The organism is Candidatus Latescibacterota bacterium (assembly GCA_020633725.1).
In the GTDB taxonomy this organism is placed as follows: domain Bacteria; phylum Krumholzibacteriota; class Krumholzibacteriia; order JACNKJ01; family JACNKJ01; genus VGXI01.
In genome coordinates, this window is the sequence record JACKDC010000005.1 from 1 (window position 1) to 57,671 (window position 57,671).

47 protein-coding genes (1 of these 47 running past the window's edge) are annotated in these 57,671 nt (G+C 71.2%); 34 read left to right on the forward strand and 13 right to left on the reverse strand.

What is annotated here, in order from left to right:
• Nucleotides 1-122: 122 nt before the first annotated feature.
• From H6693_11130 to H6693_11145, 4 genes are all read left to right on the forward strand, one after another.
• Nucleotides 123-1,934 carry a carboxypeptidase regulatory-like domain-containing protein gene (locus H6693_11130; protein ID MCB9516736.1) on the forward strand — a complete coding sequence of 604 codons (1,812 nt, stop codon included), beginning with the start codon at nt 123-125 and terminating at the stop codon, nt 1,932-1,934.
• Nucleotides 1,935-1,952: 18 nt separating this feature from the next.
• On the forward strand, nt 1,953-3,668 hold the full coding sequence (locus tag H6693_11135; GenBank protein MCB9516737.1) for a S8 family serine peptidase: 1,716 nt from the start codon (nt 1,953-1,955) through the stop codon (nt 3,666-3,668).
• Nucleotides 3,669-3,792: 124 nt separating this feature from the next.
• On the forward strand, nt 3,793-7,908 hold the full coding sequence (locus H6693_11140; GenBank protein ID MCB9516738.1) for a hypothetical protein: 4,116 nt from the start codon (nt 3,793-3,795) through the stop codon (nt 7,906-7,908).
• Nucleotides 7,909-7,920: 12 nt separating this feature from the next.
• On the forward strand, nt 7,921-9,330 hold the full coding sequence (locus H6693_11145) for a flippase (protein MCB9516739.1): 1,410 nt from the start codon (nt 7,921-7,923) through the stop codon (nt 9,328-9,330).
• Nucleotides 9,331-9,354: 24 nt separating this feature from the next.
• On the opposite strand, the gene H6693_11150 is transcribed toward H6693_11145, so the two are convergent.
• A complete protein-coding gene (locus H6693_11150) occupies nt 9,355-10,728 on the reverse strand; it encodes a hypothetical protein (protein MCB9516740.1) in 1,374 nt (457 codons plus the stop codon).
• 161 nt (nt 10,729-10,889) lie between these two features.
• On the opposite strand from H6693_11150, the gene H6693_11155 reads away from it, so the two are divergent.
• The 3 genes from H6693_11155 to H6693_11165 are packed head-to-tail and all read left to right on the forward strand — an operon-like array spanning nt 10,890 to nt 14,402.
• Nucleotides 10,890-12,647, forward strand: coding sequence for a Na+:solute symporter (locus H6693_11155; GenBank protein ID MCB9516741.1), 1,758 nt, complete (start codon nt 10,890-10,892; stop codon nt 12,645-12,647).
• Entirely contained in the window at nt 12,644-12,919 is a 276-nt protein-coding gene (locus H6693_11160) for a hypothetical protein (GenBank protein MCB9516742.1), read from the forward strand. Before H6693_11155 ends, H6693_11160 begins: the two co-directional genes overlap by 4 nt.
• Nucleotides 12,920-12,947: 28 nt before the next feature.
• Nucleotides 12,948-14,402, forward strand: coding sequence for a sodium/proline symporter (locus H6693_11165; protein MCB9516743.1), 1,455 nt, complete (start codon nt 12,948-12,950; stop codon nt 14,400-14,402).
• Here the strand turns inward: H6693_11165 and H6693_11170 are convergent.
• A complete protein-coding gene (locus H6693_11170) occupies nt 14,399-15,811 on the reverse strand; it encodes an MFS transporter (GenBank protein ID MCB9516744.1) in 1,413 nt (470 codons plus the stop codon). The two genes, H6693_11165 and H6693_11170, sit on opposite strands and share 4 nt — an antisense overlap.
• A gap of 139 nt (nt 15,812-15,950) precedes the next feature.
• On the opposite strand from H6693_11170, the gene H6693_11175 reads away from it, so the two are divergent.
• Nucleotides 15,951-17,879, forward strand: a complete 1,929-nt coding sequence (locus H6693_11175) for a T9SS type A sorting domain-containing protein (GenBank protein MCB9516745.1) — start codon at nt 15,951-15,953, stop codon at nt 17,877-17,879.
• Nucleotides 17,880-17,963: 84 nt separating this feature from the next.
• On the opposite strand, the gene rlmN is transcribed toward H6693_11175, so the two are convergent.
• Entirely contained in the window at nt 17,964-19,034 is a 1,071-nt protein-coding gene (rlmN, locus tag H6693_11180) for a 23S rRNA (adenine(2503)-C(2))-methyltransferase RlmN (GenBank protein MCB9516746.1), read from the reverse strand.
• 86 nt (nt 19,035-19,120) lie between these two features.
• Between rlmN and H6693_11185 the strand changes: the two genes are divergently transcribed.
• From H6693_11185 to H6693_11275, 19 genes are all read left to right on the forward strand, one after another.
• Nucleotides 19,121-20,431 (forward strand): hypothetical protein, encoded by a 1,311-nt coding sequence (locus tag H6693_11185; GenBank protein ID MCB9516747.1) that lies wholly within the window; start codon nt 19,121-19,123, stop codon nt 20,429-20,431.
• Nucleotides 20,428-21,813 (forward strand): sigma-54-dependent Fis family transcriptional regulator, encoded by a 1,386-nt coding sequence (locus H6693_11190; protein ID MCB9516748.1) that lies wholly within the window; start codon nt 20,428-20,430, stop codon nt 21,811-21,813. The genes H6693_11185 and H6693_11190 overlap by 4 nt, the downstream gene beginning before the upstream one ends.
• A 184-nt stretch (nt 21,814-21,997) precedes the next feature.
• The gene (locus tag H6693_11195; GenBank protein MCB9516749.1) at nt 21,998-22,750 is read left to right on the forward strand and encodes a hypothetical protein; all 753 of its coding nucleotides are present in this window, start codon (nt 21,998-22,000) and stop codon (nt 22,748-22,750) included.
• 106 nt (nt 22,751-22,856) lie between these two features.
• Complete coding sequence (locus H6693_11200) at nt 22,857-24,197, forward strand: hypothetical protein (protein ID MCB9516750.1); 1,341 nt, start codon at nt 22,857-22,859, stop codon at nt 24,195-24,197.
• 62 nt (nt 24,198-24,259) lie between these two features.
• Nucleotides 24,260-25,657, forward strand: a complete 1,398-nt coding sequence (locus H6693_11205) for a sigma-54-dependent Fis family transcriptional regulator (GenBank protein ID MCB9516751.1) — start codon at nt 24,260-24,262, stop codon at nt 25,655-25,657.
• 158 nt (nt 25,658-25,815) lie between these two features.
• Complete coding sequence (locus H6693_11210; GenBank protein ID MCB9516752.1) at nt 25,816-26,154, forward strand: hypothetical protein; 339 nt, start codon at nt 25,816-25,818, stop codon at nt 26,152-26,154.
• 54 nt (nt 26,155-26,208) lie between these two features.
• Entirely contained in the window at nt 26,209-29,199 is a 2,991-nt protein-coding gene (locus tag H6693_11215; GenBank protein ID MCB9516753.1) for a sigma 54-interacting transcriptional regulator, read from the forward strand.
• A gap of 669 nt (nt 29,200-29,868) precedes the next feature.
• Nucleotides 29,869-30,537 carry a cytochrome c3 family protein gene (locus H6693_11220; protein ID MCB9516754.1) on the forward strand — a complete coding sequence of 223 codons (669 nt, stop codon included), beginning with the start codon at nt 29,869-29,871 and terminating at the stop codon, nt 30,535-30,537.
• Nucleotides 30,525-33,566, forward strand: coding sequence for a TAT-variant-translocated molybdopterin oxidoreductase (locus H6693_11225; GenBank protein MCB9516755.1), 3,042 nt, complete (start codon nt 30,525-30,527; stop codon nt 33,564-33,566). The genes H6693_11220 and H6693_11225 overlap by 13 nt, the downstream gene beginning before the upstream one ends.
• Nucleotides 33,544-35,007 (forward strand): polysulfide reductase NrfD, encoded by a 1,464-nt coding sequence (gene nrfD, locus H6693_11230; GenBank protein ID MCB9516756.1) that lies wholly within the window; start codon nt 33,544-33,546, stop codon nt 35,005-35,007. Before H6693_11225 ends, nrfD begins: the two co-directional genes overlap by 23 nt.
• Before the next feature lie 10 nt (nt 35,008-35,017).
• Nucleotides 35,018-35,566: a DUF3341 domain-containing protein gene (locus H6693_11235; GenBank protein ID MCB9516757.1), complete on the forward strand. Its 549-nt coding sequence runs from the start codon at nt 35,018-35,020 to the stop codon at nt 35,564-35,566.
• Between the two features lie 82 nt (nt 35,567-35,648).
• Nucleotides 35,649-36,212 carry a cytochrome c gene (locus tag H6693_11240; protein ID MCB9516758.1) on the forward strand — a complete coding sequence of 188 codons (564 nt, stop codon included), beginning with the start codon at nt 35,649-35,651 and terminating at the stop codon, nt 36,210-36,212.
• Between the two features lie 5 nt (nt 36,213-36,217).
• The gene (locus H6693_11245) at nt 36,218-37,441 is read left to right on the forward strand and encodes a quinol:cytochrome C oxidoreductase (GenBank protein MCB9516759.1); all 1,224 of its coding nucleotides are present in this window, start codon (nt 36,218-36,220) and stop codon (nt 37,439-37,441) included.
• Complete coding sequence (locus H6693_11250) at nt 37,434-37,754, forward strand: hypothetical protein (GenBank protein ID MCB9516760.1); 321 nt, start codon at nt 37,434-37,436, stop codon at nt 37,752-37,754. The genes H6693_11245 and H6693_11250 overlap by 8 nt, the downstream gene beginning before the upstream one ends.
• Nucleotides 37,751-38,620 carry an SCO family protein gene (locus H6693_11255; protein MCB9516761.1) on the forward strand — a complete coding sequence of 290 codons (870 nt, stop codon included), beginning with the start codon at nt 37,751-37,753 and terminating at the stop codon, nt 38,618-38,620. Before H6693_11250 ends, H6693_11255 begins: the two co-directional genes overlap by 4 nt.
• Before the next feature lie 38 nt (nt 38,621-38,658).
• On the forward strand, nt 38,659-39,609 hold the full coding sequence (gene coxB / locus H6693_11260; GenBank protein MCB9516762.1) for a cytochrome c oxidase subunit II: 951 nt from the start codon (nt 38,659-38,661) through the stop codon (nt 39,607-39,609).
• Between the two features lie 15 nt (nt 39,610-39,624).
• Nucleotides 39,625-41,274 carry a cytochrome c oxidase subunit I gene (gene ctaD, locus H6693_11265; GenBank protein MCB9516763.1) on the forward strand — a complete coding sequence of 550 codons (1,650 nt, stop codon included), beginning with the start codon at nt 39,625-39,627 and terminating at the stop codon, nt 41,272-41,274.
• 96 nt (nt 41,275-41,370) lie between these two features.
• Nucleotides 41,371-42,141, forward strand: a complete 771-nt coding sequence (locus H6693_11270; GenBank protein ID MCB9516764.1) for a cytochrome c oxidase subunit 3 — start codon at nt 41,371-41,373, stop codon at nt 42,139-42,141.
• 25 nt (nt 42,142-42,166) lie between these two features.
• Nucleotides 42,167-42,583 carry a cytochrome C oxidase subunit IV family protein gene (locus H6693_11275; protein ID MCB9516765.1) on the forward strand — a complete coding sequence of 139 codons (417 nt, stop codon included), beginning with the start codon at nt 42,167-42,169 and terminating at the stop codon, nt 42,581-42,583.
• A gap of 24 nt (nt 42,584-42,607) precedes the next feature.
• Here the strand turns inward: H6693_11275 and H6693_11280 are convergent, their stop codons facing one another.
• Nucleotides 42,608-43,684: a DUF3179 domain-containing protein gene (locus H6693_11280; GenBank protein MCB9516766.1), complete on the reverse strand. Its 1,077-nt coding sequence runs from the start codon at nt 43,682-43,684 to the stop codon at nt 42,608-42,610.
• Nucleotides 43,681-44,676: a protoheme IX farnesyltransferase gene (cyoE, locus tag H6693_11285; GenBank protein ID MCB9516767.1), complete on the reverse strand. Its 996-nt coding sequence runs from the start codon at nt 44,674-44,676 to the stop codon at nt 43,681-43,683. The genes H6693_11280 and cyoE overlap by 4 nt, the downstream gene beginning before the upstream one ends.
• 187 nt (nt 44,677-44,863) lie before the next feature.
• On the opposite strand from cyoE, the gene H6693_11290 reads away from it, so the two are divergent.
• On the forward strand, nt 44,864-46,216 hold the full coding sequence (locus tag H6693_11290; GenBank protein ID MCB9516768.1) for a COX15/CtaA family protein: 1,353 nt from the start codon (nt 44,864-44,866) through the stop codon (nt 46,214-46,216).
• Here H6693_11290 and H6693_11295 read toward each other — a convergent pair.
• The gene (locus H6693_11295) at nt 46,213-46,926 is read right to left on the reverse strand and encodes a DUF4230 domain-containing protein (protein MCB9516769.1); all 714 of its coding nucleotides are present in this window, start codon (nt 46,924-46,926) and stop codon (nt 46,213-46,215) included. The two genes, H6693_11290 and H6693_11295, sit on opposite strands and share 4 nt — an antisense overlap.
• Before the next feature lie 122 nt (nt 46,927-47,048).
• On the opposite strand from H6693_11295, the gene H6693_11300 reads away from it, so the two are divergent.
• The gene (locus H6693_11300; GenBank protein ID MCB9516770.1) at nt 47,049-47,567 is read left to right on the forward strand and encodes a DUF1003 domain-containing protein; all 519 of its coding nucleotides are present in this window, start codon (nt 47,049-47,051) and stop codon (nt 47,565-47,567) included.
• Nucleotides 47,564-47,929: an Ig-like domain-containing protein gene (locus H6693_11305; GenBank protein ID MCB9516771.1), complete on the forward strand. Its 366-nt coding sequence runs from the start codon at nt 47,564-47,566 to the stop codon at nt 47,927-47,929. Before H6693_11300 ends, H6693_11305 begins: the two co-directional genes overlap by 4 nt.
• Here the strand turns inward: H6693_11305 and H6693_11310 are convergent, their stop codons facing one another.
• Nucleotides 47,930-48,841 carry a hypothetical protein gene (locus H6693_11310; protein MCB9516772.1) on the reverse strand — a complete coding sequence of 304 codons (912 nt, stop codon included), beginning with the start codon at nt 48,839-48,841 and terminating at the stop codon, nt 47,930-47,932.
• 196 nt (nt 48,842-49,037) lie between these two features.
• Here H6693_11310 and H6693_11315 point away from each other — a divergent pair, with 196 nt between their 5' ends.
• Both H6693_11315 and H6693_11320 read left to right on the forward strand, forming a co-directional pair.
• Entirely contained in the window at nt 49,038-49,784 is a 747-nt protein-coding gene (locus tag H6693_11315) for an SDR family NAD(P)-dependent oxidoreductase (protein ID MCB9516773.1), read from the forward strand.
• A complete protein-coding gene (locus tag H6693_11320; GenBank protein ID MCB9516774.1) occupies nt 49,784-50,269 on the forward strand; it encodes a hypothetical protein in 486 nt (161 codons plus the stop codon). Before H6693_11315 ends, H6693_11320 begins: the two co-directional genes overlap by 1 nt.
• On the opposite strand, the gene H6693_11325 is transcribed toward H6693_11320, so the two are convergent.
• Entirely contained in the window at nt 50,256-50,774 is a 519-nt protein-coding gene (locus H6693_11325) for a hypothetical protein (GenBank protein ID MCB9516775.1), read from the reverse strand. The two genes, H6693_11320 and H6693_11325, sit on opposite strands and share 14 nt — an antisense overlap.
• Before the next feature lie 60 nt (nt 50,775-50,834).
• On the opposite strand from H6693_11325, the gene H6693_11330 reads away from it, so the two are divergent.
• Together H6693_11330 and H6693_11335 are read left to right on the forward strand one after the other, a co-directional pair.
• Nucleotides 50,835-51,659, forward strand: a complete 825-nt coding sequence (locus H6693_11330; GenBank protein MCB9516776.1) for a methyltransferase domain-containing protein — start codon at nt 50,835-50,837, stop codon at nt 51,657-51,659.
• 35 nt (nt 51,660-51,694) lie between these two features.
• The gene (locus H6693_11335) at nt 51,695-52,420 is read left to right on the forward strand and encodes a DUF4386 domain-containing protein (protein MCB9516777.1); all 726 of its coding nucleotides are present in this window, start codon (nt 51,695-51,697) and stop codon (nt 52,418-52,420) included.
• On the opposite strand, the gene H6693_11340 is transcribed toward H6693_11335, so the two are convergent.
• The 5 genes in view from H6693_11340 to H6693_11360 are tightly spaced (at most 39 nt apart) and all read right to left on the reverse strand, a layout consistent with a single transcriptional unit that may run on beyond the window.
• Entirely contained in the window at nt 52,417-54,069 is a 1,653-nt protein-coding gene (locus tag H6693_11340) for a hypothetical protein (GenBank protein ID MCB9516778.1), read from the reverse strand. The two genes, H6693_11335 and H6693_11340, sit on opposite strands and share 4 nt — an antisense overlap.
• Nucleotides 54,070-54,108: 39 nt before the next feature.
• A complete protein-coding gene (locus tag H6693_11345) occupies nt 54,109-54,759 on the reverse strand; it encodes a hypothetical protein (GenBank protein MCB9516779.1) in 651 nt (216 codons plus the stop codon).
• A gap of 2 nt (nt 54,760-54,761) precedes the next feature.
• Entirely contained in the window at nt 54,762-56,186 is a 1,425-nt protein-coding gene (gene lpdA / locus H6693_11350; GenBank protein ID MCB9516780.1) for a dihydrolipoyl dehydrogenase, read from the reverse strand.
• 24 nt (nt 56,187-56,210) lie between these two features.
• A complete protein-coding gene (locus tag H6693_11355; GenBank protein ID MCB9516781.1) occupies nt 56,211-57,515 on the reverse strand; it encodes a 2-oxo acid dehydrogenase subunit E2 in 1,305 nt (434 codons plus the stop codon).
• A gap of 11 nt (nt 57,516-57,526) precedes the next feature.
• A protein-coding gene (locus H6693_11360; GenBank protein ID MCB9516782.1) for an alpha-ketoacid dehydrogenase subunit beta crosses the window boundary here: on the reverse strand, nt 57,527-57,671 show its 3' end. 836 nt of this gene lie beyond the right edge of the window; only the last 145 of its 981 coding nucleotides appear in the window; the start codon falls outside the window, past its right edge; it ends in the stop codon at nt 57,527-57,529.

Sequence of the window (57,671 nt, forward strand, 5' to 3'; positions counted from 1 at the left end):
TGGTCCGCCACTGATGCGGTCCCTGGGCGCTTGGCTGTCCGTCTCATCTGTGCTACAATTGCACTTACGGCCCCGAGCCGTGCCGTCCCCATGGCCTTGACCGGTTCTCAGCAACAGGATGGATGACGATGGGTGTGACCTGCCTGCGCCGCCTGGCGTGCCTTGCTCTGTGCCTGCTGGCCGTGGCGCCCGCCGCCCTGGCCGCCACCGCGATCCCCACCGACGCGAAGGGCCTGCCCCTCTGGGTGCCCGCCGTCTGGACCGACTTCCCTGTGGAGATCAGCCTGCCGAACGCCGAGGCCGCCCGCGCCCTGCTGGACGCGGTGCCCCTGGCCGCCTTCCAGCGCGAAGACCTGCGGCCCGTCGGCGACACGCCCTACTCCACCGCGCTGCTGCTGCGCACCCGCGTCACCGAGGACGAGTTCGCCGCGCTCGAAGCCGCGGGTGTCCAGCCGCTGCGCGTGCGCGACACGGAGCGCGAGGTACAGGATGCCATCGAGGCCACCTGGGCCGCCCAGCAGGCGCGCGGCGGCGAGGATGCGCGCGTCGGCACGCGCGGCGTCTACCACACCTTCGCGCAGATCGAGCAGATCCTGCAGGACACGGCGGCGGCCTATCCCGACATCGTCCACCTGGAGAGCATCGGGCAGTCGGTGCTGGGGCGCGAGCTGTGGACGCTGCGCATCAGCGACAACGTGAACGGCGCCGAGGAGGCCGAGCCCGAGGTGCGGCTCTGCGCGAACATCCACGGCAACGAAAAGATCGCCGTCGAGATGAGCCTCTTCCTCCTCGACTACCTGACCAGCAGCTACGGTGTGGCGGGCCACGAGGACGTGACGGACCTGGTGAACAGCACCGAGATCCTCCTGCTGCCCCTCGTGAACCCCGACGGCCACGTGGCCAACACGCGCAGCAACAACCACGGCGTCGACCTGAACCGCAACTTCCCCGTGCCCGACGGCACGATCGGCGGCGACGGCCTCTGGACCGAGGAGCCCGAGACGCAGGCGATCAAGGCCTGGGGCTTCGGCACTCACTGCGTGATCAGCCAGGACAGCCACAGCGGCGCGGTGGTGGTGAACTACCCCTGGGACTACACCTACACGCTGGCCCCCGACAACGACGCGCTGATCGCGCTCTCCGAGGAGTACAGCTACTACAACCTGCCCATGTGGAACGGCGACTGGTTCCACGGCATCACCAACGGGGCGCAGTGGTACGTCACCAAGGGCAGCATGCAGGACTGGGCCTACAACGAGACGGGTGCGCTGCACGTGATCGTCGAGCTCTCGGACAGCTACCAGCCGCCCTCCAGCCAGCTCGAGACCTACTGGGACAACAACCGCGAGAGCTACATGCACTGGATCCGCGCCGCGCGCTACGGCGTGAACGGCCGGGTGACGGACGTCATCACCGGCGATCCCGTGGCGGCCACCGTGAGCGTGGCGGGCATCAGCAAGTCCGTGGTCACCGACCCTGACGTGGGCGACTACTACAAGCTCCTGGACACGGGCACCTACACCGTGCACGTGGAGGCGGACGGCTACCACGCCCAGGACATCCCCGGCGTCACGACCACCTGGGGCGCGCCCACCGTGCTCGACATCCAGCTCGTGCCGGAGAGCACCGGCGTTGCCGAGCCGCCGATGGCGGCGACGCTCGAGGGCAGCTTCCCCAACCCCTTCAATCCCACGACCACGCTGCGCTTCAATCTTGCCCACGGGGGTACCGTCGGGCTCGAGATCCTCGACACGCGCGGGCGGCACGTCCGCCGGCTGCTGGGCGGCGAGGCCCTGAGCGAGGGCTCGCACGAGCTGCTCTGGGATGGCCGCGACGACCACGGCGCCGCGCTGCCCAGCGGGGTCTACTACGCGCGTCTGCGGGTGGAAGGGGTGGCCGAGGACCAGGCGATCAAGCTGCTCATGCTGAAATAGCGAAAGGACGTACCGACCATGCAGCCGCGGCGACTCCTCACCCTCTCCCTGCTGCTGCTCTCCTCGGCCTGCACGGCCGCGCGCGCCGCCGAAGTGGCGCCCGCGCTATCGCCCTGGCTGGCCGACGGTCCGCGCCCCGTCTGGGTCTTCTTCGCCGACAAGGGCGCCATGGAGGACAGCCCCGCCGCGCACGAGGACGCCGCGAACCGGCTCAGCGCACGCGCCCTCGCCCGCCGCGCGCGGCTCGGGCGCAGCGCGGACGTCGTCGGCTGGGCCGATCTGCCCAACGACCCCGCCTACCTTGACTGGCTGACGGCGCATGGCTTCTCCGTGCGCGCCGAGAGCCGCTGGCTGGCCGCGGTGACCGTGGTCACGGACGGCGCCGGCGTCCGGCTGCTGGCGACGGCGCCCTTCGTCGCGCGCCTCGCGCCGGTGGGCGGCGCCGGGCGCCCCGAGCCCGACCGCCTCCCCGCGCCCAGCGCCCCGGGCGCGAACCGCGCGCTGCCGCTGGACTACGGCGGCAGCCTGCCCGAACTCGAGCAGGTGAACCTGCCGCCGCTGCACGACCTCGGCTTCCACGGCGAGGGCGTGGTGGTGGGCATGCTGGACTCGGGCTTCAACACCACGCACGAGGCGCTCTCGGGCCTCAGCGTGCTCGGCGCCTACGACTTCGTGAACGACGATCCCGTCGTCGCCAACGAGCCCGGCGACCCCGACGGCCAGGAGAACCACGGCACCGAGACCTTCTCGACCCTGGCCGGCCACGCGCCGGGCTCGCTCATCGGCCCGGCCTTCGGCGCGAGCTTCTACCTCGCCAAGACCGAGGACGTCAGCCAGGAGGTGCCCGCCGAGGAGGACTTCTGGGTCGAGGGCATCGAGTGGCTCGAGGCGAACGGCTGCGATCTGGTCAGCTCGAGCCTCGCCTACGACGACTGGTACACCTTCGAGGACTATGACGGTAACACCTGCGTGACCACCATCGCCGCGGACATGGCCGTGGCGCTCGGCGTGGCCGTCTTCAACAGCGCCGGCAACTACCGGCAGACCACGGGCACGATCGCCGCGCCCGCCGACGGCGACAGCGTGATCACCGTGGGCGCCGTGGAGATCACCGGCGAGATCGCCGGCTTCAGCTCGCCGGGGCCCACGGCCGACGGGCGCATCAAGCCCGACGTCTGCGCGCTCGGCGTGTCCAACAACGTGGTCGTCCCCGGCACGCTCGACCAGTACCAGGGCGCCTCGGGGACGAGCTTCTCCTGCCCGCTGACCGCGGGCGTGGGGGCCGTGCTGCTCGGCGCCCACCCCGGCACGAGTCCCGTCCTGCTGCGCGAGGCGCTGCGCCGCACCGCCAGCCAGTCGACGACTCCGGACAACGACTACGGCTGGGGCATCGTGAACGCGCTGGCGGCCTACGAGTGGCTGGGCGCCACGGCAGCTCCCGCCGCCGCGCCGGCCGGACCGTTGCACCTCGCGGGCAACTGGCCGAATCCCTTCAACCCGAGCACGCGCATCGCGTTCTCCCTCGACCACCCGCTGGACGCGCGCCTGGACGTCCTCGACCTGCAGGGGCGCCACCTGCGCCGACTCCACGCGGGACGCCTCGACGCCGGTGCGCACGCGCTCAGCTGGGACGGCCGCGACGACGGCGGGCACCCCGTGGCCAGCGGCGTGTATGTGCTGCGGCTGGCGGGTGAGGGACATCAGCAGCGGCTCAAGGTGATGCTGCTGAAGTAGGCGGCCAAGTCGTCTGGACTTCGCCCGAGGCGGGTGCTAGATTCCCGCCAGCCCTGGCCCACCTCTGCCAAACCCTGCCCATGCAACCGCTTGGCACCGCCACTCGACCACCGAGGAGGGTCTCGTGAAGCGACTCCAGCCCCTGCTTCCCACCCTGCTGGCACTCGGTTTCCTGAGCTCCGCCCTCGTCGGCAGCGCCGGCGCGGTGGCGAAGGGCGTCCTCGCCCCGGGGACGGATCTGCTGCGCGCCGACCAGGACGGTCTCGATCTCGTTCTGCGCTTCGACGACGGGGACTTCCGTGAGATGGACGGCGGCGTCTACGCGGACATCGCCGGCTGCACGCTGGAGAGCGCCGACGCGACCGACCCCCGCGCCTCCGGCGCGCCGATGCTTCCGCGCTGGCGTGGGCTCGTCGCGCTGCCGCCTGGGCAGGAGGCCGTGCTCGACTGGCAGCTCGTCGCGAGCCGCGCGGTGGACGGCGAACCGCTGCCCTTTCCCACGCCGAAGGCCACCTCCGATGGCCTCGACACACTCTACGACGAGACGCTCGTCCGCGACGCCGAGGCCTTCGCGAAGGACTATCCCGCCCGCGTGCGCCTGGGCGAGACGCGCTGGCTGCGCGACCAGCGCGTGGTGGAGCTCATCGCCGAACCCCTGGGCTGGTCGCCCGCGACGGGGCTCGGCCTCGCCACGGAGCTGCGGGTCCGTGTCCGCTTTCGCGGCGCGGCGGGCGCGCGGAGCGACGCGGCGGGCCGCGCGGCCCTGTCGCGCCCCGACCGGCTCTGGCCCCGGCTCTACGACGGCGTGCTGCTCAATCCCCGGCCCGCCCGCGCCTGGCGCGAGCGCGTGCCCCAGCGCGCGGGCGCCGGCAGCGATCGCGGCCTGCGGGCCACGGCGCGTCTCAAGCTGCTCACCGGCGAGGACGGCCTCTACGGCGTGCCGGGGGACAGCCTGATCGGCCGCGGCATCGCCGCGGGCACGCCGCTCAACCAGATCGCGGTCTACCGTCGCCACTTCAGCTGGGACGTCAGCGAACAGCCGGTCTACGAGGAGCGCCCCGAGCCGCGCTACTTCGTGGACGCGGACGCCGACGGCCTCCTCGACCCGGGCGACACGCTCGTCTTCGTGGGCTGGCGCCTGCGGCATCAGCCCGAGAGCGTGGACCCCATCGAGTGGTACGGCCGCGAGGCGGCGCTGTTCGTCGCCGTGGATCCCGCGCTGGTGAGCGAGATGCCCGTGGAGACCGCCTGGTCGGACGTGGGCAGCTGGCCGCTGCGGGACAGCTTCCACCGCCGCCGCTGGGTGCAGGGCGAGGAGGACTTCAACGCCGCGCCGCCCATCTGGTTCTACGCCGGCGTCAGCCTCGAGGTCTGGGACGACAACCTCTACTACTGGCGTCAGCCGGCGGCTCCCGAGAACTACATGCTCGACCTGCCCTTCCCGGCGCCCGCGGCCAGCGCGGACAGCGCGGCCACGCTGCGGCTGCAGTTCCAGGGCGCGAATCGCGACGCCGGCGACGCCATCCGGGACTTCTCGGTGGACATCCAGAACGGGGGCGGGGGCTGCGCGCTCCCCGGCGTCCAGGTGACCTTCAACAACACCGTGGACTACGAGGCGACGATCCCCGCGGGCTGCCTCGACCCGGCTGGAAACACGCTTCACGTCGACCGCAGCGACAGCGGGCAGTGGAAGACCTTCCTCAAGTGGTACGACCTGGACTACGTCTCGGGCTACGCGGCGCTCGACGACAGCCTGCGCTTCGACGCCGACGGCGCCCTGGGCCCCGCCGAGATCCAGGTGAGCGGACTGAGCGCGGATCGCAGCGGCTGGCAGCTGGTGCGGCTGGGCGGCGGTGCGGGCGGCGTCGGCAGCGCGCCGACCCGCGTCTCGCTCGGCGCCTCCAACCAGACCGGCAGCGCCGGCAACTACACCCTGCGCCTGCGCCGCGATCTCACCGGCGACGAGGCCTGGCTGCTGGCCGACCGGGCCTCGCTGCGCGCGCCGCGCATCGCGACGCCGGCGGACGTCGCCAGCCTGGACGAGACCGCCCCGGTGGACGTGCTGGTCATCGCCCACGACGACTTCTACGCCGGCATGCAGCGCTGGGTGGACCGCCGCGAGGATCAGGGCTATCGCGTGCGCATGCTGCGCGCGTCGGAGGTCTGGGACGCCTTCTTCGAGGGCGTGCGCGGTCCCATCGGCATCCGCAACGCCGCGCGCTTCGCCTACCAGCAGTGGGGCGCCGAGGCGCTGCTGCTCGTGGGCGACGCCGACAAGGACGCCCGGGAGATCAACCCCAACGCGATGCCCGACTTCCTGCCCGTCCACTCCAAGCAGGAGCAGGTGGACCGCGACGAGCTCGTGGCCCTCGAGGAGTGGGTGGTCAAGTGGCAGTGGAACGCGTGGCCGTCCATGCTGATGGGGCGCCTGCCGGTGGGGAACGCGACGGAGCTGGAGCGCATCCTCGACAAGATCGAGTGCTACGAGAGCACCGACCCCGACGGCCCCTGCGCCGCCGACGCTCCCTGGCGCAAGCGCTTTCTCCTGGCCGCCGACGACTGCTGGGTCTACGACGACGCCACGACGGACTACCTCTACTGCCGCGCCAACGAGGAGCAATTCGAGATCGGCGTGGCCGCCGCCCTGCCCACCGTTCGCGACTCCTGGGTGGGGGACACGGAGGCCGTCCCCTTCTATCTGAGCACGCTCACCGACGAGTACTACCTCACCCACCAGCCACCCTTCGCAGGGGACATCAGCAGCACCATCAGCCCGGTGGTGTCGCCGGTGTACATCGACAGCCTGAGCCAGGGCTACCTCTGGACCTCGATCCAGTGCCACGCCAACCGCGGCCTGCTCTGCCACGAGCAGCTCTTCATGACCAGCCAGGGCCGTCACGATCAGGACTCGATGACGAACGTCAACAGGCCCTTCTTCTGGACGGTCTTCGGCTGCCACGCCAACGAGTTCGCCAACCACCAGGAGGCGCGCAGCGTGGTGGGCGACTGCCTGGGCGAGAAGCTGCTCTTCCTCGACCAGAACCGCGGCGCCGTGGCGAGCTATGCCAGCGACGGCTACGAGTACCTCTTCCCCAACATCCGCTGGCAGAAGGACTGGCACGAGGTCATGCTGAACGGGGTGGATCCCGACGGCGCCATCGCGGTCTTCCCCGAATGGCTGGCCGGCCTGCTGCAGATGGTGGTGGAGCTGCGCTTCGGCGACCAGACCGCCTCCTACCGCACCCACCTGCTCGGCGATCCGCTCCTGCGCCTGGACATGGCGCCGCCGCGGCTGCGCGTCTTCCTCAACGAGCAGGAGATGGCGCCCGGCGACTACGTGCCGGCCCAGCAGACCGGCGACACCCTGCGGGTGGAGGGGCTCGTCTGGGACGAGACCTACCTCCAGACGCTCACGCTGCGCGACTCGCTGCGCACGGACTTCGCGTTCACGGCCGAGCCCGCCTTCACGGACGAGCTGGTGGCGCCGCTGGACAGCCTCGCGCCCTTCGACACGCTCGCGGTCGCCGCGCGCGGGCAGGGGCGCGCCTGGCACGTGAGCGCGCGCATCCCCTACGACTTCAACACCAACGCCGTCGTGCTGGGCGCGCGGGACGTCGCCGGCCGACTGGCCGAGTTCAAGCTGCCCGTGCCCAAGGAGGTGCGTGTCTACCTGGCGGACGAGCAGCTCAGCGCCGGCCAGTGGATTCGCCCGCGCGGCAGCCTGCGCCTGGACATCCTCGTGCCCTCGGCGGAGATCCCGCCCTCGTCCTTCGCGCTGCGCGTGGACGGCGAACTCAGCGCCGTCGTCGCGAGCGCCACGGAGCTGCCGAACATCTACCGCATGGAGCTGGACTACGACTGGGCGCCGGGCGAGCACACGCTGCTGGTGGAGTACGCGGGCCAGGACTACGGCGGCCTCACGCTGCAGGTGGACGCCAGCACGCGGCTCCTGAGCGCCGTCATCTTTCCCAACCCCTTCCGCGAGGCGATCACCTTCCAGTTCGAGTTGACGAACGGCGCGCGAGCGGGCAGCCTCAGCATCTACACGCTCAGCGGACGGCGGATCCACCGCGAGACGCTGAGCGCGCTGAGCGAAGGCCAGCGTCAGGTGGTCAGCTGGAACGGCCGGGACGACGTGGGGGACAAGGTGGCCAACGGCGTCTACATCGCGCGGCTGGTGCTCACCGATCTCGCGGGCAAGGAACTCGTCTGGGAGGACAAGGTCGTCCGCATGCGCTAGGCACGAGGCCGCGTGAACCCGATCCTGAGGAACTTCTTCTCCCTGGCCCTGGGACGCTACGTCTCCGTGGCCATCGGCATCGTCGTGACGGTGCTGGTGGCCCGCGCCCTGGGCGTGGAGAACTACGGCAACTTCGTGGCGGCGCTGTCGGCGGCGGAGCTCTTCGGCGCCGTGCTCGACCTGGGGCTCAACCGCATCCTGCTCAAGGAGGGCTCGGCGGCCAAGAGCCGGGCAGGCGCGCACCTCTTCAACATCCTCCTCATCAAGCTGGGTCTAACGCTGGTCATGCTGCTCGCGGCCCAGGCCTACGCCGCGCACCACCCCGGGCTCTACGCGCTCGTCATGATCCTGGTGCTGACGAAGCTGGCCGACAGCTTCGCCGTCACCTTCGACGCCGTCTTCCAGATCCATCAGCGCATGGAGTTCTCCGCGGCGATCCTCGTGGCCGGCCGCCTGGCGCTGCTGGCGCTCGTGCTGCTGGGCTGGCGGAGCGCCGGCGGGCTGCTGTTCTTCGCCTGGACCTACCTCGGCGTGAGCGTGGGGACGGCGCTGCTCACGGTATTGATCAGCGGACGCTTCGCCCAGCCGCGGCCGGGGCCCGTCACCTGGCGCGAGACCGTGGGGCGCGAGGGGCTCTTCTTCGCGCTGTCCAGCCTGCTGGCCATGGTCGCCACGCGCATGGACGTCGTCGTGCTCAAGGAGTCGGTGGACCAGCAGACGCTCGGCCTCTACGCCTCGCCGGCCCGCATCCTGGTGACGCTCCAGATCCTGCCCCTGGTGCTGCAGACGGCCGTGCTGCCCGAGCTCTTCCGCCTCGGCCGCAACGACCGCGCCGGCCTGCGCCCCTTCTTCGCGGGCTACTTCCACCGCTCGCTGCTGCTCGCGCTCTTCCCGCTGCTCTGGACGCTCTTCTTCGCCGACGTGATCCTCGGCCGGCTCTGGGGCCCGGACTTCGCGGCGGGCGCGCCCTGGCTGCGCGTGCTGGTCTGGCTGCTGCCGCTGCGCTTCGTGAGCTTCGCGGCGGGCAACGTGCTCACGGCGCTGGACCGGCAGTGGGAGCGCACGATCTGGACGGCCCTCGGCGTGGGCACGAGCTTCGGCCTCATGCTCGCCCTGGTGCCCGGGCGCGGGGTGGCGGGCGCGCTGATCGGACTGCTCGCGGGCGAGGCGCTCACCGCCGCGCTGGCGCTGGCGGCGTCGCTGCGGCTGCGCTACCGGCCGCGCCTGGTTCCGCTGCTGCAGGTGGCCGCGGCCGGCGGGCTCGCCTCCGTGGCGCTGGCGATGCTCCGACGCGCCGTCTCCCTGGGCTTTCTCGGGGGGCTGGCCGTGACCGGCCTGCTGGTGACCCTCGCCCTGCTCGCCACGCGCGCGGCGTCGCTCGGAGAACTGGAGCACCTGCTCGCCAGACGGCCGCGGGCCTAGCCCGCGGCGCGCCGGAGAGCAGGTCTATCGGGTCACGAGCGTGTAGGCGAGGATGGCCTCGCCCTTGGCGGGCACGTCCACCGCGAAGGCCAGCTCGCGCGACGAGCGCCGCTCGTAATTCTGGCTCGCGTCGCGGACGCTCCACTCGAGATAGGGCGGCGTCGCTTCGAGGACTTCCACCGTGACGGCGCTGTCCTTGTGGTTGCGCAGCGTGATCTTGAAGCTGCGCGAGAAGATCTCGTTGCCGCGGCGGTCGATGGCGGTCTGCACGCGCTCGCCGCGGATATCGAAGGCGTCGCCCAGCTTGAGCCGCACCTGCTCGCCCTCGGGCGTGTGCGGAACCTCGTCCTCGCCCACGAACTGCAGCTGTCCGGCCGCGTCGGCCTGGTAGACGCGCACCGTGCCCTTGGGCAGGGCCATGCCCGCGCCGCTCTTCGCGTCGTTGGCGAACTCCATGGTGACCGCCACGGCCCGCGGCTGGCCGTCCTCCTGCCAGACGTTCGAGTTGAAGACGTACTTGCGCTGGGCCTTGATGCCGGCCGCGCGCAGCAGCTCCACCTGCTTCTGCTCGTTGTCGGACAGCGTCACCTTGCGCCCGAGCGAGTAGAGGTGGTACTCGAAGAAGCTCTCCTCCTGGAAGCCGCCGTCGCGCGCCTCCATGGCCATGGCCACGCCCTTGCCGTAGCGCGGGGCGGCCGGCTGCACGCGGTTGACGTCCCCGGCCACGAGCTTCAGCTGCGCGTCGGGGTAGCGCTTGCCGCTGCGGTTGTCCAGGGTCACCCAGCCGGTCAGGTCGAGCGCGTCCTTCTCGCCCACCACGGCCACGTAGTCGGCCCGCCAGCTCACGCCGCCGGTGAGGTAGGAGAGCTCGACGTCGTGCTGTCCGCCCTTGTCCGCGTCCAGCAGCCAGACCAGGCTGGGCTCGAGCAGCAGGCCCTCGGGCAGCTCGGGCAGGATGAAGCCCTCGATGTGGATCTCGCCGCCCACGTCGAGGATGCGGCCGAGCGGCTCGTCGTTGCTCGGGTTGCCGGCGGCGAGCAGGCGCACGGTCTTCCACTGGCCGTCCACCATGGCCCGCACCTCCTGGCCGCGATAGCGCTCCAGCAGGCTGGTGCGGTCGAGCAGGTCGTAGCGGTAGTTCTGCTCGAGCACCACGGTGCCGTCCGGGTCGCGCAGGCTGCGGAAGTGGACGGTCTCGGGCAGGATGCGCCCCGGCACGCCCGTGTAGGTGTACTCCTGGGCGCCGCGCTGGAGCTCGATGCTCCGCAGCTCCTTGACCAGGGCGAGATCGTCGTTGTAGACGGTGAGCTCCATTCCAGTCTCCGCGCTCGCGAGGCCGGCGATCGCGCCGGCCGACAGCGTGATGAGGACGGTGATGAGGGCGCGTCTGAGCGTCATCGGGCACCTCCGGTGGGGTTGGGGGCATCCTAGGGGCGGCGGGCGCTGCTGGCAAGCGCGTTGCGGACCCGCCGCCCGGGCCCATTCTCCGTCCTTGACGCCTCCGCGCGCCCTCGTGTTTACATGGCGGGCACATCCCCTTCCCCCTCCGCGAGGTGCACGTGAGCGTCCACTGGCTCGACCTGGTGGTGATCGCCGTCTATCTGGGCCTCATGCTGTGGCTGGGGCTCGCCTTCAGCCGGCGCGCGAGCCGCGACACGGGCGAGTTCTTCCTCAGCGGGCGCAGTCTGCCCTGGTTCGTGGCGGGGACGTCCATGGCCGCCACCACCTTCGCCTCGGACACGCCGCTCGTGGTCACCGAGTTCGTGCGCACGCAGGGCGTCGCCGGCAACTGGGTCTGGTTCAACTTCGCGATCAGCCATCTGGTGACGACCTTCTTCCTCGCCCGCCTCTGGCGCCGCAGCGGCGTGACCACCGACGTGGAGTTCTGCGAGCTGCGCTACGGCGGTCGCGGCGCGGCGAGCCTGCGTCTCTTCAAGGGGCTGTTCTACGCCTTCATCACCAACGTCGTGGTGCTGGGCTGGGTGATCCTGGCCATGACGGCCATCGCCGGCGCCTTCGGCGTGCCGAAGCTCGTCACCCTCGCGCTCTGCATCGCGCTGGCCTCGCTCTACGCCAGCATGGCCGGACTCTGGGGCGTGGTGGTGACGGACCTGCTGCAGTTCGTGGTGGCCATGGGCGGCGCGGTGCTGCTGGCCGTGAAGGTGCTGCAGGCCGAGGGCGGTCTCGCCGCGCTGCGCGCGCGCCTGCCCCACCTGATCGACGCCGCCGGCGAACCCGCCGCGCGCATGGCCCCGCTGACCGGCTTCGACTGGGCGAGCCCCGGCTTCCGCGCGGCCTTCCTCGGCTTCCTGGTGGCCGTGCTGGTGCAGTGGTGGAGCTGGAAGTACTCGGACGGCGGCGGCGTGCTCATCCAGCGCATGAACGCCAGCCGCAGCGAGCGCGACAGCCTGCTGGGCACGCTCTGGTTCGCCGTGCTCACCTACGCCGTGCGCCCCTGGCCCTGGTTCCTGGTGGCGCTGGTGAGCCTCTGGGTCTATCCCAATCTCGGCCCGGTGCCCGCGGACCACAAGGCCATCTACCCGGCGATGATGGCGAGTTACCTCGGCCCCGGCCTGCTCGGCCTCATGCTGGCCGCCATGCTCGCGGCCTTCATGAGCACCATCGACACGCACATGAACCTGGCGTCGAGCTACTTCGTGCACGACGTCTACCGCCGCTTCCTCAAGAAGGACGCCTCCGAACGCCACTACGTGCGCGTGGCGCGGCTCACCGGCCTGGTGATCGTGGTGCTGGGGAGCCTGGTGGCCTGGCAGAGCAGCTCGATCAGCTTCCTCTTCGTCTTCCTGCTCCAGCTCGTGGCCGGCGCCGGGGCGGTGTTCCTGCTGCGCTGGTTCTGGTGGCGCATCACGGCCTGGAGCGAGATCGCCGCGATGCTCACGAGCCTCGTGGTCGCGACCCTGCTGAACCTGGCCAACGAGGGGGACTGGTTCGGCCACCACTTCGCGGCCTGGGAGATCTTCGTCCTCAACGTGCTGCTGTCGGCGCTGGTCTGGGTGACGGTGGCGCTGCTCGGGCCGCGGGAAACGACCGGCCGCCTCGTCGCCTTCGTGGCGCGCACGCGGCCGCCCGGGCGCTGGCCGGCGCGCTTCTGGCCCGGCGGCGAACGCCGGCCCCAGGGCGTGACGGGCGCGCGCGCCTGGGCCAACGTGCTGGCCGGCGTCGCGCTCATCTACGGCCTGCTCTTCGGCGCGGGGCAGTTCTTCTTCGGCCGCGCCGCGCGGGGCGAGTTGCTCCTGCTGGCGGCGCTGGCCGGCGGCCTCTGGCTGCTCTTCAGCCTGCGCCGGGAGACGGCGTGAAGACGCCAGGTCCTCGCGCGCTCGGCGCCTTCGTCGGCGGCGTGCTGCTGGCGGCGCTGTTCTCGCCGCTCACCCTGGACCGCGTGGTGGACGCCGGGCTGCCCGCCGGCTCGAGCGTGCCGCGCGCGCAGGTCTTCCTCGTGCTCGTGGCGATGACCGTGGTGCTCAACCTCGTGCTGGCCGCCGGCTTCGCCTTCCGCGGATGGAAGGCCCTGGCGCTGGGGCTGCTCGCCGGCCTCGTCGCCACGACGCTGCTCACCCTGCTGCGCTGAACCGACGGCCTGCCCGAGGAGGTTCGCCGTGTCGCCGCTGATCGTCGCCTTTGCCGTCTACCTGCTGGCCGTGGTCGTGATCGGCGTCGTGGCCAGCCGCCGTCTGGACAGCCAGTCCGAGTTCCTGCTGGGCGGGCGCCATCTGCCCGGCTGGGCGATCGCGATCAGCGAGCGCGCTAGCGGCGAAAGCGCTTGGCTGCTGCTCGGCCTCACGGGCGCGGCGCTGAGCACCGGACTCGGCGAGATCTGGACGGTCCTCGGCTGCGTGGCGGGCATTCTCTTCCTCTGGTTCTTTCTCGGCCGCCGCGTGCGCGCCCTCTGCGACGGCAGCGACGCGCTCACCCTCCCCGAGCTTCTCGCCCAGCGCCTCGGCGCGGGCGGCAACGGGCTGCGCTGGCTGGCGACGCTCATCATCGTCTTCTTCTTCAGCTTCTACGTGGCCGCCCAGATGGTGGGGGCGGGCAAGATCCTGCAGAAGACGGGGATCATCACCGAGGCCTGGCCGCAGCTCTTCGGCGCCGGTCCCGAGACCTGGGGCATCGTGCTCGGCGCGCTCATCGTGGTGGGCTACACGCTGCTGGGCGGCTTCCGCGCGGTGGTGTGGACGGATCTCCTGCAGGGCGTGATCATGATCGTCGCACTCGTCGTGCTGCCGGTGGTGGGTTTCGTGGCGCTCGGCCGCGAACACGGCGACGTGACCGCCGCGCTCGCCGCACTGGGGCCGACGAAGTCCTCCTGGACCGCGGGCCGCGGCGGCTGGGGCGCGCTGAGCCTCGTGCTGGGCGGTCTGGCCTGGGGGCTCGGCTACATGGGGCAACCGCATCTGCTCGTCCGCTTCATGGCGCTCAGATCCGCGGGCGAGGTGCGGCAGCTGCGCTGGCTGGCCGGCGCCTGGACCCTGCTGGCCTACGGCGGGGCCTTCCTGGTGGGCCTGCTCGCGCTGGGGCTCTACGGCGGCGCGCACTTCGCCGGCGACGCGGAGAAGGTGATGCCGTCCATGGCCGCCCTGCTGCTGCCGGGCTGGCTGGCCGGCATCGTGATCAGCGGCGCGGTGGCCGCGATGATGTCCACCGCCGACAGCCAGCTGCTCGTGGTCACCAGCGCGTTCAGCGAGGACGTCAGCCGGCGCATCCTGGGGCGCCGGCTCTCACCCCGCGGCGAGGTGGCGCTGTCGCGCCTGGTGGTGCTGCTCGTGGGCGGCGCGGCCTTCGCGCTGGCGCTGGCCAGCCAGGAGACCGTCTACGGCATGGTGAGCTACGCCTGGAGCGGACTCGGCGCGAGCTTCGGCCCCGTGGTGCTGCTGCTCCTGCTGTGGCCGCGCTTCGGGCCGCGCGGCGCCGCCGCCGCCATGCTCGCGGGCACGCTGGCGACGATCCTGTGGAAGAACGTCGGCCCGCTGGACGCCGCGATCAGCCACCGCTTCGCCGCGTGGGTCATCGCGCTCTTGGCCGGCCTCGCGCTGAACGGTCGCGGCCGACGCTAGCGCGCTTCGCGGCGCTGGGCGGCCCGCCAGCGCCCCCGCCGCACCGTGGCGAGGACGGGCTTGAGCACGGCGCCCATGCCGGGCCGGACGGCGTCCAGCCGGAAGCTGACCGGCCGCGGCACGCGCTGGGCCCCGCGCACGCGCAGCAGCAGGACCACGCAGAGCGCCCGGGCCGCGCTGCTGGCCGCGAAGATGGCCACGTAGCCGGCCATCCCCTGCCCCGCCAGGTGGAAGATCGCCGCGCCGATCAGCGACCCGGTCACGGTGGCCAGCGCGTTGCCCAGATTGTAGGCGGTGAGCATGGCCACGCGGCGCGCGGCGGGGATCGTCTCGAAGAGCAGCAGGAAGACCGCGTACTCCTGGGTCGCCCAGAAGGTCCCCGAGATCACCTGGAGCAGCGCCAGGTAGCCGAAGGCCTGGGAGACGAGCCACAGCGCCGGCAGGCCGAGGATGCCGAACCAGGCCAGGCGCAGCATGGCGTCGAGACCGAAGCGACGGGCCGCGCGCGCCAGCTGAGAGAGCACCAGCACCTTGGCCAGCAGCGCCGTCCCCACCAGCGCCATGTACTCCCAGTAGCTGAAGCGCAGGCGCGCCAGCATGAAGGGCGAGAAGTAGGGGCTGGCCACGGTGACGCTCGTCGTGAAGGCCAGCAGGTAGACGAGCAGGCGGCCGCCCTCGCCGCCGCGAAACTCGCGCAGGAGCGCGCGCGGCGACATGCCGGGCGGCGGCTGGCCGGCCTGGGGGCTTTCGCTCTGGGCCGCCAGCACGCGCGCGGAGACGGCCCGTCCCAGCGCGGCGGCCAGGAAGATGGCCGCGAAGCCGCGCAGGGGCTGCCCCGCCCCGGTGGCCCACTCCAGCACCGCGGCGCTGCCCACCAGGCTCACGAGCACGCCGAGCTGGACCAGGCCGGTGCGTCGCGCGAAGAAGCGCAGCCGCACCTGCCGCGGGACGAGACGCTCCACCCACACGTTCCAGGCGGGGCCGGCCGCCATGCCCGCCGCCCAGTAGCCCGTGGCGGCGGCGAAGACCGCCCAGGCCGGCAGGCGCCCGGCGAGGGCGCCGGCGGCCAGCGGCGCGAAGGCGAGGGCCTGGAGGGAGGCGCAGAGCACCGTCCAGCGGCGTCGCGAGCGGAGCCAGCGGACACCCGCCGGCGTGACGAGCTGCAGCAGCCCGCCCGCCAGCAGCGGCACGGTCACCACCAGCCCGGCCACGACCTCGCCCAGGCCCAGCGCCAGGGCGAAGGCCGCGATGTAGGCCTCGCCCATGCCCACCATCACGCTGAAGGCCAGGCCGTCGGTGAGGATGAGGCGCAGGTCGCGGCGGCGGGCGAGGGCGGCGGGATCCGTGGACATGCGGCGATCCGGGTTCGGGTGCGCCAGAAGATCGTCCAGGCCCGGTCCGGACGCCACGGAAAAAGCGCGTCTCTGTACGCCCCCTCACAGAGCCGGGCGCCGCGGGGGCCGATACTCAAGCTCGGCCGGCGCTCCCCACCCGGGCCGAACCGAACCCCTGCCCGCCGCCCCGGCGGGTGAGCAAAGGATGGACGCCATGCTCGCACTCAACCGACCGATCTCCCCGGCCAGGATTCTGCTGCTGGCGGCGGCGCTGCTCGTCGCCGCGGTGGGAGCGGCCGGCGCCGCCAACGTCAGCTTCGATCTGGAGCCCCTGGGCAGCACCTGGGGCGGCAGCGTGGGCAACGTGCCCGGCGATCTCGCCTTCACCGAGGACGGGATCCCCATGACCGTGGACGAGTTCCACCTCGGCGCCTTCACGGGCTTCAACTACTGCCGCATCGAGCCCGCCATTCCCGCCTTCGGCAGCGGGCAGATCCTGCGGCTGAACAACATCGCCACGGTCTTCGACTTCAGCGCCGTCCCCTGCGCGCCCGGCACCGTGCGCTTCGACTTCGCGGATCAGGGCGGCGACGAGAACCTGCGCGTCAACGGCGGCCCGCTCTACGAGATCGGCGACTTCACGGCCGTGGACGGCGTGACCGTCGCGCCGGGCGTGCTCTGCAGCGTCGTGGCGTCGGTGGTGGGCGGCAGCCTGGTGGGGACCGTGACCCTCACCGGTCCCGTGACCAAGCTGCTGGTCGGCGGCCAGGAGCTCTACATCGACAACGTGCGCATGGACTGCGAGGAGCCCTGCGACTTCCGCGTGACCCACGACTTCGAGCCGCTGGGCAGCTGCTGGGGCAGCGCCTTCGGACAGGCGCCCGGCGACCTGGCCTTCACCGAGGACGGCATCCCCGTGACGCTCGACCTCTACGACTACGGCGCGGGCACCTTCTTCACCGCCGCCTGCATCGTGAACACCTTCTGCGGCATGGGCGACGCGCACGCCTTCCAGCTCGACAACATCGACGCCGTCTACCAGATCCACGCGCTGGGCATCACCACCAGCGAGGTGAGCTTCGAGTTCATCGACACCGGCGGCACGGAGAACCTGCAGGTGAACGGCGGGCCGCTTTACATCGGCGAGATCTCCGCGGCGCCGGCGGCCATCGCGCCGGGCGTTACCTGCAGCGTCGTCACCTTCCCCTGCAACGGCAACATCCGCGGGATCGTCACCCTGACCGGCGACGTGCAGCGCGTGCGCACCGGCGGCCAGGAGTACTGGGTGGACAATCTCTGCGTGCGCGCGGGCGAGCCGCCGCTGCCCTGCGACCTGCTCGTCGACAACGAGAGCCAGCCGCTCGGCGCCGCCTGGGGTGCGGTCATGGGCGACGCGCCCGGCGACCTGATGTTCGTGGAGGACGGCGTTCCGGTCCGCGTCTACGAGATGCACTACGGCGGCGGCGGCGTCGGCTTCAACGAGGCGAAGATCGATCCCGCGCCGGCGGCCTGCCTCACGGACCACACGCTGCAGCTGAACAACATCGCCGCGGGCTACGACATCGCCGCGACGGGCGTCCACACCGTGAGCGTGCGCTTCGACTACGTGGACCTCGGCGGCACGGAGAACCTGCAGGTGAACGGCGGGCCGCTCTACATCGGCGACCTGGCGGCCGCGCCGGCGGCCATCGCGCCGGGGGTGACCTGCAGCGTGAGCACCTTCTCCATCGGCGGCGGCGTCTGCGGGCGCGTCACGCTGACCGGCGACGTGCAGCGCCTCTTCCTCGCGGGCCAGGAGTTCTGGACGGACAACCTCTGCATCACCGTGGACCTGACCGCCGCCGACGAGGCGCCGAGCGCCGGCTTCGCCGCCGACCTCGACCCCGCCTGGCCGAATCCCTTCAATCCCAAGACCACGCTCAGCTTCAGTCTCGCCCACGAGGGTGACGCAAGGCTGAGCATCCACGACGTGCTCGGCCGCGAGGTCGCCGTGCTCGTGGACGGCCCTCGCCCGGCCGGCAGCCAGCAGGTGAGCTGGGACGGGCGCGACGCCGCGGGACGGCCCGTGAGTTCGGGCGTCTACTTCGCGCGGCTGGTCAGCGCGGGCGAGCGGCACAGCCGGAAGCTGGTGCTCAGCAAGTAGCGGGCGGAGCGGGAGCGCCCTCCGCACGCAAGACGGGGCCGCGGGTCATCCGCGGCCCCGTCGCTTGTTCGTCGGGTGAAGGGCCTAGCCCCGCTGGGCGCGGAGCTGGCCGCAGCCGCCGCCCACGTCCACGCCCTGGCTCCAGCGCACCGTGACCGCCGGCACCGCCGGCACCAGCCGTCCCACGAAGCGCTCCACCTGCTCCGGCGTCGGCCGGCGCAGTTCCACCTGGCCCACTTCGTCCTTGATGCTGATGCGGATGCGCGCATCGCCCGGATTGTAGGGGATGATGTTCAGCTTGAAGGGGCGGCGACGCGTGAGGGCGCGCAGGTTGGCGGCGTCCTCGTCGCGATCGGTGACGCCGGCGATGAGCACGTACTCCAGGGTGACGCGCCGGCCCGTGCGCTCGGCGTACTCCTCGCAGACGTCCAGCAGCGCCGCGATGCGGTGCTTGTGCAGCGCGGGCATGAGGGCGCGGCGCGTGGCGTCGTCGGCGGCGTTGAGCGAGAGCGCGAGCCCCACCTTCACCGGCGCCGCCGCGAGGTCGAGGATGCGCCGCGGCAGGCCCGCCGTGCTCACCGTGATGCGCCGGCCGCCGTAGCCGAGGCCGTCGCCGTCGCCGAGCACCCGCAGCGCGCCCACCAGGGCGTCGAAGTTGAGCAGCGGCTCGCCCATGCCCATGAAGACGAGGTTCGGCCGCACGCTGTCCGGCGGCAGGGACTTCTGCAGGTAGAGCACCTGGTCGACGATCTCGTCCTGCGTCAGGTTGCGCCGAAAGCCCATGCGCCCCGTCTCGCAGAAGACGCAGTCGAGCGGACAGCCCACCTGGCTCGAGATGCAGAAGGTCGGATGCCGGTCGCCCTGCATGGCCACCGCCTCCACCAGTTCGCCGTCGGCCAGGCGGAGCAGGTGCTTGACGGAGCCGTCGGCGGGGCTGCGCGTGGCCAGCACCGACTCCACGGCGCAGAGGCTGGCCTCGGCGGCGAGCTCGGCGCGGAGTGACTTCGGCAGGTCGGTCATCTGGTCCCAGTCCAGGGCGCCGCGCGCGTAGATCCACTGCCGCACGGCGCGCACGCGCCACGCCGGCTGGATCCGCTCGGCGAGCCAGGCGTCCAGGGCCTCGGGGGACAGCCGCTTGAGGGGGAGGCGTTCCATGCGCAGCAAGGTACTACGGCGCCGCGCTTCGCGAAAGCGCCGCGCTCCTGCGTTGACGCGCGTCATGGCTCAGGGGATACTCGGGCATGGCTGGGCATGGCGTCGATCGGGTGACACGGCTGGTGGCCGTCTTCGCGCTGCTCCTGGTGGCGCTGCTGCTGGGCGGGGGCTGGACCTTCCACGCGCTGCTGGATCGCAGCCTGCGCAGCGCGAGCCGGCAGGAGTTGCAGGTGCAGGGCGCCATGCTGCGCGCGGCGCTCGAGGACTGGCCGGGCGGCCCGCGCGCCGCCTGGACGTCGCTCGACCGCGAGGCGCTGCGGCTGGCCGCCGGCCTCGACCGCCTGCTGCTCTACGCGCCCGACGGCCAGCCGATCCTTCCCGAGGACGACGAGGAGCTCTGGGGCCTGCCCACGCCGCCGCTCTCGCCGCGACAGGCCGCGGAGCTGCGCCTGGGCGTGGAGATCCTGCCGCCGCCGCAGCAGTCGGAGGGCGAGCTCTTCCAGAGCCTGCTCCTTCCGCTGCAGGGCGCGGACGGTGCCACGGCGGCCATCCTCTCCCTCGAGTCCGGCGAGGCGGTGAGCGCCCAGCTCCAGGCCCTGCGCCGGGGGCTCTGGACGGCCACCGGCCTCGGCGCGGCGTTCGTCGTCTTCGTGCTGGTGGCGATGGCGCTGATCCTGCGCCAGGCGCGCGGCCGCCAGCGCGAGCTGGATCGCGCCGAGCACCTGGCCCACGTCGGGACGCTCGCCGCCGGCCTGGCTCACGAAATCCGCAACCCGCTGGCGATCATCGCGGGGCATGCCGAGCTGTTCTCGCTGAGCGCGGCCGCGGACGCCGAGGAGGCGGCGCGCCGCGCCGCCGAGATCGCCGGCGAGACCGAGCGCCTGCAGCGGCTCCTGGAGGACTTCCTCAGCTTCGCGCGCCCGCTGGCCCTGCGCCGGCAGCGTGTGGATGCGGCGGCGCTCTGGGCGCGCCTGGTCGAGGAGCAGCGCGTGCTGCACCCGGCGCTGGACGTCGCGCTCGACGCGCCGCCCGGTCTGCCCGCGCTCGATGCCGACCCCGACCGGCTGCGTCAGCTCGGTCTCAACCTGCTCGCCAACGCGGCCGAGGCCGCCGGGCCGGGCGGGCGCGTGCGCGTGGAGCTTCGCGCCGCCGGCGAGCGCCTGGTGACGCGCGTGGCGGACAGCGGGCCGGGCGTCCCCGCCGCGGTGGAAGCCCGTCTCTTCGAACCCTTCGTGTCGGGGCGGGACGGCGGCACCGGCCTCGGCCTGGCCATCTGCGCCGCCGTGGCCCGGGCGCACGGCGGCACGCTGCGCCTCGGCGCCAGCGGAGCGCAGGGGGCGACCTTCGTCCTCGAGCTGCCGCTGCGCGCGTCGCGCGCCGTCAAGGAGAGCGCATGAGTCAACGCATCCTCGTGGTGGACGACGAGCCCAAGCTGGCGGCCCTCCTGGCCGAGACCCTCGCCGCGCCGGGACGCGAGGTGGTGAAGGCGACGAGCGCGCAGGCGGGCTGGACGGCCTTCGCGCAGGGCGGGGCCGATCTCGTCATCACGGATCTGCGCATGGAGAGCGAAGAGGCGGGGCTCGGGTTGATCGAGCGCGTGCGCAAGACGTCGCCCGACACGCCCTGCATCCTGGTCACCGCCTTCGCGAGCATCGAGGCCGGCGTGCGCGCGCTGGAGCTGGGGGCGCTCGAGTATCTGGTCAAGCCCGTGCGCCTGCGCGCGCTGCGCGAGAGCGTGGACCGGCTGCTGGCGCCGGCCGGGCAGGAGGCGCTGGCCGTGGCCACCGAAGGCGAGATCGCCGGCGCCTTCGACGACATCCTCGTGGGCAAGCACCCGGGGATGCGGCGCATCCTGGAGCTGCTGCCGCGCGTGGTGGCGAGCGACTCGAACGTGCTGATCATCGGCGAGAGCGGCACCGGCAAGGAGGTGCTGGCGCGGGCGATCCATGGCCACGGGCCGCGCAAGCAGAAGCCCTTCGTGCGCGTCAACTGCGCCGCGCTGGTGGAGAGCCTGCTCGAGGCGGAGCTCTTCGGCATCGAGGCGGGCGTCGCGACGGACGTGAAGGCCCGTCCCGGCAAGTTCGAGCTGGCCGACGGCGGCACGCTGCTGCTGGACGAGGTGGGCGACATGGCCCCCGGCACCCAGGCGAAGGTGCTCCGCGTGCTGCAGGAGCGGGAGTTCGAACGCGTGGGCGGCGCGCGGACGCAGCGCGTCGACGTGCGCGTGCTCGCCGCGACCCACCGCGACCTGGAGGAGATGGTGACGGCCGGCGGCTTTCGACAGGACCTCTTCTACCGCCTCAACGTGATCCGGCTCGACCTGCCGCCGCTTCGCGAACGCCTGGGCGACCTGGAGCTCTACCTCCGCTTCTTCCTGCAGAAGCTCTCGGCGCGCACCGGCCGTCGCATCGCGGGAGTCACGCCCGCCGCGCTCGAGCGCCTGCGCGGCCACCGCTGGCCCGGCAACGTGCGCGAGCTGGAGAACGTGGTCGAGCGGGCGATGGTTCTCACGCGCGGCGAGCGCATCGACGCCGCCGACCTGCCGCCTCTGGACACCCACGCCCCCGCGCCCGGCGCGGTGCAACGCGTCTTCACCCTGCCCGACGAGGGCGTCAACCTGGAGGCGCTGGAGAAGGATCTGCTGGCCCAGGCGCTGGAGCGCAGCGGCGGCAACAAGAGCGCCGCCGCCCGGCTCCTCGGCCTCACCCGGCGCACCCTGGGCTACCGTCTCGACAAGCACGGCCTGGCCGCACCCGAGTCCGAGGGGGAGTCCCCGTGAGCGCCGCGAAGCACCAGGGCGGACGCGGCCGTACCAAATGGTGCGCCGGGCCCGCGACGCGCGGCCGGCGGCCCTGCACGCAACTGCCTTCTCGACAGTCAGTTGGGGCCGCGGAGCGGCCGCTGGACCGCGCGGGCACTGCGCTTGCAGCCCCGGGGTCGTCACCCTGCCCCCGAGGTGGATCATGAGACGGCACACATCGCGCGCACTGCTCCTCGGTCTCGTCCTCACCCTCGCCGCCGCGGCGCCGCCCGCCCGCGCGGCGTCGGATGACGCGCCTCCGCCCACCCAGGACCGGTTGGCCCCCGACGGCGCCGAACACCTGGAGGCGGACCTCCTGCGCCTCCGGGAGCGCCTCGCCGAGCCGGGCGGGCCGCTCTTCCGTTACGAGCGCAGCCTCCGCCTGCTGGGGGAGTCCCTGGACCGGGGCGAGTACCGCCAGTTCTATCCGTGGCTGCAGGATGAGATCGTCCGGCCCTGGCGCCAGATCCGCGCGCAGGAGATCCTGCAGCTCGCGGACCTGCCGCCCACGCACCTCAACATGGAACAGCGCCACCTGCTGCTCGAGCAGGGTCTCGCCCTGCGCCGCATCGAGACGCAGCTGCGCCACGCGCGGCGCCTGCTCACCCGGCTCGGGCGCCAGGACGAGGAGCGCCGCCGCCGCCACGAGGAGCTCGGCCAGCTCGTCCTGCGCTACCAGCGCCGCGTCCAGGAGCTGCAAGGTGTCGCTCCCGAGCGCGCGGCGGTCTACCGCGAGTGGTACGACGGGGTCCTCGCGCCCCAGGTCGATACCCTGGAGGCGCGGGACCTCAAGCTCGCCGAGCCCGCCGAGCGCATGCTGCGCTGGACGGAGGATCCCGCTCTCCGCGAGATGCTCGGTCGCCTGCGCCGCGTGAACCGCGCCATGGAGATGCTCCGCCATCGCTTCGACTTCTGAGCACCGCAAGGGAGGCCGCGCCCCGCGCCGGGCGCACGGCCGGGGGGCTCTGCTCGCCGGCCTCCTCCTCGCGCTCCTGTCCGGCCCGGGCAGGGGCGCGACCGCCGTGGAGCTGGGGGGCGAGTCCGGCCTCGCGGCGGAGAGCTACCACAGCGACAGCGCCGATGCCGAGACGATCGCGCACAGCCTCCTCGCGCGCCTGGCCCTGCGGCGCGACGACGGGTGGTGGTCCCGCCTCACGCTGCGCCACGACGCCGGCCTCACCCTCGACGACAACGGCGGCAGCGCCGGCCTCGGCCGCTTCGGCGAGCGCTGGGACCTGGAGCTCGGCGCCACGCTGACCCGCAGCGACGAGGGTGCGCTGAGCACGCCGCTGCTGCTCTTCGACCCGGACTCGCTGGCCAGCCGCGTCGCCGACAGCCAGGCCTACTGGCGGCGCGGGGGCGTCCTGCGGCTGGACTGGCATGCGCTGGACTGGAGCGCGGCGCTGGACGCGGACCTGAGCGACCTGGACTACGACGAGGCCAGCGACATCCTGGCCGACCAGCGCGAGCTGCGGGTCGAGTCGCGCCTGGATCGCGTGCTCGGCGAGGAGGCCGATCTGCGCGTCGGCCTCCGTCTCGGCGGGCGGGCGCTGGACTATCGCGGCCGCGACGGCAGCGACCGCGAGGAGCTCCTCGGCGCGCTGCGGCTCGCCCGCGACCTGGAGCGGGCGGAGCTGTCGCTCTCGCTCGAGGGGGAGCGGCACCGTCCCCGGGATCCCGAGGCGGTGGCCTACTACGAGCGGCCCGACGGCTCCACCTGGACGCTGGGCGCCGAGGCGCTCGTCCTCGGGGACAGGGGCGACTGGAGCCTGCGCGTGGACGGCGGGCGCGAGAACTGGACCGAGCGCGAGAACTCCTACTTCAACCCGGGGACGCTGCTGCGCGCGGAGTTCCTCGGGGGACGTCCGCTGGACGCCGGCGCCGTGCCCGCGCGCGTGGACCTGTCGCTGAGCGCCGAGCGCTTCGCGCCCGACGCCCTCCCCAGCGGCGACGACCTGCGCCGTCCCCGTCAGCTTCGCCTCGAGTCCAGCCTGCGCTACGGCCGCGATCGCGCCGGCCGCTTCCCCCTGACGCTGGGGCTGCTGGCCGAGCATCTGCGGCAGGAGTCGAGCGGCGTCGACCACTTCCTCGTGCTGGAAGCCTCCGTGGAGCCCGGCTGGCGTCCGCGCGAGCGCTGGCTGCTCGCGCTGGCGCTGCGCGCGGACAACTACCGCAGCAGCTACGACAGCGACGCGGAGAGCGAGAGCGAGTGGGGACTGAGCGCGGCGCTCAGCGCGCGCTACTCGCGCACGGACTGGGAGCTGGAACTGCGCCTGGCCCGGCGGGACTACTACAGTTTCCTGCTGGAGAGCGAGGCCAGCCGTGACGCCGAGGCCGGTCTGCGGATCCGCTGGCATCCCTGAGGCCCAGTCGCTATCCTGCGAGCGGCCGGTCCCGACGTCCGGCGAAGGGGAGAGAATCGAGCATGAGCGACAGCGCCCGCATCCTCGTGGTGGACGACGAGGCCGGCATCCGGGATTCCCTGGGCAAGATCCTTCGCTACGAGGGCTTCGACGTGGAGACCGCGCCCGACGGCAACACCGCCCTGGCGCTGGCCGAGCGCCAGGACTTCGATCTCGTCTTCCTCGACATCAAGATGCCCGGGCTGGACGGCCTGGAGGTGCTCTCGCGGCTCGCCGAGGGCGGTCTGACGATGCCCGTGGTGATCATCTCCGGACACGGCACGGTGGACACGGCCGTGCAGGCCACCAAGCTCGGCGCATTCGACTTCCTCGAGAAGCCGCTGGACGCGGACCGCGTGCTCGTCACGCTGCGCAACGCGCTGGGCTGGCTGGAGCAGCAGCGGCAGATCGAGTCGCTGCGGCAGCGTCTGGGCGAGGGGGAGCGGATCGTGGGCGAGAGCCCGGCGGTGAAGGGTCTGCTCGCCGCGATCGCGCGGGTGGCGCCCACGGACGCGCGGGTGCTCATCACCGGGGAGAACGGCTCCGGCAAGGAGCTGGTGGCGCGGCGGATCCATCGCCTGAGCGCGCGCGCGGCCGGTCCCTTCGTCGACGTGAACTGCGCGGCCATCCCCAACGAACTCATCGAAAGCGAACTCTTCGGCCACGAGAAGGGCAGCTTCACCGGCGCGCACCAGCAGCGCGTGGGACGCTTCGAACAGGCCGACGGCGGCACGCTCTTCCTCGACGAGATCGGCGACATGGCGCTCAGCGCGCAGGCGAAGGTCCTGCGCGTGCTGCAGGAGGGCAAGCTGGAGCGCGTGGGGGGCACGGTGACGCTGCAGGTCAACGTCCGCGTGATCGCCGCCACCAACAAGGACCTGCTGGCCGAGGCCGCGCAGAACCGCTTCCGCGAGGACCTCTACTACCGGCTGAACGTCGTGCCGCTGCACGTGCCGCCGCTCAGGGAGCGACCGGAGGACATCCCCCTGCTGGCCAGGCACTTCATGGAGCTCTACCTGCGCGAGCAGGGCATGCCCGCGCGGGGCTTCAGCCCGGAGGCACTGGAACGCCTGCGCTCGCACCCCTGGCCGGGGAACATCCGCGAGCTGCGGAACCTGGTGGAGCGGCTCTTGATCATGGCGCCGGGGGACCGGATCGAGGCCGAAGACGTCCCGAGCGCCGCCGGCGGCGGGGCGCCGGACGGCGAGAGCGCGCTCTTCGCGGCGCCGACCTTCCAGGCCTTCAAGGACCTCAGCGAGGAGCTCTTCCTACGGCGGAAGCTCCGCGAGCACGGCGGCAACGTGAGCCGGACGGCCCGCGCCCTGGAGATGCAGCGCAGCAATCTGTACAAGAAGATTGAAAAATATGGGCTTACGGGAAGTCGGCCCGGGCCGGAGGAGGAGGGTGACGAGGAGGACTGATCCGTCCCCGGCCGCCCCGCCGCCCGTCCGGGTTCAGGGCCGCAAGGTTTTGTTGCCTCATGATTTGACTCGCCTCTTCGTCACCTCTATCATTCCAGAAGCTTCCAGGACGCTGCGAAGCAGAGGTTTTCTCACCCTTGCCAGGAGTGCGTAGGACGATGAGAAGGGGCGCTACCTCAACCCTGCCGATCGTGGTCCTGCTTTTCGTGATCTGCCTTGGGTTCGTCGTCACCGCGACGGCGCCCGCCCACGCCGAAGAGCAGCCCATCCTCAGCGACCAGATCACCACCATCCGGGTTCCCGGGCCGGCCCCCTTGGGCGGCGGCAACGACAACGGCGGTTCGAATCCGCCTGCGACTTTGGATTCCGGCGACGACGACGATTACTGGGACGGCGTCCAGGGCGACAACGATCCGCCCATGCGCAGTCGCGGTAAGACCTTGATGCTGATCATGCTGGAAACCTGGTGGCACTCGGGAGACTGGCTCTGGCCGTAGTATGACCCGGACTGTACACCTCCAATTGCGTCCACCCCACTCAAGGACGAATTGATGAGAGAGCCCGATCGAAACAGCCCGCAGGACTTCCAGCATCAGGCAGGTAGCGCTCCCCTGCCGAGTCTGGCCAGTTCGACGGATACCGAGGCGATGGGAGATTTCCACTTCTCCTCGGAAAGCTACAGCCTCGCGCTGGAGTACTTCGAGAAAGCCTACAGGCAGGCGCAGACCGAGAGCCAGGGAGCCGACCTGTGGCGACTCGCGTTCAAGCTCGGGGAGAGCTACCACCGCAAGGGCCTGGAGAACGAGGCCCGTGAGTGGTTCCTGCTGTCTCAGTCCCGCCTCAAGGGCCGCGAAGAGACGCTGGAGTACGGGCTGGTGCTCGACCGCATCGGCATGGTCCACCTCTATACGAGCAGCCCGGAAGAGGCGCTGCGATTCTGCTTCCAGGCCTACGAGCTCCTCAAGAACTCCTCCCTCCACGCGGAAGTGGCGGAGAATCTCAATCGCATCGCGATCATCTACTCCAGGCTCGGCTATCCCCGCGAGGCGGAGGAGTTCTTCACGGATGCGCTGGTCACCTACCGGCGCATCGACGACCACCGGGGCATCATCGGCGCCACGATGAACCTGGGACTGCTCAAGAAGAATGCCTGCGACTTCGAAGCCGCGCTGGGCCTGTTCAACAAGAGCATGGCCCTCGCCGCCGAGCATTCGTTGCGCGGCGTCCATATCAGCCTTCTGCTCAACATCGGCATCGTCTACTTCAAGCAGGGGCGGCATCGGGACGCCTCCGAGATGTTCATCCGCGCGCGCCGTCTGGCCCGCGAGGCGGGCGACGAGGCGAAGACGACCCGCGGCACCCTGTCGCTGGGCCGCGTCCAGATCCAGCTCGGGAACTTCCGACGGGCGGAGCAGCTCCTGCTGGAAGGGCGCGTGCTTGCGGAGAAGAACCGGCAGCAGCGGAGCCTGGCGCTGTCCGGGGAGTTCCTCGGCGAATTGTACGAGGCCCGTGACGATCTCGAGGCCGCCCTCGCCAACTACGAGCTCAGCCTGGACCTGGCGCGCCAGCTCGCGCCGAAGGGCGATGTCGTCGTCGAGGTGATGCAGCGCATCGCCAGGGTCAAGCTCAGGCAAGGACTTCCGCTCGAAGCCATCCGCGTCGCCGAGAAGGCCCTGAAGCTCACGGAGACCAACGGCGAGCTCTTCGAGATCCCGCACCTCTACCGCACCCAGGCGCGGGCCTGGCTTCGTCTCGAAAACGGCGACAAGTCCGAGATCGCCTTCCGCAACGCGCTCCAGGCGTTCCAGCTCACCCAGGAGCAGATCGAGCAAGATCAGACCAAGCTCGAGTACGCCGAGCTGCTCTTCTCCCGCGCGACCCTCGAGGACGCGCTGCGCTCGCGCAAGCTGCTCGAGGACCTGCTCCAGAATCAGAGCGAAGAGGCCTGCGACCGCTTCCGCTTCCACGCCAGCCTGCTGCTGGCCCGCGTCGAGAGCTGGCTGGGCGATCTCGACCGCGCCCTGCTCGCCGTCTTCGACGCCGAGGGCTACCTGCCCGAGAATGCAACGGATGACGAACGCGACGCCCTCGACCGCGTGCGCATGGACGTGGAACAGCGCAAGATCGCACAGGGCGCCGGGAGCTTCGGCTTCCTGCCCGGCGCGCAGAAGATGCCCCTCGGCGGCCGCGAGGACCTGCCCGAGGATCTCCGCCTCGCCTGGCGCAGCCTGTTCTCGCTCTGCGACGCCGATGCCGGCTGCCTCTGCATGGACGGCGCGGACGGCGGCCCCTTCGAGTTCCTCGAGGGCATGACCCGCGGCGACGCGGACGGTCTGCGCGACGCCGCGGACGGCACCGTCGCCGACCAGTTGGAAACGCTGGGCCCCGCGTCCTCGGTGCTGTTCCAGCCGCTCGTGCACTCCGGCAAGGAGATGGGCTTCCTCTGCCTGTGGCGCAAGCGCCCGGGCGAGCAGGGCTTCTCCCACGAGATGGTCCGCTACATCGCCGGTTTCGCGCGGATGGTCACGCTCATCGCCTTCCAGGAGCGCGAGCGCCTGGCCCGCCGGGCCGTGCTGCCGCACGATCTGCCCGAGGCGGCGCAGCACATCATCACCCAGGATCCGGGCATGCTCGAGCTCCTGCATCTCGCCGGCAAGGTGGCCGAGACGGACGCCTGGGTCCTGCTCAGCGGCGAGACCGGCACGGGCAAGGGCGTGCTGGCCTACGCGATCCATCGCATGAGCGATCGTCGCGAGCGGCGCTTCGTGCACGTCAACTGCGCGGCGCTCCCCGAGGAGCTGCTGGAGAGCGAGCTCTTCGGCCACATCCGGGGGTCGTTCACCGGCGCCATCCACGACAAGCCGGGGCTCATCGAAGAGGCCAACGGCGGGACGCTCTTCCTCGACGAGGTGGGCAAGACCAGTCTCAAGATGCAGGCGAAGCTCCTGCAGTTCCTGGACACGCGCGAGATCCGTCGCGTGGGCTCCAACGACAGCGTGCCCGTGAACGTGCGTCTCGTCACCGCCACGAAGACGGACCTCAAGGAACTGGCTCGCCAGGGTCTCTTTCTCGAGGACCTCTACTACCGCCTCAACGACTTCCCCCTGCGCATGCCCCCCTTGCGGGAGCGGAGCGGGGACATCGCACTGCTGGCCCAGTACTTCGTCGACCGCTATGGCGCGGACTTCGGCAAGCACCCGCGCGGGATCTCCCAGCGGGCGCTGTTCAAGCTGGAGAGCTATGCCTGGCCGGGCAACGTGCGCGAGCTGGAGAAGGTCGTCAAGCGGGCGCTCCTGCTCAGCCCGGGCGACCAGCCCCTCACCTCGGAGTCCGTGGTGATCGAGGACTCGCTGCAGGGTAGCGGCGGCAACGCGGCCATCCTCGACCTGAACCTGAAGCGCCAGGTGGGGGAGCTCGAGCGGCAGCTCGTGGTCGAGGCCCTCCAGCAGTGCGACTGGAATCGCACCCAGGCCTCGAAGAGCCTGGGCATCAGCTATCCCACGCTGCTTCAGAAGATCCGCAAGTACGACCTGGACGCCTAGCGCTGTCGCCGACCGGCGGCAGCGCGCAAGGCGCTTTCACTCCCGCTCAAGCCCTCCATGGATCTTGCCAGTTCGCAAGCCGCGCGTTTGCATCGCGTTGTGGCGGGCGAGCGGATCGTCTCTAAAGAGGCTTTAGTCGGCGCGATCCGCGGGAAGGATCGCGCGCGAGCAGGCTTTCTAAACGCTTGTGCCGCAATCAGATACTTGGTGGATATTTGTGGGCGCGATGGCACGCTCCCTGCAGTAGCAGTGAATGAAGTGAGGAAGGCGCCAGGCTTGGCAGGTATGAAGGCTCTTTCCAAGCTTCCTCGAGGGTTTCGATCTGAATTGATTGGGGAAGTCAGCCGGATTCGAAGCAACTCCCTCGAGCAGGCCGGGACCTGTCGGTGAGTCTGTTGACTCGGTCCTTTCGTGAAGTGTGGGGCAACGCGGAAGGGCGACCGGCGGGGCCAGGCCGGAGGAGATGAACTCCTCTCCTTGATGCTGAGATGTGCGCGGCAAGAGGGCGACAGCCCTCTTGCCTTTTTTTGTGCGTCGGGGCGTCACGCGCACGCCGTCCGGCGATCCGCCGGCGCCGACAGCGGCCGAATGGGCGGACAAGCGGGTCCTGTTTTCTGCTATCTCGTCTTTCCTTGACCGCTTCTTGTGAATGCTCTAACTTGCGTCGCCATGCAGAGCAACGACACGCGACGCAAGGCGCTGTTTCCCCGCTGGACCAACGCCATTCGCCCTCTTGCGACCGTCGCCATCCTCGGCGGATTGGTCTATGTGGTGGTGCTGATCGCCTACGCCACCTCTCCCAAGACCACCAACGTGGGCTACGCGCCCACCCAGCCGGTGCCCTACAGCCACGCGCTGCACGTCGGGAGGCTCGGCATGGACTGTCGCTACTGCCACACGGGCGTGGAGACGGGGGCCAAGGCCACGCTGCCGCCGACCCAGACCTGCATGAACTGCCACTCGCACGTCCGCGCGACGAGCGAGAAGCTGAAGCCCGTCTTCGACAGCTACGCCAGCGGCATGCCGGTGCCGTGGGTGCGCGTCCATGACCTGCCGGACTTCGCCTATTTCGACCACAGCGCCCACGTGCGCCGCGGCGTGGGCTGCGTCTCCTGCCACGGGCGCGTGGACCGCATGGAGGTCGTGACCCAGGTCGCGCCCCTACACATGGGTTGGTGCCTGGACTGCCACCGCGCCCCGGAGCCCAATCTGCGTCCCAAGGACCAGGTCACGTCCATGACCTGGGCGCCCGAGGGCGACGCCCTCGCGCTGGGCGCCCAGCTGCGTCAGGCCTACAACATTCAACCGCCGACGGACTGTTCCACATGTCATCGTTAGACGATCGTCAGCCCGGCAGCGGCTACTGGCGTAGCCTGCAGGAGTACGCCGGGACCGAGGAGTTCAAGGCGCTCTGCCGCGGGGAGTTCCCCGAGGGCGCCGACCGGGCCCCGGACGCGCTGTCGCGTCGCGGCTTCCTCAAGATCATGGGCGCCTCGGTGGCGCTCGCGGGCCTGGCGGGCTGCCGCTGGCCGCGCGAGACCATCGTGCCGCGGGCCTATCGTCCGTCGGGCATCGAGCCCGGGCGGCCGCGCGCCTTCGCCACGGCCTTCGCGCTGGGGGGAGACGCCGCGGGTCTGCTCGTGACCAGCTACGAGGGACGTCCCATCAAGATCGAGGGCAACCCGGACGACCCCATCAGCCGGGGTTCCGCCGATGCGCTGGCGCAGGCGGCCATCCTCGAGCTCTACGATCCGGATCGCAGCCGGCACCCGATGCAGCGGGAGGGCGGCGCGCGCAAGCGCCGCGACTGGCAGGCGGCCACCGCCGCCGCGACGGCCATGGCCCGGCCGCTGGCCGCCCGTGGCGGACGCGGGCTGCACGTCCTCAGCGAGGCGAGCGCGTCGCCGAGCCTCGACGCCCAGCGCCGCCGCTTCCTGGCGGCCTTCCCCGAGGCGCGCTGGCACGTGTGGGAACCGCTCAACCACGACCACGCCTACGCGGGCGCCGCGCTGGCCATGGGGCGTCCCCTGCGGGCCGTGCCGTCGCTGGACAAGGCGCGCGTGATCCTGACCCTGGACGCCGACCCGCTCAGCGGATCGCCCTCCGCGCTGGCCAACGCGCGGGACTGGGCCGCCGGTCGCGATCCGAAGCGCGCGATGAACCGCCTCTATGCTGTGGAGAGCCACTTCAGCATCACCGGCAGCATGGCCGACCATCGCTACCCGCTGCAGGCAAGCCGCATCGAGGCCTTCGCGCTCAGCCTGGCCGCGGAGCTGTCGCGCCGCGGCGGGGACGGCGGCGAGGCGCAGCGCGAACTGCGGCGCGCGCTGGGCGTGCACCTGAGCCACGAGTTCGAAGAGAGCTTCCTGAGCGCCCTGGCGGACGACCTCGAGCACGCCGGCCGCGGCGCGCTGGTGCTGGCCGGCCCCGGGCAGCCGCCGCTGGTGCACGCGCTGGTCGCGCTGATGAACGCGCAGCTCGGCGCCGTGGGCAACACGGTGCGCTACGTGGAGCCGCCCGCGGGCGAGGAGACCGACCAGCTGGGCTCGCTGCGCGCCCTGACCCGGGCCATGGCCGCGGGCGAGGTGCAGGCGCTGGTGATGCTGGGCGGGAATCCCGTCTACGACGCCCCGGTGGACCTGGACTTCGGCGGCGCGCTGGACAAGGTGCCCGGGAGCCTCCATCTCTCGCTGCACGACAACGAGACCTCGCGTCGCGCCCAGTGGCATTTGCCGCGCGCCCACTTCCTGGAGTCCTGGGGCGACGCGCGCGCCTGGGACGGCACTCATTATACTGTGCAGCCGCTCATCGCCCCGCTCTACGACGGGCGCACGCCGGGCGAGGTCCTGGCGCTACTGGGCGGCGACGCTGCTCCGCAAGCCCATGCGCAGCTGCGCGAGAGCCTGCAGGGCGCGCTGGGCGGCGACGCCGAGACGGCCTGGCGGCGTCTGCTCCACGACGGCGTCCTCGCCGACAGCCGCTTCCCGGCGGCATCGGCCGCCCTCGACGTGGACGCCCTGTCCGCGGCGGTGGCCGCCAAGCCCGCCAACGGCGGCTACCACGGCCTGGAGCTCGAGCTGCACCGCGACCATAGCCTCTACGACGGCCGCTTCGCGAACAACGGCTGGTTGCAGGAGCTGCCGGATCCCATCAGCAAGATCACCTGGGACAACGCCGCCACGATGGGCCCGGACACGGCCGCGGAGCTGGGCCTCGCGCATGGCGACCGCGTGCGCCTGAGCGCCGGCGGCCGCAGCCTCGACTGCGCCGCGGCGGTGGTGCCGGGCCTGGCGCACGGCACCGTGGCGCTGGCCCTCGGCTACGGCCGCAGCGCGGCCGGCGCGGTGGGCGACGGCGCCGGCTTCAACGGCTACGCCCTGCGCGCGAGCGACGCCCTCCACGCGGTGGGTGGACTCGCCGTGGAGTCCCTCGGCGGCAGCTACCTGCTGGCGGGGACCCAGGACCACTGGCTCATCGACAAGGTGGGCTTCGAGGGCCGGCAGAGCCGCATCCACGAGCTGGTGCGCGAGGGCAGCCTCGAGGAGTACGAAGCCAACCCCGACTTCGCCCGCGAGCTGGACGAGCATCCGCCCCTGGTGTCGCTCTGGAAGGAGTTCGCCTACGAGGGGCACCGCTGGGGCATGGCCATCGACCTGAACAGCTGCATCGGCTGCAGCGCCTGCGCGGTGGCCTGCCAGTCGGAGAACAACATCCCGGTGGTGGGCAAGAGCGAGGTGTCGCGCGGCCGCGAGATGGCCTGGATCCGCATGGACCGCTATTTCCAGGGCGAGCCCGAGAACCCCAGCAGCGTCGTGCAGCCCGTGGCCTGCGTCCAGTGCGAGATGGCCCCCTGCGAGCAGGTCTGCCCCTTCCAGGCGACCACGCACAGCCAGGAAGGCCTGAACGACATGGTCTACAACCGCTGCGTGGGCACGCGCTACTGCGCGAACAACTGCCCCTACAAGGTGCGCCGCTTCAACTTCTTCCACTACACGAAGGACACGCCGGAGGTCCAGAAGCTCGCCAACAACCCCGAGGTGACGGTCCGCTCGCGCGGCGTCATGGAGAAGTGCAGCTACTGCGTGCAGCGCATCCAGAACACCAAGATCCAGGCCAAGAACGAGGGCCGCGCGATCGCCGACGGCGAGATCCAGACCGCCTGCATGCAGACCTGTCCCACGAAGGCGATCCGCTTCGGCGATCTGAACGACGAGTCCGCCCAGGTGCGCGCCCTGCACGGCGACCACCGCGCCTACACGATGCTGGCGGAGCTGAACATCAAGCCGCGGACGGCCTACCTGGCGCGCGTGCGGAACCCGAACCCCAGACTGGTGAGCACGACGCATGAGCAGCGCAGCCATTCCTGATCCCCGCGCCCAGCTGGACGTTCAGCCGGGCCGGCAGCCGTATCTGGTCACGGGCGGCAAGGACTTCGGCGCCGTCACGGAGACGGTGTGCGGCATCGTCGAGGCGCGCCGCATGCCGAGGGCGTGGACGGTGGCGCTGGGCATCACCGTCCTGCTGGTGTTCATGCTCCTCGCGATGATCGTCTACCTGATCTCGACGGGCGTGGGCGTGTGGGGCCTGAACAACCCGGTGGCCTGGGGCTTCGCGATCGTCAACCTCGTGTTCTGGATCGGCATCGGCCACGCGGGCACGCTGATCTCCGCCGTGCTCTTCCTGTTCCGGCAGAAGTGGCGCACCGGCATCAACCGCTTCGCCGAGACGATGACGATCTTCGCGGTCATGTGCGCGGGGCTCTTCCCGGCCATCCACGTGGGCCGCATCTGGCTGCTGCACTGGATCTTCCCGCTTCCCTACCAGCAGCAGGCCTGGCCGAACTTCCGCAGCCCGCTGCTCTGGGACGTGTTCGCGATCGGCACCTACGCGCTGGTCTCGATCATGTTCTGGTACATGGGCATGGTGCCCGACCTGGCCACGCTGCGCGACCGGGCCGAGAGCAAGCCGCGGCGGATCATCTACGGACTGCTCTCGCTGGGCTGGCGCGGCTCGAACCGCCACTGGCACCGCTTCGAGAAGGCCTACCTGCTGCTCGCCGGTCTCGCGACGCCGCTGGTGCTCAGCGTGCACTCGGTGGTGAGCTTCGACTTCGCCACGGCGCAGCTCCCAGGCTGGCACACGACGATCTTCCCGCCCTACTTCGTGGCGGGGGCCATCTTCGGCGGCTTCGCCATGGTGGCCACCATCGCGCTGCCGGCGCGGAAGCTCTTCCACCTGGAGGACATCGTCACGCCCAAGCACCTGGAGTCGATCGCCAAGATCCTCCTCGCGACCGGCATGATGGTGGGCTACGCCTACTCGATGGAGTTCTTCACGGCCTGGTACAGCGGCAATCACTACGAGACCTTCGCGTTCATCAACCGCGCGCTCGGTCCCTACGCCTGGGCCTACTGGATCATGGTGAGCTGCAACGTGCTCAGCCCGCAGATCTTCTGGGTCAAGCGTCTGCGCCGGAACCTGTGGGTGATGTGGGTCGTCGCCGTGCTGGTGAACGTCGGCATGTGGTTCGAGCGCTTCGTGATCGTGGTCAGCTCGCTCAGCCGCGACTTCCTGCCCTCGGCCTGGGGCCACTACTCGCCCACCTACGTGGACGTCCTCACGCTGATCGGCAGCTTCGGCCTCTTCTTCACCCTCTTCCTCCTCTTCCTGCGCGTGGCGCCGATCATCGCCATGGCCGAGGTGAAGACGGTGATGCCCGAGGCGCACTACCACGACCCCGAGCACACGGGCGCGGGCGACTACTGGGGCGACATCCCCGGCCGCTACGACCCCGAGCGGCCCGAGTAAGGGGGGAGACGTGAGTTCGTCGAAGGAGACCCGCTTCTACGGCTACCTGGCCGAGTTCGAGACCGTCAACGGCCTCGTGGACGCCTGCGCCGCCATCCGCGACGCCGGCTACACCCGCTGGGACGCGCACACGCCCTTCCCGGTCCACGGCCTCGACGGCGCCATGGGCCTGCGCACGACCAAGCTGCCCTGGGTGGTCTTCTTCTCGGGGCTCACCGGCGCCGGCCTCGGCCTGCTGCTGCAGTACTGGACCTCCGCGGTGGACTACCCGCTCATCATCAGCGGCAAGCCGCTGTTCAGCATTCCCGCGAACGTGCCCATCACCTTCGAGATGACCATCCTGTTCTCGGCGCTGAGCGCGTTCATCGGCATGCTGGCCTTCAACGGCCTGCCCCAGTTCTACCACCCCGTCTTCCACAGCGAGCGCTTCCGTCGCGCGACGGACGACCGCTTCTTCATCACCGTAGAGGCGCGCGATCCCCGCTTCCGCGAGGACGACACGCGCAGCCTTCTCGAGTCCCTGGGCCCGGTCCAGGTCGAGCGTCTCGAGGAGGACTAGGATGCCGCGCTGGATTCTGCAGCTGCTGGTGCTGGGCGCGCTGATCACCCTGATCCCGCTGGCGATGGTCACGCGCGAGCGCATGAGCTCGCATGGAGATCGCACGCGCATCAGCATCATCCCCGACATGGACAAGCAGCCCAAGTACAAGGCGCAGGAGGCCAGTCCGCTCTTCGTGGACGGCCGCTCCGCGCGCGCCGACGTGCCGGGCACCGTGGCCCGCGGCGAGCTGCGCGCCGACGCCGCGCTCTACCAGGGCCGCGACGGCGACGCCTGGATCGACAGCTTCCCGGTGGCGGTGGACTCCACGCTGCTGGCGCGCGGTCGAGAGCGCTTCGGCATCTTCTGCGCGCCCTGCCACGGCCTCGCGGGCCGCGGTGACGGCATGGTGAACCAGCGCGCGATGGCGCTGGCCGAAGGGGGCTGGACGCCGCCCAGCGACCTGACCGGCGAGCTGATCCGCAGCCGGCCGCTGGGCCACCTGTACAACACGATCACCGAGGGCATCCGCAACATGCCGGCCTACGGGCCGCAGGTGCCGCCTCACGACCGCTGGGCCATCGTGGCCTACGTGAAGGCCCTGCAACTCAGTCAGCACGCGACCCTCGCCGACGTTCCCGCCGATCAGCGGGACCTGCTCAAGTAGGGACGATGGGAGCTCACAGAAGGCCGCCGCTGCTGGACATCCAGCAAGAGAACCGCCACCTCGGCGACTGGGGCCGCCGCACGCTGCGCATCGCGGCCGTGCTGGCCGTGCTGGGCCTGGCGGCGAGCCTGGCCCTGGGCGCGGGCGCCGGCGACGGCTGGCAGCGCTTCGGCCAGTCCTATCTGCTGAACTTCGCCTACTTCCTCAGCCTGTCGCTCGGCGCGCTCTTCTTCGTGCTGATCCAGCACGTCACGGGCGCCACCTGGAGCGTCGTCGTGCGGCGCCTGGCCGAGGCCATCGCCACGAACCTGCCCTGGCTGGGGCTGCTGGCGATTCCCATCCTCCTGATGATGGGCAAGCTCTACCACTGGACCGACGCGGCGCACGTCGCCCACGACCCGCTGCTGCAGGGCAAGGCGCCCTACCTGAACAAGACCTTCTTCATGATCCGCATGGCGGTCTACTTCCTGGTCTGGACCTGGCTGTCGCGCTACTACTACACGCGCTCGACGCGGCAGGATGCGAGCGGCGACATCGCCCACACCCACGCCATGCAGCGCCTGAGCGGGCCGGGCCTCGTGATCTTCGCGATCACCAGCACCTTCGCGGCCGTGGATCTGCTGATGAGCCTGGAGCCGCACTGGTTCAGCACGATCTTCGGCGTCTACTACTTCGCGGGCAGCGCCGTGGGCTGCTTCGCGCTGCTGGCGCTCTGGGCGCGCCTGCTGCAGCGCGGCAAGATCCTGAGCCGCGCGATCACGCGCGAGCACTACCACGACCTGGGCAAGCTGGTGTTCGCGTTCATCGTCTTCTGGGCCTACATCGCCTTCTCGCAGTACATGCTCATCTGGTACGCCAACGTGCCCGAGGAGACGGTGTGGTACCTGGCGCGGCAGACGGGCCAGTGGACCGCCGTCTCCGTGCTCCTGCTCTTCGGACACTTCTTCGCGCCCTTCCTCGGCCTGCTCTCGCGCTACCCCAAGCGCCAGATGCTGCTGCTCATGCCGGGCGCGCTCTGGGTGCTCTTCATGCACTGGGTGGATCTCTACTGGCTCGTGATGCCCACGTTCAGCCCCGAGCGCGTGCCGCTGCACTGGCTGGACCTGACCCTCTTCGTCGGCCTGGGCGGGCTGTCCGTCTCGCTCGTGATGCTGCGCCTGCGCAGCGTGGCCGTGGTGCCGGAGCGCGACCCGCGCCTGGCCGCGTCGCTGGAGTTCGAGAATGCCTGAGTCGACCTCGCCGGAGCCGCGCTACGACGACCCCAAGAGCAGCAGCACGGCCTGGGTGGCCGCGATCGGCGGGCTCATCCTGCTGGTGCTGATCATGGGGCTGCAGCTCGTCTTCCGGCAGATGGAGGACACGGAGATCGAGGCCAAGCAGTCGTCGGCGGACGCCGAGGCCCTGGCCGCGCTCGAGGCCACGCAGGAGGCGGAGATCAGCGACTTCGCCTGGGTGGACCGCGAGCAGGGCGTCGTGCGGATGCCCATCGCCACGGCGATGGAGGAGATCGTGGACCGCTACGGAAAGGTTGCCGGGCGTTGAGCGTTCGCATCGGCATGACGCGCCTCGCGCGCGCGGCGCTCCTGGCGGCGGCCCTCGTCCTCGTGGCGGGCGCGCTCGGGCAGCCCGTGCGGGCGCTGGAGTCGGCGGAGCAGGAGCTGCCGGAGCTGGAGGGCCTCGGCATCTTCCACCAGGGCGGCGCCCAGGTGCCGCTGGAGCTGGCCTTCACCGACGAGGACGGCAACCCGGCGACGCTGGGCCAGTACATCGACGGCTCGAAGCCCGTCATCCTGACGCTCGTCTATTACAACTGCCCGATGCTCTGCAACATCCTGCTGGACCAGTTCGTCAAGGGTCTGGACGAGCTGGACTGGACGCCGGGGCAGGAGTTCAGCGTCGTGACGGTGAGCATCGACCCGCGGGACGACGCCGCCGGCTCGGCCAAGAAGAAGGCCCACCAGATCGAGAACTACGGCAGGCCCTCGGCGGCGGCCGGCTGGCACTTCCTCACCGGTGACGACGCCACCATCCACCGCCTGGCCGACAGCGTGGGCTTCAAGTACGCCTACGACGAGGCCAGCGGGCAGTACCGTCACGCGGCGGGCATCTTCGTGCTCACGCCGGACGGCAAGGTGAGCCAGACCCTGCTGGGCCTGGAGTTTCCCGCCAAGGACCTGCGACTGGCCCTGGTGGAGGCGTCCGCCGGCGAGATCGGCAACGCCCTGGACCGGGCCCTGCTCTTCTGCTTCCATTACGACGCCACGGAAGGGCGCTATGCCGTGGCGGCCATGAACCTGATGCGCCTGGGCGGCGGCGTGACCGTGGCCGTGCTGGGCCTGTGGCTGTTCACCGTCTGGCGGCGCGATCGCCGGCGCCGGCGGGTGCTAGCAGAGGGAACCCACTCTTGAGACTGCTGAACACGCTCTTCGGGCACTGGGATGGCGCCATGCTGGCGCAGGCGGCCGGCTCCTTCTGGATGCCGCGCCAGGGGACCGCCCTCGCGGGTGAAGTGGACAGCATCTTCGACTTCATCCTCTGGCTCAGCCTCTTCTTCTTCACGCTGATCGTCGGCCTGATGATCGTCTTCATCGTGCGCTACCGGCAGCGTCGGCGCGACGAGCTGCCGGAGACCTCGCCGAGCCACAACACCGCGCTCGAGCTCACCTGGACGCTGGTGCCGGTGGCGCTGGTGGTGGTGATCTTCACCGTCGGCTTCCGCGGCTACCTGCGCCTCACGGTGACGCCCACCGACTCCTACGAGGTGCTGGTGACGGCCCAGAAGTGGAACTGGCAGTTCACCTATCCGAACGGGTACAGCGACCCCGAGCTGCACGTCCCCGCCGGCAAGCCGGTGCGCCTGGTGATGAGCTCGCAGGACGTCATCCACAGCTTCTTCGTGCCGGACTTCCGCGTGAAGCGCGACGTGGTGCCCGGCCGCTACAGCAAGGTCTGGTTCGAGGCCGACGAGCCCGGCGAGCACGCGATTCTCTGCGCCGAGTTCTGCGGCACCGGGCACTCGGACATGCTGTCCAAGGTGATCGTGCAGCCGCAGGCGGAGTTCGACGCCTGGCTCGACAACGCCGGCGGCTTCCTGGACAAGCTGCCCCCGGCCGAGGCCGGCGAGCGCGTGACGCGCAGCCTGGGCTGCAACGTCTGCCACAGCAGCGATGGCCGGCGCCTGGCCGGGCCCACCTACAAGGGTCTCTTCGGCCACGAGGTGAAGCTTCGCGACGGCAGCACGGTCATCGCGGACGAGGACTACATCCGCAACTCCATCCTCGACCCTCAGGGCCAGGTGGTGGAGGGCTTCGATCCGGTGATGCCCACCTTCCAGGGGCGCATCAACGACAAGGAGATCACCGTGATCATCGCCTACATCAAGTCACTGAGCGAGTAGGGGGCTGAGGGCGACATGAGCAGCATCGCAAGCAGCGCGAGCGACAACTACCTGACCCACGGCCACGGGCTGAAGTCCTGGCTGACCACGCTGGACCACAAGCGCATCGGCGTGCTCTACCTGATCTCGGTGCTGACCAGCTTCTTCCTGGGCGGCCTCTTCGCGATCCTGGTGCGCACCGAGTTGCTGACGCCCGGCCACACGATCATGAACGCGGACAGCTACAACCAGTCCTTCACGCTGCACGGCGCGATCATGATCTTCCTGTTCATCATCCCCAGCATCCCGGCCGCTTTCGGCAACTTCGTGCTGCCGGTGATGCTCGGCGCCAAGGACGTCGCCTTCCCGCGCCTGAACCTCGCGAGCTGGTACCTCTACGTGATCGGGGCGGTCTTCGCGCTGGTCTCGATCCTCGCGGGCGGCGTGGACACGGGCTGGACCTTCTACACGCCCTACAGCACCTCCGCCAGCGGGGCCGTGGTCTGGCTCACGATGGGCGCCTTCATCCTCGGCTTCAGCTCCATCTTCACCGGGCTGAACTTCATCGTCACCGTGCACAAGCTGCGGCCGAAGTGGATGGGCTGGTTCAAGATGCCGCTCTTCCTCTGGTCGCTCTACGCCACGGCGATCATCCAGGTGCTGGCGACGCCGGTGCTGGGCATCACGCTGGTGCTGCTGGTGCTGGAGCGCAGCTTCGGCATCGGCATCTTCGACCCGGCCCTCGGCGGCGATCCGGTGCTCTACCAGCACTTCTTCTGGTTCTACTCGCACCCGGCCGTCTACATCATGATCCTGCCGGCCATGGGCATCATCTCCGAGCTGGTGTCGGTGTTCAGCCGCAAGCACATCTTCGGCTACCGCTTCATCGCCTACTCGAGCATCGCCATCGCGATCTTCGGCTTCCTCGTGTGGGGCCACCACATGTTCACCAGCGGTCAGTCCAGCCTGGCGAACATGATCTTCAGCGCGCTGACCTTCAGCGTGTCGATCCCCTCGGCGATCAAGGTGTTCAACTGGCTGACGACCATGTACAAGGGCAGCCTGCGCCTGGACACGCCGATGCTCTACGTCCTCAACTTCCTCTTCCTGTTCACGATCGGCGGCCTGACGGGACTCTTCCTGGGCACGCTGGCCACGGACGTCCACCTGCACGACACCTATTTCGTGGTGGCGCACTTCCACTACGTCATGATGGGCGGCACGGTGATCGCCTTCCTCGGCGGCCTGCACTACTGGTGGCCGAAGATGTTCGGCCGCATGTACAACGAGACCTGGGGCCGCATCGCCGCGGTGATGATCTTCATCGGCTTCAACGTGACCTTCTTCACCCAGTTCGTGATGGGCAGCAAGGGCATGCCGCGGCGCTACTACAACTACCCGCCCGAGTACGAGATCTACCACCAGATCTCGACGGCCGGCTCCTACATCCTGGCGATCGGCTTCGTGATCATCGCGGTCTACCTGATCGGCTCGCTCTTCAAGGGCCGCCGCGCGCCGGCCAATCCCTGGGGCGCGAACACGATGGAGTGGCAGTGCGCGTCGCCGCCGCCCTACTACAACTTCAAGGACGTGCCCGCCGAGCACGATCCCTACGACTTCAGCCACCTGCGCTACGACGCGTCCATCGACGGCTACGTGCCCGTCGACGGCGCGTCCTCGAGCTAGCGCGGGGCCGCGGGGGAATTCATGGCACAGCACGCCTCGCATCTGGCGCACCACTTCGACAACGAGAAGCAGCAGTACGAGTCCAGCAAGCTGGGCATGTGGCTCTTCCTGGCCACCGAGATCCTGCTCTTCGGCGGGCTGTTCTGCGCCTACGCGGTGTACCGGGCGAACCATCCGGAGATCTTCGTCTACGCGCACCACTTCCTGGACAAGACCCTGGGCGGCATCAACACCGTGGTGCTGATCTGCAGCAGCCTGACCATGGCCATGGCCGTGCGCACGGCGCAGCTCGGGCAGCGCAGGCGCACCGTGTTGCTGCTCGCGGTCACGCTGCTCTGCGCGCTGGGCTTCCTGAGCATCAAGTACGTGGAGTACAAGGCCAAGTGGGAGCACGGGCTGCTCTGGGGCAGGCACTACGCGCCGGCGATGCACGAGGCCGAGGCCGACGCCCACGCCGCCCCGGCGATCCCCGCGCCGCCCGTGGCCAGCGGCGACGGCAGCACGTCCAGCCTGGTCCCGCCCGCGGCCGACGCGCCCGGCGGCCTGGCGCCCGAGGCGCTGGCCCAGTCTCCCCGCGACGAGGCGACGCCCGCCGCGGCCCCGCACGACGCCGAGGGCCTGCCCACGCACGACGCCAACGCGCCGAAGAACGTGCAGACCTTCTTCTCGATCTACTTCGCGATGACCGGCCTCCACGCCATCCACGTGATCGCCGGCATGATCGCGATCTTCTGGGTCCTGCTGCGCACGCGGCGCGGCGAGTTCGGCCCGGACTACTACACGCCGGTCGACCTGGTGGGCCTCTACTGGCACCTGGTGGACCTGATCTGGATCTATCTCTTCCCGCTGCTCTACCTGATCAAGTAGTGGGCGGGACCGGAAGGACGCGACGATGACTCACGGCGATCACGCTCACGACGCTCCGCACGTGGTGCCGCTGAAGGTGCTGCTCGGGGTCTGGGCTGCCCTGCTGTTCTTCACCTTCGTCACCGTGGCCGTGACCTGGATCAATCTCGGCCCCCTCAGCCTGCCGGTGGCCATCGGCATCGCCACGGTGAAGGCCATGCTGGTCGCGCTCTTCTTCATGCACCTCAAGTACGACCGGCCCTTCAACGCCGTGGTGCTGGTCTCGTCGATTTTCTTCGTGCTGCTCTTCGTGGGTCTCGCGCTGCTCGACACCCTGCACTATCGCGACGACCTGATCCCCGGCTACTCCCCGGCCATGCCCAAGACCGAGGCCGCCGCCGACGTGGCGGCCACCGCCACCGCCGCCGAGACCGCGCCCGCCGAGGCCCCCGCCTCGCACTGACGCCCCTCGCTCCGCCGACTGTCGCTAGGGGGTGGGTTCGCCCGCCAGCCAGCGCGTGGCCAGGGGCTCCTGCGAATACCACGCGAACCAGAACGCCTCGGCGCAGGTCACCGGCGCGCCGTCCGGCGACGTGACCGTGGCCACGGGCGGATCGCCGGGCCAGACCCGGAAGGCCAGCGCGCGCCCCGCCAGGGTGTCCTGCCAGCGGCCGTCCGCATCGGCGCGCGCGGCGATCCAGGCCAGGGGATAGAGCCGCCGCTCGCCGCCGGTCCACACCGACAGCACCGGGCTCTTGAGCGAGAGGCCCGTCGCCTCCTCGTCGGGGAGCGGCCGCGCGGGGTACTGCAGGCGGTCCGAACCCAGGTAGCTGACGTAGGGCCGCCGCCGGTACTTGCGGGCCAGCCCCTCCTCCGAGGGCTCCAGCACGGCCGTGCCGGGGTGCCGGGCCAGCCAGTCGTCCCAGCGCGTCAGGGCGACGGGCACACGCGCCAGGCTGTCGCCGCGCGCGGCGGCGGGCCCGGCGAGCGCCCGTCCCGTGAGCTGGCTCCAGAGGCTCGCCGCCTGCGTGCTGTCGGACGGCGTGCCGCGGTCGTAGAGCAGCAGGTTCGAGTTGTAGAAGAGCCCGCTCACCCCGAACGCCACGCCCTCCGACGCATACGCGCAGGCCGCCCCGCAGAGGGGATTCCAGGTGACGAGCAGCGCCTCGCCGCCCAGCGTGTCGTTCACCACCTCGTGCCAGTTGAGGATGGACACGGGGTAGGCACAGGCCGCGCCGTTCGCCGCGACACCCAGCACGCGGTCGCTCCCCATCAGGAAGGGCTCGCGGCCCTTGGCGTTGAGCGCCGCGAGTCCGGCGGCGTCCAGGCGCGGGGGATGGGACAGGGCGGGCAGGCCGTCGCGCGGGACGCCCGAGGGGACGATCTCGCTGCGCGGGATGGCCAGGTCGCTCAGCTCGAAGCCGTAGGTCTCGAGGTGCTTGCCGTCGCCGCGCAGGCCGCCGGCCTCGAAGGCCCGGCGCTGGTTCAGCTGCCAGGAGAGCGCCAGCATGCCGAGGAGGAACGCGACGGCGAAGAGCCAGGCGTTGCGCCGGCCGAGGATCATCGCGCGCCGGGCGTCGCGGTCGCCACGGCCGGCGCGGGTTCGCCGGCGAGCTCGGCGCGAAGGGACTGCGCGCTCGGCCCGCGGTGACCCGCGTGACGTCCCCCGTCGCTCACCAGGAGGATGAGCGCCAGGGGCAGCACGATGACGCTGGCCAGGAACAGCTGCCGGGCGCTGCGCAGATCGAGCCGCCGCCACAGACGAAGGCTGAGGAGCACCAGCACGAGGCCCAGCGCGGCGAAGCCTGCGGCCGAGGGCGCGCCGGCCAGTCCCGCCATGGCGAAGGCCAGGCCCAGCGGCACCAGCGCCAGGCTGTAGAGCGTGGACAGCGCCCCTGTCAACTGGCCGCCCGGGTCGACCACGGGCAGCATGCGAAAGCCTCCGCGCGCGTAGTCCTCGCGGTAGAGCCAGGCCAGCGCCAGGAAGTGGGGCACCTGCCACAGAAAGAGCAGCAGTCCGAAGAGCCAGGCCCCGGGGGCGAGGCGGCCGGTGGCGGCCGTCCAGCCCAGCACCGGCGGCAGCGCGCCGCAGATCGCGCCCACGAGCGTGTTCAGGGTGCTGCGGGGCTTGAGCGGCGTGTAGACGAGCACGTAGAGCAGCACCGTGCTCAGCGCGAGCCCCGCGGTCAGCGGATTGGTGCCGCCGAGCAGCAGCGCCTGACCCAGCACGAGCTGAAGCGTCGCGACGGTCGCCGCGTGGCCCACGCCGAGCCGTCCGCTGGGCAGGGGGCGCAGCTTCGTGCGCTCCATGCGCGCGTCGCGGCGACGCTCCCAGACCTGGTTGAAGGCGTTCGCGCTGAAGGCGCAGAGCAAGGTGCCGAGCAGCGTGGCGGCGAGTTCGGGCAGGTCGAGCGGCCCCCGCCGCGCGAGCAGATAGGCCGCCGCCGTGGTGGCGAGCACCAGCGTGCTCAGCCGCGCCTTGCTGAGGGCGGCGTAGAGCCCGAGGCGCGCGCGCAGCGCGTCGAGGGGGCGAGGTGTCGTGGACGAGTGGGCCATGGCAATTGAGTTGGCAGAGGGGAGGCCGAGGCGTAGGATACGGCCTCGGCGCCCGACCGACGCCGCCCAAGGTAGCAGTCCGCAGGCGGGCGCGAAAGGGAAAAGCGTCCGGGGCAAGGGTTTAGAGAATAGATGGTCCTGTCCGCGGGGACGTCGCCGCGGCGCCGGACCCGACCGAAGGAGCGCCATGGCCACCCTCTCCGCCTATCCACCCCTCGCCGGCGAGTCCCGCGGCCAGTGGCTCGCGCTCGGCTTCGGCACCAGCGCGGCCATGTGGGCCCTCGCCTACCTGAGCCGGCTCTTCGCCTCGGCGCTGCCGCCCTGGCTGCTCTTCGTCCTGTTCATCGTCTGTCTGCTGGGCGGCGGCGCCCTCGCCGGGCGCTACGGGACGCGCGGCGTCGCCGGGGGCGCGCGGGTGGGCGCGCTGGCGTCCCTGCTCAATCTGCTGATCCTGGGGAGCGTCCTCGGCGGCGACGTGCCCGGCGAACTGCGCCGCGCGGCCGTCTTCTGGGTGCCGGGGTCGATCCTGCTGGGCGTGCTCCTGGCCGCCTGCGGCGCCTGGCTGGCGATGCGCAAGCGCACGCCGGAGCCGTTCTCGTCGAGCGCGGCGCCGCCCGCGCTGGGCTGGAACTCGGCCTTCGCCGCCGTGGCCGCGGCGACGACCCTGATGCTCCTGGGGGCCGGCGGTCTCGTCACCAGCGAGGAGGCGGGCCTCGCGGTGGTCGACTGGCCCAACAGCTACGGCTTCAACATGTTCCTCTACCCGCTCTCGCGCATGACGGGCGGCATCTTCTACGAGCACGCGCACCGGCTGCTCGGCTCGTTGGTGGGACTCACCACCCTCGTGCTGGCGCTGCAGCTGCAGTTCTCGGAGCGGCGGCGCTGGCTGCGGGCGCTGGGCTGGGTGGCGCTGCTGATGGTCGTCCTGCAGGGACTGCTGGGCGGCCTGCGCGTGACCGGGCGCTTCACGATGAGCCAGTCTCCGACCGACATGGCGCCCAGCCTCGATCTGGCCGTGGTCCACGGCATCCTGGGTCAGCTCTTCTTCGGGCTTCTGCTCGCGCTCACCGCCTTCAGCAGCCGGCTCTGGGTGTCGGGCCGCCTGCCCGAGCCGCGGCCCACCGCGTCCACCGACCGCCAGCTCACGGCGGTCCTGGTGCTGGCCGTCTTCGTCCAGCTGGTGCTGGGCGCGATGCTGCGGCACATGGCGCGGGGGATGCTCTGGCACGTTAGCTTCGCCATGGTGCTGGCGCTGCTGGCCCTCGCGGTGGGGGCGCGCCACTGGGGGCTCTACCGGGACCTGCCCCTGCTCAGGCCTCTCGGACGGACGCTGACCATCCTCGTCGGCGTGCAGCTGCTCCTCGGCACCGGCGCGCTGGCCGCGGTGAACGGAACGCCGGATCCCGGCGACCTGCCCTGGTGGGAGGTCGCGCTGACGACCCTGCACCAGCTCACCGGCGCGACCATCCTCGGGCTGTCGGTGCTGCTGAGTCTCTGGAGCCGACGCCTGCTGGCGCCGGAGCCGGAGCAGGCGAGCTAGCCCAGGCCGGCGAGCGCGCGGCTGGCGCTGGCCTCGATGCTGGAGAGGTCGATGGCCAGCCGCACCGGCTCGGCGTCGCCGAAGAGGAAGCGCGTCTCGGCGAAGCCCATGCCCCGTGCCATGGAGCTCAGCGTGGCCTCGGCGCTCTTCTGCACCTCGTGGCGCATGCTGTCCACGAGCTGCTTGGCCAGGCCCTCGGCCTCGTCGCGCGCGGCCTTGATGAGCTGGTTCTTTTCCTTCTCCGAGAACTTGCCGCCGAAGACGCGGCCGATCCAGTCCGGCAGCAGCAGGGGGACGAGGGCGGCGCCGCGCTCGTCGTAGAACTGCATGTCCTTCATCTGGATCTCGTAGGCCGGCGGCGGCAGCGTGAAGCTGAGCCCGCCGTCGCCCACGGGCGCCACGGCGAAGGCCGGATGGCGCAGGTCGTAGCGGAAGTCCACCACGAACTCGAAGACCATGGCGGTCTGCTTGGAACTGAGCAGCCAGGCGAGCCATTTCTCGCCCCAGTCGCCGAAGAGGTGGTCGCGGCTGGTGACGATCTGCTTCGTGAACACCTTCAGCACCACGAGCTCGCCGACGCTCTTGAAGGCCTCCACCGAGCTGCTGGCCGTGATGTGGGGGCCCGAGCCGCCGCGGCGTCGCCTGAGGGCCAGCATGGCGATGACGGCGAGCAGAACGCCCGCCACGAGACCGAAGAGCAGCGTGTCCATGGGATACCTCCGGGGGCAGTCTAGGCGGACGGGACCGCGCCGTCCAGCCCCGCGGCGGACGGTGGCGCCGGGACCGGAAGCGGGCTATCCTCGACCGAGGCCCTCACGACGAAGGAGACGTCATGAAACGAACCGCGCGGGAGCTGTCGGAGCCGCTGCTGCACAGGGGCTTCGACTCCCTGGGTCCCTCCGAGCAGCGGGTGCTGCGCCGGATCGCCGAGCGCCTGCACATCTCGAGGAACGTGCGCGCGGAGCAGGAGGCGTCGCTCACCCTGGGCCAGCGCCTGGCCGACCGCATCGCGGCCTTCGGCGGCTCGTGGACCTTCATCCTGTTCTTCCTCGGCGTGCTGCTGGTCTGGATCGTGGCGAACTCCCTGCTGCTCCTGCGCCACGGCCGCGCCTTCGACCCCTATCCCTACATCCTGCTCAACCTGGTGCTGTCCATGCTGGCGGCCCTGCAGGCGCCGGTGATCATGATGTCCCAGAATCGCCAGGCGGCGAAGGACCGGCTCGACGCCGCCCACGACTACGAGGTGAACCTCAAGGCCGAGCTGGAGATCATGGCGCTGCACCAGAAGCTGGACGCCCTGACCGCCCTGCTCGCCGCGCGCGAGCCGGGCGCGGCGACGGAGGAGCCATGAGCCCGCAACGACTCCCCGCGAAGGCCGCGGCGCTGCTCGCCCTCCTCGCGATCTGCGCGTGCAGCGACGGCGGCGACGAGACCATCCCGCAGGTCGCGCTGGTTCGACCCAGCGACGGCAGCCTGGTCAGCGGGCAGGTGCTGCTGGAGGCCACGGCCAGCGACGAGAACGGCATCGCCACCGTGATCTTCCTGGTGGACGGCGACGAACTCGGCGAGGACGACATCGCGCCCTACACCTACGACTGGGACTCCACGCCCTACGCGGACAACGACACCCACACGCTCTGGGCGGCGGCGGAGGACCACGCGGGCAATCGCGCCTACTCGGAGTACGTGGTGGTGCGCGTCACGACGCCCTAGCTAGGGCGTGAAGAAGGTGACGTCGAACGCGCCGCCGCCCAGCGTGAGCGCCGCGCCGCCGCCCGACTTGGGCAACGTGGCGCTGAAGCTCCCCGTCATGCCGGTGGCGCTGAACGCGTCGATGCTCCAGCTCCCCACGTCCGGCCCGCCGATGGCGGTCCAGGCGTCGCTCGTGCCCACCCTGATCACCGAGATCGAGACCTCGGAGGGCACCGCGTAGCTGTTCCCCGCCGACACCGGCACCTGCGGCACCGCGGTCAGCTGCCACTCCGTGCTTGAGGCACTGACGCTGAAGCTCGCTCCACCGCCAGAGGCCGTGACCACGGTGGCCGCGTTCCAGGGGGTGCCGTCCAGGGAGGCGCCCAGCGCGCTGGGCGTGCCGGTGGGCAGGGGCGGCAGTCCCGCGGCCACGGTGATGTCGAAGGCGCCCTCGGTGACGCTGCGGTGCAGGGGCGTGCCCCCCAGTACCTCGTCGGCGACGAAGGCGAAGTTTCCGGCGATGCGCGTGGCCGTGCGCGTGGTGATGTCCACCATGCCGGCGCTGCCGCTGAAGGGTGTGAGCCAACCCTGCGGCGGGACGACCACCTGGGCCGTCCCCCCGGCATTGGTCACGAAGTTCACGCCCAGCGGGTAGACGCCCTCGCCGCTGATGAAGCCGAGGTAGAGCTGGACGCCCCTGCCGGTCGCGTCGATGCCGCTGATCGTGAGCGGGCTCGTGACGGGATCGCTCGGATTGCCCGAGATGGAGATCGTCTGGCTGCGGCTGGCCCAGCTGCCGCCGTCGATCTTCGCCGTGAAGCTGTTGCCGCCAGTGTTGCCGGGTCCCACCGGACCGCTCGGACCGCCGCCGCTGTCACATCCCATCACGAGCAGACCGGCGAGCAGCGCGGCGCAAAGCGTGCTGCGTCGCATGTGTCCTCCTGTTGGTGCCGCATGTTGGCGGCGAGACGGCGAGACTAGCACCGCGGCGGCGCGCGCCGCCAGCGACAAGCGCTTGATCCACTGTGAAGGAGTTGCGGCTCCGAAATGCAGGCTGCGCGGCGCTTGCCCGCGGGCGCGCGGGGCGCTAGGATCGCGCTTCCCATCACAACGTGCACGAGGAGACGGCATGAAGGACAAGGTCGTGGTCATCACCGGGGCCAGCGGCGGCATCGGCGCGGCGCTGGCCGAGCAGCTCGCGGCGCAGGGCGCGGCGCTGACGCTGGTGGCGCGCCGCCAGGACGCCCTCGCCGCGGTGGCCGCGCGCTGCGGCGCGCGCGCGCTGGCCGTGGCGGCGGACGTCAGCGAGCGCGCGCAGGTGAAGCGCGTCGTCGCGGAGACGCTGGCGAAGCATGGGCGCATCGACGTCTGGGTGAACAACGTGGGCGTGGGCATCTCGCGTCAGCCCAGCCAGCTCACGGACGAGGACCTCGACGACATGATGCGCTACAACGTCAAGAGCGCCCTCTACGGCATGCAGGAGACCCTGCCCCACTTCGCGAGCCGAGGCACGGGGCAGGTGGTGAACGTCTCCTCGCTGCTCGGACGTGTTCCCTTCGCGGTGCAGCGCTCGGCCTACTGCGGGGCCAAGCACTTCCTCAACGCGCTGACGGCCACCTTCCGCGAGGAGGTGCAGGCCGAGCACCCGGGCATCCAGATCTCGCTGGTCTCGCCGGGTGTGGTCTACACGGACTTCGGACTCAACGCCCGCCACGGCGGCGTGGACTCGCGCAAGATCCCCGGCGGCCAGACGCCCGAAGAGGTGGCCGCCGTGATCGCGGACGTCATCGCGCGCCCCCGCCCCGACGTCTACACCCGCGCGGGCGCGCAGGCCCGGATCGCCCAGCACTACGCCGCGCTCGGGGAGGATCCCTGATGCCCCTGCCCCGCCGGCTCGTCCTCGCGCTCGCCCTCACCCTGGGAGTCGTCAGCATGGCCGCCGCCGAACCCTGCCGCACGCTCGCGTCCCTCACCTGGTTGCTCGGCCGCTGGCAGGCGGTGGGGGACACGACCACGGTCTTCGAGCGCTGGGCCGCGGTCTCCACCGACAGCTGGGAGGGCTACGGCGAAACGGCGAGCAACGGCGAGAGCGCCGCCGACCGCAGCGTGCTCGAGCGCGAGGCCCTGCGTCTGGTGAACATGGGAGACGAGATCTTCTACCTCGCCAAGGTGGCGCACAACGCACTGCCCGTCGCGTTCAAGCTCGTGGACTGCGGGGACGACTGGGCCGTCTTCGAGAACCCGGACCACGACTTCCCGCGCCGCCTCGAGTACCGCATCGCGGGCAACGGCATGGACGTCCACGTGTCGGACGGGCTGGCCGACGGCAAGGGCTTCACCCTGCGCTTCACACGCCGTTGAGCCGCTCCTCAACGCGCGCCTGGGTCGGAAAGCTGAGCGCGCCGTAGGCGACGAAGGCCACGGCACTGAGCGCGTTCAGCCAGTAGAGCGGCTGGGCTGCGATCACGCCGCCCCGCTGCGCGAGCAGGCAGATCACCAGGCCGAGGATCGCGGGCGCTTCGAGCAGGGCCAGGCGCGTGAGGGTCGCCTGGCGCAGCGCGGCCAGGGGGCCGATGGGCGGGCCGGGCGCGCCCTGCCTCAGCATCAACGACTGCAGCAGCGGGCCCAGTCCCCACGCGAAGGCGGCCAGCGCGGCGTGCACGATCGAGAGCGTGCGCAGCGTGGCCGCGGGCAGCGCGTCGCCGGTCTCCGTGCTCCGCGCGACCACGGCGAGCGCCAGCACCACCGCGGCGAAGAGCGAGACGCCGAGCATCAGCGCGAGCTGGAGGATCTGCAGCGCGCGCAGTTCGCCGCCGCGGAGCGCGTCGCGGAGGGCCTGCTTGCGGGAGGGTTCGGAGGTCGTCATACTCAGCTCCTTCCGGGTGCGTCCAGGCTAGTCGGCGCGGGCCCGGCGGGCAACGCAATCCTGCGGGGAGGCGCCGTGCGCTGGGATCCCGAAGCCTACCGCCGCTTTCTGGGCGAGCGCGAGCGCCCGGCCGAGGACCTGCTCTGTCGCGTGCCGCTCGAGGCGCCGCGGCGCATCGTCGACCTGGGCTGTGGCGACGCGGGCCTGACCTACGCGCTCGCGATGCGCTGGCCGGAGGCGGCGGTGCTGGGCGTCGACGCCTCCCCGTCGATGCTCGAGAGCGCCGAGGTCGAGACCACGATGCGCGTCGAGTTGCTCCGTGCGGACATCGCGGACTGGGCGCCCGCGGCCGGCGAGGCGCCGGACCTGATCGTCGCCAACTCCTCGCTGCACTGGCTGGACGACCACGCGCAGCTCTTCCCTCGCCTGCTGGGCTACCTGGCGCGGGGCGGCTGCCTGGCGGTGCAGATGCCCCGCAGCTGGGCGCTGCCCAGCCACGCGCACATGCGGGAGACGCTCGCGACCGGTGGCGTCGGCGGCCGTCCGCTGGGCACGCCCGCCCTGCGCGCACTGCTGTCACGCTGTCCCGTGGCCGACGCGGCCACCTACCACCGCCTGCTCGCGCCGCTCTGCGCGCGCCTGGAGATCTGGGAGACGCTCTACTTCCAGATGCTGAGCGGCGAGAACCCCGTGCTCGAGTGGATGATGGGCGCGGGCCTGCGCCCCGTGCTGGACGAGGCCACCGGCCTTCACGCCGACGAGCGCCGCCGCTTCCTGGACGGCTACACCGAGCGCCTGCGACGGGCCTACCCGGCCTGCGCCGATGGGCGCGTCCCCTTCCCCTTTCCGCGCCTCTTCATCGTGGCGTGCGTCGAGGCCACCTGACACCGGCCCGCCGGGCCCCAACGAGAGGACCGAGAATGACCGACCGCCAATCCGCCGCGCCCGCAGGCCTCGCCCGCCTGTCGGGCCTGGGCTATCTGGTGATCATCGTCGCGGGGATCTTCGCGGAGTTCTTCGTGCGCGGCGGGCTGATCGTGCCAGGCGACGGACCGGCCACGCTGGCGGCGATCCGCGGCGCGGAGACCCTCTACCGCAGCAGCCTCGCCAGCGAGTTCCTGATGCTGGTGAGCGACGTCATGCTGGCCGGCGCGCTCTACCTGCTCTTCCGCGCGGTGAGCCGCCCGCTGGCGCTGATCGCCGCCACCTTCCGCCTCACCCATGCCGCGATCGTCGGCGCGAACCTGCTCAACGCCTACCTGCCCCTGTTGCTGCTCCACGGCGCGGACACTCCCGCCGGCGCGCTGCGCGCGGAGTCGCTCACCCTCGTCTACCTCGACGCCCACGCCTACGGCTACGCGGTGGGGCTGGTCTTCTTCGGGGTGCACTGCCTGCTGCTGGGGACGCTGATCCTGCGCGCGACGGGCGTGCCGCGTCTGCTGGGCGCGCTGCTCCTGCTGGCAGGACTGGGCTACCTGGTCGACAGCCTCGGCCGCACGCTGCTCGTGGACTACGCGGCCTCGGCGGGCCTCTTCCAGACGCTCGTCTTCGTGCCCGCCTTCGTGGGGGAGCTGTCCTTCTGCCTCTGGCTGCTCATTCGCGGCGACCGCGGGCGGCCGCGCCCGCGGGTCCAGGCCGCCGTCTAGCGCAGGCGCTGAACGCGCGCGCCGCGAGTCACGCCGGCGGCCTCGAGGCGCAGCAGGTAGACGCCGGCCGGCAGGGGACGCCCCGCGTCATCCTCGCCCCGCCAGACGAGCGTGTGCGCGCCCGCGGCGGCAGGGCCGTCGCGCAGGACGGCGAGCCTGCGCCCGGTCACGTCGTGGACGCTGAGGCGGACGGGACCCGCCGCGGGCAGCGCGTAGCCGATGCGCGTCTCCCCGCGGAAGGGGTTGCCCACGGCCCAGACGCGCGGCGCATCGCCGTCGGCCGCCGGCGGCGCGGCGGTGACGTCCTGCTGCGTGTAGTGGAGGGTCGTCAGCTCCTCCTGGTGCGCGGGGTCGTAGGCGTGACCCGCCATGACGAACGCGCCGTCCGGGCCCAGCGCGATGGCGGTGGCGCCGTCGTTGGTGCCGAAGGGCCCGGGCCAGTGCAGCCGCCAGGCCTCGGCCCCGTCGGGCGCGTACTTCACCGCCACGTGGTCGCGGTCCTGCGGCGGATTGATGGTGAGCCCCGCCACGTAGACGTCCCCGGCCACATCCACCACCAGCGACGAGGGCAGGTCCGACGAGCTGCCGGGGCCGTCGTACTCCTGGTGCCAGAGCAGCTGGCCGGCGCCGTCATACTTGAGCGTGTGGATGTGGAAGCCGGCGCTCCCGAGGCGGCCGTAGCCGGTCACCAGCAGGTTGCCCTGGGCGTCCACGGCCATCGCGGTCGGCTCGACGGTGTCGCAGGGGTTGGACGGAAAGCTCTGCAGCCACTGGAGCTCGCCCGTCAGGCCGTTCAGACGCCAGACGCGGGTCTCGAAGAGGCCGCAGGCCGACTCCGGATTGCCCGCCAGCAGCACGTCGCCGCCGGGGGCGATCCCCACGCCGACGAACTCGAAGAGGCTGCCGAACTCGCCCGACTCGAACTGCTCCCACTGGAGGACGCCGTCGGCGTCGTACTTCACCGTCCCGTAGCTGAAGGGGAAGCTGTCGCTGTTCAGCAGGCCGGTGACGATCACCGCGCCGCTGGCGTCAACGGCCAGCGCCTCCGCGACGTCTGCGCCGCCTTCCGGGCCCGCGTAGCTGCGGGTCCAGAGCGCGTTGCCCGCCGCGTCCATCTTGATGACGAGGTAGTCTGCGTTGGAGGTGGCGCACAGGTAGAGGCTGCCGTCGTCGGCGCGGGCGAGGCGCGGCGGCAAGTCCAGGGGCTGGTTGCCCGTCAGCGGGAAGTGCCGCTCCCAGAGCAGCGTGCCGGCGACGTCGTAGAGCAGCACCGTGGCGTTGTCCTGCGCGCCGTCCCGGGTCCGCCCGGCCACGAGGGTCTTGCCCGGCTCGGGGATGATCACCGTGGAGGGGACGTCGGCGCCCAGTCCACCGAAGCGGCGGAACCAGAGCAGTGTGCCGTCGGGCGCGTAGCGCAGCAGCGCGAAGTCCTCGCGGTTCCCGCCCACGCCGAGCTGATAGGTGGTGCCGGCCACGAGGACGTCCCCGCCCGGGTCGACGGCCACCGCCACGGCCTCGTCGTCGTGGTTGTCGGGGCCGTTCCAGAGCTGCGCCCAGTCGAGGACGGGCGGCGTCTCCGCGGCGGCGGGCGAGGCGACGGCGACGAGCAGCAGTGCGGCGCGAAGCGCGCGGGGGAGGGAGCGGAGCATGGGGACCTCGGCGAGTGGGGGGTGTCGAGGCGAGTGAGTTTACAGGTCGGTCAGGACGCGGTCAATCCGGGCCAGCTGCGCGCGCAGGGCGTCACGGTCGAGGGCCGCCGGCAGCGCGCCCAGGAACTCCGCGTGCCGCCGTCCCGCCCGGTACTCCGGCTCTCGCGGCGGATGGGCAAGCCAGCGCTCCATCCTGAGCAAGTCCGGATCAAGGAGCAGGGTCGACGAGTAGTAGAGCAGGCCCTGTTCGCGGTAGATGGCCGAGCCGCCCACCTTGCGGTCGTCGCGCGCGAGATCGCTGATGCCCCGCTGCGTCACGCCCGGAGCGCCGGCGGCGGCCAGGGCGTCGATCAGCCACGTCGACAGGCGCGCGAAGGCGGCCTTGGAGCCGCCGATGCCGGGCAGCGGCAGGGCGGCGCTCGCGATCAGGTTGCCGGGGTCCAGCAGCACCGCGCAACCGCCGCCGCGCCGGCGGTACGCCGGCACGCCATCGGCGAGCACGGCCTCCAGGCGCAGTTCCACCTCGGGCTTCGATCCGCGTCCGAGCACGATGGCCGTGGCGTCGCAGGGGCGGAGCGTCCAGCGCGCGCGGCCGTCGGCGCGGACCGCATCCAGCAGCGCCTCGTCTTGCAGCCAGGGATGGATGGTGAGTCCCGAGGGGTGCAGCTCGGGCGCGGGGGGCGCGCCCACGCCTACTTCTTCTTCGGCGGCGCCAGGTGCACGGCGGCGCCGGCGGCCACCTCGGCGGCCTCGAGGATGCTCTCCGACAGCGTGGGATGGGGGTGGATCGTCACCATCATGTCCTCGAGCGTGGCGCCCATCTCGAGGGCCAGCGTGCCCTCGGCGATGAGCTCGCTCGCGTGCGGACCCACCATCGCGACGCCCAGCACGCGCTGGGTCTCGGGGTCGGCGAGGATCTTGACGAAGCCGTCGGTGTGGCCGATCGCCTTGGCGCGTCCCAGGGCGCTGAGCGGGAAGCGGCCCACTGTCACCGCGATGCCCTTGGCCTCGGCCTCGCGCTCGGTGAGGCCGGTCCAGGCGATCTCTGGCGAGGTGAAGACGACCGCGGGGACGGCGCGGTTGTCGAAGGCGCTCTTGTGGCCGGCGATGACCTCGGCGGCCACCTTGCCCTCGCGGCTGGCCTTGTGCGCGAGCATGGGGCCGGGGGCCACGTCGCCGATGGCGAAGACGTGCTTCACCGCCGTGCGGCATTCCTCGTCGGTGGGAATCTGCCCCTGGGCGTTCACGGCGAGGCCGAGCGCGTCGAGGCCGATGTCGTCGGTGTTGGGCTTGCGGCCCACGGCCACGAGCACGCGCTCGTAGTGGCGGCTGATCGTCTCGCCGCCGTGCTCGATGTCCACGCGGAAGCCCTGGTCCTTGCCGAGCTCCTTGATGCCCACCACCTTGCTCTCCAGCAGCAGCTCCTCGAAGCGCGCCTGGCAGTTCTTGAGCACGGGGCGCACCAGATCCTGGTCCGCGCCCATGAGCAGGTTCGGGAAGAGCTCGACCATGCTCACCTTGCTCCCGAGTCCGTGGTAGACCAGCCCCAGCTCGAGGCCGATGTACCCGCCGCCCACCACGAGCAGGTTCTCGGGGATCTCCGGAATCTCCAGCGCCTCGGCGCTGGACCAGACGGGCAGGTCGTAGGCCGGCGGAATCTCGTTGATGCGGCTGCCGGTGGCGATGATGGCGTGCTTGAAGCGGATGCGGCTCACCTCGCCGCCCTCGATCGCGAGTTCGTGGGCGCCGGCGAAGCGCCCGAAGCCCTTCACGACCTCGACGCCGCGCTTCTCCAGCAGACCGGCCACGCCGCCGGTGAGGCTGTCCACCACCTGCTGGGTCCAGTCGTGGAGCTTCTGCCGGTCGATGCTGATCTTGCCCACCTTCACGCCCAGCCGCTCGGCGGCGCGCGCCTCGTGCGCGATCTCCACGGCGTTGATCAGCGCCTTGGAGGGGATGCAGCCCTCCCTGAGACAGACGCCGCCCAGCTTGTCGGCCGCCTCCACCAGCGTGACCTCGAGGCCGAGATCCGCGGCGCGGATCGCCGCCACGTAGCCGCCGGGACCGCCGCCGATCACCACCAGGTCGGTTTCCAGCTCCAGGCTTCCCATCACCATCGCGGCGACGCTCCTTCGCTCGGGTTAGGCCTTGCCGGCCAGCCAGGACAGGGGATCGGCGAGCTGCGCCATCATCGTGGAGACGAAGCGCGCCGCGTCGGCGCCGTCGGCCACGCGGTGGTCGAAGGCCAGGCTCAGCGGCAGGATGCTGCGGATGACGATCTCGCCATCGCGCACCACCGGCTTCTCCTGCACCTTGCCGAGGCCCAGGATCGCCACCTCGGGGTAGTTGATCGTGGGCAGCAGGGCCGTGCCGCCCAGCGGACCCACGTTGGTGATCGTGAAGGTGCCGCCGCGCAGCTCGCTCACGTCCACCGTTCCGGCCCGCGCTCGCTCCGCGAGCGCGCGGATGTCGGCGGCGATCTCCATCACGCTCTTCGTGTCCACGCCCCGCACCACCGGTACGATCAGCCCGCGTCCCGTGTCCACCGCGATGCCGATGTTGATGTAGCGCTTGTAGACGATCTCCTCGCGGAAGGGATCGAGGCTCGCGTTGAACGCGCGGGCATTCTTCAGCCCTTCGGCCACGGCCTTGGCCACGAAGGCCAGCAGCGTGGGGGGCGCGGCGTCCGTGCCCGCGAGGCGCTCCTTCTCACGCACACGGTACCTTTCGAGCTCGGTGACGTCGGCCTCGTCCATGTGCGCCACGTGCGGCACCATCACCATGGAGCTGACCATCCTGTGCGCCACCTTGCGGCGGATCGAGCGCAGCGGCTCGCGCTCCACCTCGCCGAACTGCTCGAAATCGGGCATCGGCTCCACGTCGAAGAAGGGGATGCCCCCGCCGGTCCAGGCCATCGCGGGCTCGCCTGCGCGCGCGGGCGCCGCGGCCGGGCCACCGCCGGCCTGGAAGCGGTTCAGATCTTCGGCCGTGACGCGCCCGCCCGGCCCGCTCGGCGTGACCTGGTGGAGGTCGATGCCCATCTCGCGCGCCAGACGGCGCACCGCGGGCGCCGCGGGCACGGGGCCGGCGGCGTCGCGCGTGGGCGGAGGCGCCGAGGGCGCGGGGGGTGCGGCCGGGGCCGGCGCCGTGGGCGCCTCGGCCTGCGCGGGCCTGGCAGGCGCGGGGGCGGGAACGGCGGCGCCGGAGGCCGCGCCATCGTCGATCACCGCGATGACGTTGCCGACCATCACCACATCGCCCACCTTGCCCCCGAGACGCTTCAGCGTGCCCGCGGCCGGGGAGGGGATGGTCACCGCCGCCTTGTCCGTCTCCACGTCCACCAGGGGCGCGTCCTCGGCGATGGTCCCGCCCTCGCTGACGTGCCACTTCAGGATCTCGCCCTCGTGGACGCCCTCGCCGAGATCGGGCAGCTTGAACTCGTACACGCGATCCTCCCTCAGAAGTCCAGGGTCTGCTCCAGGGCGTCCAGGATGCGGCCGGCCGTGGGCAGGTAGGCCTGCTCGCGGCTGAAGCCGGGCGTGACCACGTCGAAGCCGGTGACGCGCGCCACCGGCGCCTCGAGGTAGAGCAGCGCCTTGTCG

Coding starts and splice junctions, on each gene's coding strand:
- H6693_11335 (MCB9516777.1), top strand. CDS start 51,695: ATGACCGACCGCCAATCCGCCGCGCCCGCAGGCCTCGCCCGCCTGTCG.
- H6693_11270 (MCB9516764.1), top strand. CDS start 41,371: ATGTGGCTCTTCCTGGCCACCGAGATCCTGCTCTTCGGCGGGCTGTTC.
- H6693_11325 (MCB9516775.1), bottom strand. CDS start 50,774: ATGACGACCTCCGAACCCTCCCGCAAGCAGGCCCTCCGCGACGCGCTC.
- H6693_11250 (MCB9516760.1), top strand. CDS start 37,434: ATGCCTGAGTCGACCTCGCCGGAGCCGCGCTACGACGACCCCAAGAGC.
- H6693_11205 (MCB9516751.1), top strand. CDS start 24,260: ATGAGCGACAGCGCCCGCATCCTCGTGGTGGACGACGAGGCCGGCATC.
- H6693_11310 (MCB9516772.1), bottom strand. CDS start 48,841: ATGCGACGCAGCACGCTTTGCGCCGCGCTGCTCGCCGGTCTGCTCGTG.
- H6693_11315 (MCB9516773.1), top strand. CDS start 49,038: ATGAAGGACAAGGTCGTGGTCATCACCGGGGCCAGCGGCGGCATCGGC.
- H6693_11240 (MCB9516758.1), top strand. CDS start 35,649: ATGAGCTCGCATGGAGATCGCACGCGCATCAGCATCATCCCCGACATG.
- H6693_11275 (MCB9516765.1), top strand. CDS start 42,167: ATGACTCACGGCGATCACGCTCACGACGCTCCGCACGTGGTGCCGCTG.
- H6693_11290 (MCB9516768.1), top strand. CDS start 44,864: ATGGCCACCCTCTCCGCCTATCCACCCCTCGCCGGCGAGTCCCGCGGC.
- H6693_11340 (MCB9516778.1), bottom strand. CDS start 54,069: ATGCTCCGCTCCCTCCCCCGCGCGCTTCGCGCCGCACTGCTGCTCGTC.
- H6693_11320 (MCB9516774.1), top strand. CDS start 49,784: ATGCCCCTGCCCCGCCGGCTCGTCCTCGCGCTCGCCCTCACCCTGGGA.
- H6693_11210 (MCB9516752.1), top strand. CDS start 25,816: ATGAGAAGGGGCGCTACCTCAACCCTGCCGATCGTGGTCCTGCTTTTC.
- H6693_11150 (MCB9516740.1), bottom strand. CDS start 10,728: ATGACGCTCAGACGCGCCCTCATCACCGTCCTCATCACGCTGTCGGCC.
- H6693_11195 (MCB9516749.1), top strand. CDS start 21,998: ATGAGACGGCACACATCGCGCGCACTGCTCCTCGGTCTCGTCCTCACC.
- H6693_11225 (MCB9516755.1), top strand. CDS start 30,525: ATGTCATCGTTAGACGATCGTCAGCCCGGCAGCGGCTACTGGCGTAGC.
- H6693_11305 (MCB9516771.1), top strand. CDS start 47,564: ATGAGCCCGCAACGACTCCCCGCGAAGGCCGCGGCGCTGCTCGCCCTC.
- nrfD (MCB9516756.1), top strand. CDS start 33,544: ATGAGCAGCGCAGCCATTCCTGATCCCCGCGCCCAGCTGGACGTTCAG.
- H6693_11175 (MCB9516745.1), top strand. CDS start 15,951: ATGCTCGCACTCAACCGACCGATCTCCCCGGCCAGGATTCTGCTGCTG.
- coxB (MCB9516762.1), top strand. CDS start 38,659: ATGCTGGCGCAGGCGGCCGGCTCCTTCTGGATGCCGCGCCAGGGGACC.
- H6693_11280 (MCB9516766.1), bottom strand. CDS start 43,684: ATGATCCTCGGCCGGCGCAACGCCTGGCTCTTCGCCGTCGCGTTCCTC.
- cyoE (MCB9516767.1), bottom strand. CDS start 44,676: ATGGCCCACTCGTCCACGACACCTCGCCCCCTCGACGCGCTGCGCGCG.
- H6693_11245 (MCB9516759.1), top strand. CDS start 36,218: ATGGGAGCTCACAGAAGGCCGCCGCTGCTGGACATCCAGCAAGAGAAC.
- H6693_11190 (MCB9516748.1), top strand. CDS start 20,428: ATGAGTCAACGCATCCTCGTGGTGGACGACGAGCCCAAGCTGGCGGCC.
- H6693_11215 (MCB9516753.1), top strand. CDS start 26,209: ATGAGAGAGCCCGATCGAAACAGCCCGCAGGACTTCCAGCATCAGGCA.
- H6693_11135 (MCB9516737.1), top strand. CDS start 1,953: ATGCAGCCGCGGCGACTCCTCACCCTCTCCCTGCTGCTGCTCTCCTCG.
- H6693_11295 (MCB9516769.1), bottom strand. CDS start 46,926: ATGGACACGCTGCTCTTCGGTCTCGTGGCGGGCGTTCTGCTCGCCGTC.
- H6693_11220 (MCB9516754.1), top strand. CDS start 29,869: ATGCAGAGCAACGACACGCGACGCAAGGCGCTGTTTCCCCGCTGGACC.
- H6693_11185 (MCB9516747.1), top strand. CDS start 19,121: ATGGCTGGGCATGGCGTCGATCGGGTGACACGGCTGGTGGCCGTCTTC.
- lpdA (MCB9516780.1), bottom strand. CDS start 56,186: ATGGTGATGGGAAGCCTGGAGCTGGAAACCGACCTGGTGGTGATCGGC.
- H6693_11130 (MCB9516736.1), top strand. CDS start 123: ATGACGATGGGTGTGACCTGCCTGCGCCGCCTGGCGTGCCTTGCTCTG.
- ctaD (MCB9516763.1), top strand. CDS start 39,625: ATGAGCAGCATCGCAAGCAGCGCGAGCGACAACTACCTGACCCACGGC.
- H6693_11300 (MCB9516770.1), top strand. CDS start 47,049: ATGAAACGAACCGCGCGGGAGCTGTCGGAGCCGCTGCTGCACAGGGGC.
- rlmN (MCB9516746.1), bottom strand. CDS start 19,034: ATGGAACGCCTCCCCCTCAAGCGGCTGTCCCCCGAGGCCCTGGACGCC.